The following is a 57,671-nucleotide window of genomic DNA, read 5'->3' as shown; positions in this document are numbered from 1 at the left end:
TCCGCCATCGCGACGTGCGGGTGAAGGCCAACCTCGGTCCGTTCGACCCCGCGTTCTTTGATGGCAGCAGCTCCGCGTCTCCGCGCGAAACGGCCCTCGTCGTAACGGGCTCTCTTGCGCGCGGCGTCATCGCTCCTGCCGAGGGGCTCGCGCTGGTCACGGAGGAGGAAATCTTCGGTGCCCGCGCTCACCGCCGCGCCGCACGCGCCGCTTCCTCCTCCACGAAGCCGTCGCAGGCCTTCCTCGAGGACCTCCGCAATCTGGGCGTCGGGGACTACGTCGTCCACGTAGAGCACGGCATCGGGCGGTACCTTGGCCTCGTCCACAAGCAGGTCGGCTCAACCACGGTCGATCTCATCGCCGTCGAGTACGCCGGGGGCGACAAGCTCTACCTCCCGGTCTACCGCCTGAACCAGATCCAGAAATTCAGCGGCGGCGAGGGCGCTCCCAAGCTCGACCGGCTCGGCGGGCAGACATTCGCCAAGACGAAGGCGCGGGTCGAGAAGAGCGTCCGCAAGATGGCCGACGAGCTCCTCCGCCTCTACGCCGAGCGCCGCGCCGCTACGGCGGAGCCCGTTCCGCCGCCAGACGACGATTACCGTGCCTTCGAGGCGACCTTCCCCTTCGACGAGACGCCCGACCAGGCCCGGGCGATCACCGAGGTTGCGGCCGACCTCGAGTCCGGCCGCCCGATGGACCGCCTCGTCTGCGGCGATGTCGGGTTCGGAAAGACCGAGGTTGCCATCCGCGCCGCCTTCCGCGCCGCCAACGCCGGCAGGCAGGTCGCCGTCCTCTGCCCAACCACGGTGCTCGCGCAGCAGCATTACCTCAGCTTCCGATCGCGGATGGCTTCCTACCCCATCGAGGTCCGCGCCATGTCCCGCTTCCAGACCAAGCAGGAGCAGGACGACGTCTCCCGCGGCCTCCGCGACGGCAGCGTCGACGTCGTGATCGGCACCCACCGCCTCCTCTCCAAGGACGTCCACTTCAAGCGGCTCGGCCTGCTCGTCGTCGACGAGGAGCAGCGCTTCGGCGTCACTCACAAGGAGCGCATCAAGGCCCTCAAGACCAACGTCGACGTCCTCACGCTCTCGGCCACCCCCATTCCCCGCACCCTCCAGATGGCGGTCTCCGGCCTCCGCGACATGTCGATCATCACGACCCCCCCGATCGATCGCCGCGCCATCCGCACCGTGGTGACCCGCCACGACGAGGCCGTCCTCCGCGAGGCCGTCCTCCGCGAGCTCGGCCGCGGCGGCCAGGTGTTCTACGTCTACAACCGCGTCGAGGGCCTCTACGAGCGCGCCGCCCGCCTCGCCGAGCTCGTCCCGAGCGCCCGCATCTGCGTCGCCCACGGCCAGATGAGCGAGCAGAACCTCGAGCAGTCGATGCTCGACTTCGTCGAGGGGCGCTACGACGTCCTCTGCGCCACCGCCATCATCGAGAGCGGCCTCGACATCCCCCGCGCCAACACCATCCTCATCGACCGCGCTGACATGTTCGGCCTCTCGCAGCTCTACCAGCTGCGCGGCCGCGTCGGCCGCTCCAAGGAGCGCGCCTATTGCTACCTCATCGTCCCGCCCCCGAACGCCATGACCGACGAGGCCCGCGCCCGCATCGAGGCCCTCGAGCGCCACACCGAGCTCGGCTCCGGCTTCCAGATCGCCTCGCTCGACCTGGAGCTGCGCGGCTCCGGCGACCTCCTCGGCGCCGAGCAGAGCGGCACCGTCGCCCAGGTTGGCTTCGAGCTCTTCTGCCAGATGCTCGACGAGGCCGTCCACGAGCTGCGCGGCGAGCCCGTGGTTCACGACGTCGACACCGAGCTCTCCTTCGACGCCGACGCGCTTCTGCCAGAAGAGTACATTTCCGACGTCGGCGTACGTCTTTCCCTCTACAAGCGGCTCGCCGGTGCCGCCTCGACCGACGACGTGCAGGACCTCGCGGTCGAGATGGAGGATCGCTTCGGCCCGCCTCCGCTCGAGGCGCGCCGGTTCGTGCACCTCATGCGACTCAAGACCGAGCTGCGCCGGCTGAAGGCGCTCGCATGCGAGGCGAGCGCCAAGGGGGTCACGCTGCACTTGCGCGAGGACACCCCGCTCGATCATGCGAAGGTGCTCAAGCTGGTCCAGCCGAAGAGCTCACCTTACCGACTCTCGCCCGACATGCGGCTCACCCGCCGAGCCAAGGAGGGAGAAGCCTTCACGAGCGGCCTGGAGGCGACCGACAAGCTCCTCAGCGAGCTCGCCGGCTGCCTCAAGGAGGGCGGTGATCTCGCCTAGCGTGAGTGCCCACGACGTCGTCGTGCCGCGCTGAGGCGCTCGGGCGAGGCGACGCGGCGCTCCGGCGGTGATAACCTCCCTTGAGCGGAGGGACGGATGATCGATCGCCCGGATCGCGAGCAGCTCGCGGCGCTCCAGCGGAGCCTCATGACCTGCTGGTACAGCCCCTTCCAGCTGGCCCGCTCCGCGCTCGACATGACCGTCTCCCGCCTGATGGGCGCGCGCGACGATTTCCGCCTCCTCGAGGCGATCGCGGGGCCGCAACCGCCCTTCGACTATGCCGTCCGAAACGGCGTCATGCGCGACGAGCTCTGGATCGATTACGTGGCGGACACGGGCGATGGCTTCAACCCCACCTACGCGATCGCCAGCCTCCTCGCGCGGCCGGTCCTCTCGCTCGGCGGCCGGGAGACGAGGCGCGGAGAGGTGCTCATCATGGGCGGCGACCAGGTGTACCCCTCGGCCACGCGTCAGGCGTACTGGACGCGGCTCGTCGAGCCCTACGCGGCCGCGCTCCCGAAGGCCGATGTGACGGAGGCGCCGCACCTGTTCGCCATCCCAGGCAACCACGACTGGTACGACGGGCTGATGAGCTTCATGCGCCTCTTCGGCCAGAAGCGCACGCTCGGCGCCTGGAAGACGTTCCAGTCCCGGAGCTACTTCGCGCTGAAGCTGCCCCACGGCTTCTGGCTGCTCGGCGTCGACATCCAGCTCGAGTCCGACATCGACCAGCCGCAGATCGAGTATTTCTGCAAGCTGGCGACGCACGACATGCGCGACGGCGACCGCGTGATCCTCTGCACCGCCGAGCCCGACTGGGTGAAAGGCGCCATCTACAACCCAGAGCTCCAGAGCAACCTCGCCTTCTTCGAGAAGCAGCTCGCCGACGCGCGGCCCGGGGTCGAGATCGTCGCGCGCATCGCCGGAGATCTGCACCACTACCGCCGCCACGAGTCCGCGGATGGCCGGCAGAACGTCATCGCCGGCGGCGGCGGCGCGTTCCTGCACCCGACCCACGGCGAGCCGGTCACCGTCGTCCGCTCCGGCGCGGGCACCGACCAGCGCCCCTATATGTTGCGTGCCTCGTTTCCGTCAGAGTCGGAGTCGCGCCGGCTCGCCTGGCGCAACCTCTCGTTCGCTCGGCACAACCTCGGCTTCTGGCCTGCCGCCGCCTTCGTCTACATGCTCTCCTCCCTGACGCTGCCCCGTCCCGGGCCGGGGGCCGTGGGGTGGGTCCTCGTCGTCGTGCTCGTGTTCATCGTCTTCACGGACACCTACAAGACCTGGTATCGCCGGTTCGCGGGCTCGCTCCACGCGCTCGCGCACCTCGCGGCGGCGCTGGGGCTCGCGCACCTCGGCGGCGCGCTGCTCGGTGTCGACGTCCAGGACCGCCCGTCCATGTGGAGCCTCCTCGGCGTGACGCTCTTCGTCGGCGCCACCGGCGCCGTGGTCGGGTCGACGATCATGGGCCTCTACCTCCTGATCTCGCTCAACGTCGCGCGGCGCCACGGCAACGAAGCGTTCTCGGCGCTCCGGATCCAGGACTACAAGAACTTCTTGCGGATTCACGTCCACCGCGAGGGGCTCACCCTCTACCCGGTCGGGCTGAGGAAGGTGCCACGCGCGTGGAAGGTGGCCGATGATCGCAAGCCCGGCGAGCCGCGCTTCATCCCCGCCCGCGGCGCGCTGGCGCCGGAGCTCATCGAGGAGCCCGTCACCATCCCGATCGCGCGGCAGCGCCGGACCGTCCAGCTCACGGTCGACGCAGCGGGCGCCGGGCTCCACGAGTGCCCTGCGGGCGAGCGGCGGAGTCGCCCCCCCGCAACGGGCGTCGCGGCGGGAGCTGGCGCGCCCGAGCCCTAGAGGCACATCGGAGCCTGGGCGATCGTCCCTTCTGCATGAGGCAGTTCGCCTCAGCCGGGACATTCTGCCTTTGCGCTGGCAGGCACAGCCGCATCCGGGTCGTCGATTGTAGACGCGGTCGACCGCAGAAGGACCCCCTGCGTGCGGAGCTCGCCGCGAGCTCCTGCGCGCGCGAGCGTGAGGCCAGAGGACGCAGCGAGATTTGCTCGCGCGAACCGGCTGCGCTCAGGGCAACGCAGCGGCGTTGGGCAGCCTCGGCGGAGCGACCTTGGGACAGATATCGCGCAGCTCACCGGGGGGTGAGAGCGGATCGGGGCCTTCCCTGGGGCAGGAGCGCGGGCCATTCGCGATGGCGTCCTGCCCACGGTCGTCCGGGGTCCATTCGCGGTTGATGCTGGGCGCGTTCGCGAGCCCCTCGGCGCAGGCCGCGGAGGCGACGAGAAGCAGCGCGAGCGCGGCGCGCATCGAGCAGCCAAGAGAGCATTTCATAGGCACGTCCCATCTCCCCGCGGCGCCTGCGCTGGCGGCGCCAGTCCACGAAAGCTGTAGGGTTTCCCGTCTCCCAACTCCCATCTTCCATCTTCCATCTTCCAAACGCTTTCACGGTCCGTGCCAGGTCGAGGTTGCCGGGCCGATCGGGATGCCGGGCCGCCCGACGCGGCCGCCAGCGGCCGCGCGAGCGCCGACCGAGCCGAGCGCGCCGACGGCGACCACAAGTTCCGGCGACGACGTGCGCATGGCTTGCGCCCCCACGCAAATGCCCCAGGTGGTGGGCGGGGGGGGTCCGAGCGGAGCGCGATCCCGGAAGGAGTGTCCATCATGGCGAGAGACGTCTTCGAGGTGTTCAACGACCTCATCCAGCTCGATCGCGACGCGATCGCCGCTTATGACCACGCCATCGAGGCGTGCGAGCACGCTCATACCAAGGAGAGGCTCGCGAGCTTCAGGGACGATCACGCGCGCCACGTGGTGGATCTGACCGCGCATGTGACGTCGCTCGGCGGCGTCGCGGCACAGACCCGCGACCTCAAGGGCAAGCTCATCGAAGGGTTCACGGCGATCACGAGCCAGGGAGACCAGAGCGCGCTCCTCGCCATGCGCGGCAACGAGGAGCTCACAAACCGGCAGTACCAAGCCGCGCTGGACGAGTCGCTCACGACCGAGGCGCGCGCGATCATCGAGCGCAACTACGCCGATGAGCAGCGGCACCTCGCGTGGATCAAGGACGCGCTGTCAAGGAAGGTCTGGGAACGAGCCGCCTAGTGGGCGGTCGGCCCGCGGCGGTGGTGAGTACGATCGGAAGCAGATTCTACGGTTGGGGGTAATATGAAATCGAATCGGTCCATCCAACTTGCGCTCGCCATGGGAGCGCTCGCGGTCGTGCCGGCGCTCGCAGCTGCTCAGACGGGCGGCACGAGCACGCCGCAGCAACGCGAATCGGGCACGCCGGGAGCAGCGCAGGGCGGTGCGCAGCATCAGGGCGACAAGCCCAGCCCGAGCGGCGCACAGCGCGGGCAGCAGCAGCAGGGGCAGGGTCAGAAGAAACAGGCGATAAAGCTCCAGGAGCAGATCTCGTTCCCGGTCGAGGAAGGGTGCACCTACACGGCCTCCGTGAACGGTCGGATCGATCCCGTCGCCGCAGGCAAGTCGCAGCAGCCGTCGGGCGGCCAGACCGGCGGCGGCAACCTGGGACGGGGCGGCGCGGGAGAGCAGGGCCATACCGACGGCAGCCAGGCCCAGGCTCATGCCGGCGGCGCTCAAGGCGGCAGCCAGCACAACGCAGGCGCACAGGCCGGCAGGGCTGAAGGGAGCGGCCAGGCGGGGCCAGGTGCTGACTATCGCGAGGGTCAGGAGAAGGTGAAGCCCAACCTCACCGTAGCCGCCAGCGTCAGCTGCCCGAACGCGGTCGATCTCAAGGTTTCGGACACGCTGAAGACGGACAAGGCCGTCAGCCGCTCGGAGCTCGAGGAGATGATCTCGCGTCGAACGAGCATCGCGACCGAGAAGGGCGGCCGCTTCTGCATGTACGTGCCGCAGTTCGAGCTGACGCGCGAGAAGCTGAGCGGAAAGGGCATCGCCCAGCTCTGCCGCGTGCCCGCGGCGGCCGAGAAGGGCGGAACGCCGTAAACGCCGGAGGGGGGAGAGGGCGATCCTGAGGGTGTACGCCCTCAGGATCGCCCGGCGAACTCACCGCTGCGCCCGGGGGCGCGCCGGCTCAGGGGACCGGCGTGGGCAGCGGGCAGGTGTTCAGCCTGCCGATGACGAAGGGCCGCGCCGGGACAGTCGTGCTCGTGATCGGGAAATAATTGCCGGCCGAAACCGAGGTGACGCTCCAGGTGTGGCCCACGGGGACTCCCGAGGTATTGGTATAGATGCGCAGGTAGCCCGTCCCCGGACCTGCAACGAAGTCGCTGCACGTGCTCGTCCACCGGCTGTCACGCCAGGTGGTGCTGCATCCGTGGACCGAGCTGGTGGAGTCGGCGATCGGCAGCGCCCACTGGATCGTGCCCGCGTAGATCGGGTTGAGAGCCGTCGCGAGCTGCTGCGCCGGGCCCGTGACGATCACGGTGTGCCCGCCGTATGCGGTCTGTACGCCGCCTGCCACCGTCTTGTTGATGACGAGCACGTCACCCGCAGCGACGCTGGTGATGTTCGAGATCAGCGAGACGATGGCCCCGGGCTTGGTGAACTCGGTATAGTATTTCTCCGAGCTCGGGCTCGTCGAACCCCAGTAGTAGGACATATTGGCCGCGTCGTTCACCGCGTCCACGATCGGGTCCGGGTCGGACCAGAACTCCTCTTTCTGAACGCTCGTGAGGAAGACAGCCCCGGTCGCCGATGGCGTACCGGCCGTGATAAAGTCGAGTGCTCCGCTGGACAGCAGGGAGCACGCATCGGCCGGGGCAGCGCCGAGCGCGACGAAAGAAGCAGCAGCAGATACCATCAGGAAGCGAGCCGCATTGCTGAGCATGAAGTACCTCGGTTGACGGTTACCACGTTGCAGTTCCGCAGGCCGAGCAGATTCGGTTGAGGAGGTCGATCGTGTACAGCCAGAGAATCGCACCTGGTCGCGTCGAGCCTAGCATCCAGTGTTTACTTCCAACACACGGCATTCGTCAACACACTTCGATCACATTCACCATCCATTCAATCATTTTTCTGTGCTCATGTAGGACACGAGAGGTCTTCAGACGGCACTGCCGGATACTGTCCACCGCATGATGGTGACCTGGAGTCATCGAAATCAGTCATCGCGCGCATCGCGGGCATCGCACGCATCGCGCGCATCGCGCGGCTGACGCTGCGCGCCAGCGTCCGCGGAGGGCGACGTCGTGACACATCGCCCTGGAAACTGGCCTCGGCGGAATCCAGCAACACGCCAATTACCGAGCGCTGGGGCTCGATGGGGCCGCAATGGCGACCGCAGAAGGGGAATGTCGCCGACCGGGTGAGACGACGCATGCTGTAAACGCCGCGAGGCGGCTCGATACAAGCCGCCTCGCCCTTCGCGCCCGTCCGGACGGACCGCCTCAGTACGGCATATCATCCAGCGCAGGCGCCTCCGGGGGCCGCCCTCGCGCGCCGTTCTTCCCGAGCCGCGCCGTGGTCGGCACGCCCGTCCCGGGCTGCGTCGGCTCGCCGTCGTCATCCGGACCCGGCGCGGGCTCCGCCATGAGGCCCCGCCGCCCCGCGAAGCGGAGATCCCGCGCGATCACCTCGGTGCGGTAGCGCTTGATCCCGTCCTTCTCGTAGCTCGACGTGCGCAGCCCGCCCTCGATCAGCACGCCGTCCCCCTTCGTCAGCACCTTGGCCAGCGCCTCGGCGCGCGGCCCCCAGAACACGATGCTGTGCCACTCGGTGCGTTCCTTGGGCTCCTTGTTCCTGTCCACGAACGACTCGTTTGTCGCCATGCGCATGTGGAGCACCGGGGTGCCGTTGCCCGTGTAGCGCAGCTCCGGATCCGCGCCGAGATTGCCCATGAGGATCACCTTGTTCAGTCCTTCGTTCATGACATGCTCCAGTTCGCTTCTGTGTTGTCGTCTGCCGTCGTTCTCTTGTCCGTGTCGTCTCTGTCGTCGCTCACCATCCGCCGGCGTCCACCGCCCTGCGCCGCTCGCGAGGCGCTGCGCCGCTGCGCAGCGCGTGCCGCCGCGCCGACGGCGGCGAGCCGCCGGGCGCGCCGGCCGCCCCGAGATCAGGAATCCATCGCCGCGCTGCCGTTGCTACCGTTGGCGCGCGCCGGCGCCGCCGCATCGACGGCGGCGCGGAGCGACGTGGCGAGCGTCGGCTTGCCCAGCAGCGCCTCGCGGGCGCGCTCCCTCCCCTGCCCGATGTGCTCGCCCGCGAACGACAGGTGCGCGCCGCTCTTCTCGACGACCCCGATCTGGCAGGCGAAGTCGATGAGATCCGCCGCGCCGTCGATGCCCGCTCCCCACCGGATGTCGAACTCGGCTTCTCGGAACGGAGGAGCCATCTTGTTCTTGACCACCTTGACGCGCGTCCTGCTGCCAATGGCCTCGTCGCTCACCTTCACCGGCCCCACCCGGCGCACGTCGAGCCGCACGCTCGCGTAGAACTTGAGCGCATTGCCGCCGGTCGTCACCTCGGGATTGCCGAACACGACGCCGATCTTCTGCCGGAGCTGGTTGATGAAGATGAGCGTGGTGTCGGTGCGGTGGCATATGCCCGTGAGCTTCCGCAGCGCCTGGCTCATCAGCCGCGCCTGGAGGCCCATGTGCGAATCGCCCATGTCCCCCTCGATCTCGGCCTTGGGCGTGAGCGCAGCCACCGAGTCGACGACGATCACGTCGACGGCGCTCGAGCGCGCGAGCATCTCGACGATCTCGAGCGCCTGCTCGCCGTTGTCCGGCTGCGAGACGAGCAGCCTGTCGATGTCGACGCCGACCGTGCGCGCGTACGTGACGTCGAACGCGTGCTCGGCGTCGATGAACGCGGCCACGCCGCCAGCGCGCTGAGCCTCCCGCATCGCGTGCAGCGTGAGCGTGGTCTTCCCCGACGACTCCGGGCCATAGATCTCCACGATGCGCCCGCGCGGGTACCCCCCGATCCCCAGCGCCGCATCGAGCGACAGCGATCCGGTCCGGATCAGGCCGATGTCCCGGGTCTCGTTCTCGCCGTTCAATGACATGATCGCTCCCTTCCCGAACTGCTTCTCGATGGTGCCGACGACGGTCTTCACGGTGCGGAGCTTCTCAGCGATCTCGGTCATCATCTCGGTCTCTCCTTTTCGACGTGCGTTCGTTGCTTGTTGCTTGTTGCTTGTTGCGTGTTGCTGTTGCGTGTCGAGCGTGCGCGCCCCCGAGCGCGCGGACAGACGATCCAGCGCGGCCGTCGGGGCGGCCGCGATCGCGCCGGCATCGCTGCGGGCGCGGTGGTCCTTGGCGCCGGTGCGAGCTCAGGCGCCCGCGGCGGTGGTGGCGGGCGCCGGCCCGGAGGCGGCCTCGCGGTCGAACAGCCGCGCGCCGATCGCCTCGGCCACGTGCGCTGCCCGCACCGCAGAGCTCCTGTCCATGTCGGCGAGCGTCCGGGCGACCCGCAGCACCTTGGTGTACGCCCGCGCCGAGAGGCCGAGCCGCTCCACGGCCGACGCGAGCACGCGCGCGCCGGTGGCGTCCGGCATCGCGACGCGCGCGAGATCGCGCGGGCCGAGCTCGGCGTTGTGCGTCGCCGCGACCTCCCCCGCCTCGAAGCGCGCGCGCTGCGCGGCGCGGGCCTCGACCACCCGCGCCCGCACCGCCGCGGAGCTCTCGGGCGCCTCGAGCGACGACCGGCCGTCGACGAGCGGCGCGCACAGGTGAGCGACATCGACGGGCGGCAAGGAGATGTGAAGATCGATGCGATCGAGCAGCGGCCCGCTCAGCCGCGCACGGTAGGCGCGGACGCGATCGAGGGAGCAGGCGCAGCGATTGCCGCGGTCGCCATGGAAGCCGCACGGACAGGGGTTGATGGCGGCCACCAGGATCGGGCGCGCCGGGAACACGACGCGGGCGCGGGCACGGCAGAGGGCGACCGTGCCCTCTTCGAGCGGCTCGCGGAGCGCCTCGAGGACGCCGCGGCGGAACTCGAGCAGCTCGTCGAGGAACAGGCACCCATGGTGGGCCAGGGAGACCTCGCCGGGGCGGATGGGATCCCCGCCGCCGACGAGGCCCGCGGCGCTCACGGTATGATGCGGGGCGCGGAACGGGCGAATCGCGACGAGGCCCCTGTCCGGGGAGAGCAGCCCGGCGACGGAGTGGATCGCGGTGATATCGAGCGCTTCGTCGTAGGACATCGGCGGCAGAACCGTCGGCAGGCGCCGAGCAAGCATGGTCTTTCCGCTGCCAGGCGGACCCATCATGATCAGGTTATGTCCCCCGGAAGCGGCGATCTCGAGGGCGCGGCGCGCCCCGTGCTGGCCGCGGACCTCGGCGAGATCCGCCGCTGCAGGGCCCGGCTCTGCGTCGATGGCGGCCATGGTCCCTGCGCCCGGAAGTGGCCTGTTGCCGCGGAGGTGCGCGACGACCTGGCCGAGGTGCTCCGCGATGAGGACGTCGATGCCAGCCACGCTCGCCGCCTCGCGCGCGTTGCCCTGGGGAACGATCGCGCGCGCGACCCCCTGCGCCGCCGCGCCGCGCAGCGCGGGCAGGACGCCGCGCACGGGGCGCACCGCGCCGCTCAACGAGAGCTCGCCGAGCAGGCCAATCCGGTCGAGCCCCTCGGCGGGCACCTTGCCGAGCGCCGCGAGCGCGGCGATCGCGATGGCGAGGTCGTACGCGCCGCCGCTCTTCTTGAGGTCTGCCGGGGCGAGGTTCACGGTGATCACGTATTCGTCGAGCTCGATGCCCAGTTGCTGGAGCGCGGCACGGACGCGCACGCGGCTCTCTCGGACGCTCGCCTCGGCGAGGCCCACCATCTGGAAGAACGACGGACCGCGGCCCGAGTCGACCTCCACCCGGATGGGGTGCGCGTCGAGCCCGAGCAGAGAGAACGTGAGCGCCGTGGCCTGCATGCCAGAGCCCTTTCGCGAAAGGCGTGCCAGGCGGAGAGGGCGGTGAACTCAGGGAAATTCGCCGCGGGAGGGGTGGCGGACACGGCGGAGGAGGTGGCGGCCGCCATGGTGAGTCGCCGGAATCGAGGCGCTCGCTGACGCAAGCGGAGGAGCTGGCCGCTCGCGGTCAGCGTGCTTGTCCATCAGGAGAAGGCGATGGGCGAGGTCCTCGTGATCACGGCCAGCCGCCGTGTGGCCTCCTGGGCGAAGCGGGTCGCGCACCTTCAGGGCGCGCTCGGCACGCGCTTCGAGCTGACGCCGCCGCCGGACCGCGGGCCGCGGGCACAGAAGCCGGCAAGGCCCCAGAAACCAGGGCGCTCGCCGTAGCAGCGCACGGCCTTCTCCTTCGCCCTCTCGCCAGCAGAAGCACCGGCGGTGCCCCACGCAGCGAGGAGTTTCATCGGCGCGACGGGTCCACAACGAGGAACGCGCCCGGCCAGGGCGAGCCCCGCCCCGCCGCAGCTACTCGGGCGCGCGATACCTCGCCACGACGATCGTGATGTCGTCGTCCGGGCTCGGACACCACCCCTCGACCTCCTCGAGGATCCGGTCGCGGATCACGCCGACAGGCTCGGTCTGGACAGCCTCGATGACGGCGCAGAGCCGCTCCAGCCCGAACTGCTCGTGATGGGCGTTCCGCGCCTCGGTCACGCCATCGCTGTAGAGCACGAGAACGTCCCCGTCCCCAAGGTAGAGCTCCGCATCCCGCGTCAATGCGCCGATCTCGGGCAGCGCGCCGATCCAGACGCCTGAGCTCGGAATGCACGCGCAGCGCCGCGTCCGCGCCGAGCACACGATCAGGTCGTCGTGCGCGCCCGCGAACGTCACGCGCCCGTTGCGCTCGTACCGGAGCAAGAGGAGCGTCGCGTGCTCGTCGCGCTCCAGACGATCGCGGACGTTCTTGAAAATTGCCTTGTTGAGCGCCGTGACGACCTTCGCCGGGCTCGCGGCCGGATCGTTGCACGTCAGCGCCGATACCATGCTCTGGATCATCAGCATGATGAGGCCCGCCGCGAGCCCGTGCCCCGCGACGTCGCCGATCCCCAGCCACCCGCCCCCGTTCGCCGGGATCACATCGTAGTAATCGCCGCCGACCTCGGCCGCCGGCTTCATGACCGCGCAGAGGTCGAGCCCCTCGATCGAGAGCTGCTTCGGCACCAGCGTCGTCTGGATGCGCGCCGCGACCTGGCTCTCCTGGCGGACCCGCTCCTGCTCCAGCCGCTCGCGCAGCTCCACCTCCCGGACGACCTGCCGGTGCAGCGCCGCCGCCTTGACGGCGGAGCCGAGCTGGAGGCGCAGCACCTCGTACATCATCCCGCTGGCGCGGTGGTCGAGCACCGCGACGCCGAACCGCTCCTCGTCGCCGAACGCAACCGGAAGCACGATCCTGCTGATGCGCTCGTCGGCGTCCAGGAAGCCCGGAGGCGCGAGGCGGTGCGCCGGGAAGCTCACGGCCGGCACCTCCACCTCGTGGCCGTCCTCCATCACGAACAGCGGCTTCATGGTGGCGTGCTGAGCGTCGTCGTACAGCGACACGGCGACGTCCGAGAACCGCATCCTCGGCAGCTCCGACGCCAGCAACCCCTTGAGCACGGGCAGGCTCAAGCACGCGGAGAAGCCCCGCGCGCCGTAGGTGACATCGATCGCGGCGAGCTCGACGTTCAGCCGCTGCTCCCCCTCGACGTGCACGCACTCGCTCCCGATCAGGATGCGCGCGGCGTGCCAGAGCTGCTCCAGCGCCGCGTCGCCGCCCACGGACGGCCCCTGTACCCGCGAGCGCAAGAGCGATATCACCGCCTGGAACTCCTCGAGGAGCACGCCCTCGCGCCTCGCCCCGTCGAGGAGCGCCTGGAGCGCGCGCAGGAAGCGCCCCTCGTCGCCCGCGAGCTCCGCCTCCATCGCGGCGAGCAGGTCGCCCGCCCAGCCGTCGAGGGCGCCCCTCGGGATCGCCACGCTGCTGGCGAGCGCGCGCTCCAGCGACGCCCGCTGATCCGCGATGGGGCGCGGAAAGCCGCGCGCCGAGGGGACCGGCTGAAGGAATGTGTCGCCCGCGCGGTACCCGCAGCCGCAGGACTCGCGCTGCGTGAGCTCGACCCGCGCGAGCTGCAGCGCCTCGACAGCCTCGCCGTCGATCATGCGGAGGACCGTGCTCACGGCCATCCCCCCGAGCCGCTCGATCGGCTGGCGTACCGTCGTCAACGACGGCTTCGTGAAGCGCGCGATGCCGACGTCATCGAACCCGCACACGAGGACGTCTTCCGGGATGCGGCGTCCCTCGGCCTTGAGGACCTCGATCGCCGCGAGCGCCATCCTGTCGTTGGCCGCCACCACGGCGTCGAACGCCACCCCGCGAGCCAGGAGCTCGCGCATCGCCGCGCGCCCCGTCGGGATCGTGAACCCACCGAACACGAGGAGGCGCTCGTCGCAAGGGAGCGCCCGCGCCGCGAGCGCCCTCCGGTACCCGCAGGCGCGCAGCGCGGCCTCCTCGCTGCTGCTCGGGCCGCCGATGTACGCGATGCGCCGGCACCCGTGCTCGTCCGCCATGTGCCCGACCGAGATCTCGCTCCCGAGGGCGTTGTCGACCATCAGGCTCGGCACATCGTCGATCGCGGTCCCGATGCTGCACACCGGCAGCGGCGCGAAGGACCGGCAGAACGATCGCATGACCTCCATGCCGCCGTAAGGGGAGAGCGTCGATGAGGCGACGATGACGCCGTCGGCGGTCTCAGGGCCGATGAGGTGATAGAAGGTGCCCCGGTCCGCCACCTCCGGCCGGCGAGCCATGGCCGGGTCGCTGAACGCCGTCAGCAGGTTGACGTCGTGCGCCGCGGCGCCGCGCTCGATCCCGGCGCGCAGCTCGGACTGGTAGTCGCCAACGACATTGTCGATCAGAAATGCGAGCGTCCGACGCTTCCTCGTCATGGCCTCGGGCTCTCGATCATGCGTCCGCGATCGAGACCAGCTCCGGGCACATGCGATCCAGGGGCTTCAGGCTCCGACGCTGCCATGTCCGCTTCGCGTCCGTGACGAACCGTATCCTGCATCTGAGACCATGGCTCATCAGGCCGCAGATGAAGCCGACGAACGCCTTGAGGCAGCTCGAGCTCATGAAGCACAGGCCGCGCACGTCGAACTCGACGGTGCTCACCGAGAGGCGCATCACCTCGCCCTCCAGCGCCTTGACGTACCTGCTGAGCGGCGAGGATGCCGCCATGTCGCCCGTGCCGGTGAGCTTGACGCTGAGGGTGTCGTCCCTCAAGGCCGGCTCGATCCCGAAGCTGTCGGTGACGACAGGATCCACGCTCAAGCAGCTCATCTCTTCTCCATCTCTCGACCGGCGCGCGCGATGACCGCCGGATCGTTGCTCTGGATGCTGCAGCCGACGGCCGGTGCGATGGTCGATGCGAGCTCTCCACACTACGACGTAGTCGCGCCGGATCCAATCCCTTCCCGCGAGCCGCGTGGATCGATCGCGCCACGCGCCACGCGCCACGCGCCACGCGTGCGCGCGGGGAGCAGGTGGACGGCGCACATGCGACGGCGCCGTGCGGTAAGCACCGCAACATTTCGCGAACAGGCTCTCGATGCAGAGCGCGCCAGATCGAGCCCGGTTTCCCGGCTTGGAGCGTGGGACGCCTCCGAACTTGCGTGGATGTCGTCCAGGCGCGTGGCGCCTCTCAGGGCAGGGGAAGTGGGCGCGTCAACGATCGCGCCGGCGTGGGCTCAGAGCGCGCTGACGAGCGGCCCGGCGTCGCCTTCGAGCCATTGCTCGGAGATCACGACGCTCGTCGAGAGCCCGGTCTGGAAGCGGTATCCTTCCTCGATCGAGAGGATCTCGATGACCCTCCTGTCGCCGATCCGGACGGGGAAGATCACCGAGATGCTCGACGGAAAGGCGCCGTCCTCGTCGGGCCTCTGCTCACCGACCGAGACAGACTCGCCTCCGGCCCCGGCGCCGAGCGATCTCACGGCGACCACCGACGGAACGCTGCAATCGATCCGCAGCCACTCGCGTTGCCGGCGCGCCTTGCACGCGCCGCCCCTCGCGGCGCGCGCGAGCGACACCTGCTCCGCGGCGTCCCACTCGGCCGCTGCCGGCCGCGCCGTCCGCTCGGGCGGCGGCGGCGTCGCCTCGAGCGCGCGCTTTTGCGGCGCCTCCGCGCCTCCTCCCGCGTCCGCCGGGTCTCCCGCGGCCCCCGCCTGCGGCCCGGCCGCCGCGCCTCCCGCCTGGGCAAGCACCGACTCCGCGGCCTGCGCCGGCGCGAGCGCGCCGAGCAGGACCATCCCGATCACCGCTCTCTTCTTCATAACGTCCTCAAGAAGGCGGCGAGCGCCGCCTTGTCATTCCTCGACATGTGGCTGGTGCGACCCATCCGGTCCTGGTTGGCGTCGATGAGCTCTTCGAGCGTCTTCGCGGATCCATCGTGGTAATAGGGCGCCGTCCCGCCGACGAAGCGCAGCGAGGGCGTCTTGAACACCTGGCCCGCCTTCTCCTCCGCGAACCCGGGTCGCGCCGCGAGCCCGGGCATCGGGTAGCCCATGCGGTCGGTGTGCTCCGTCGCGGGCACGTGGCAGCGAGCGCATTGCGCCGTGTCGCTCATGAAGAGGGCGCGACCGTGCTCCTCCTGCGGCGTGAACTTCCGCGCCTCCCTGGGCGGCGGCACGAGGCCCGCGCGCAGGAACGCGGCCAGGTGGCGCGCCCTCAGGGCGAGCTCGCTGTTGCCCAGACCGCCGGGCCCCCACCGGTGAAGGCCGAACCCCTCGCGGAGGCGCTCCGCCAGGTTCTCGCTCTGGGCGTTCCATCCATAGGGCCCCTCGGCCGACACGCGGCCCGCGAGCATGGGAGTCTGCCGGGGCACGCCGCCGCGCGGCTCCACATCGGCCGGCTGGTTCTCGGCGGATCCGAGGAAATTCACGCTCTCACCGCCGACGTCCATCACGCGGGCCTCGTGCCACACATGGCCGTCGTCGCGCCCGTCCGGGTGGCAGCCGGCGCACCCGAGGCCGCCGCTCGTGCCCCAGTCGACCGCGTTGTAGAAGAGCTTCCGGCCGAGGGCGGCCTGCTGCGGGACCGGCGCGTCGGCCAGCGCGATGTACGGCACGGGGCTCGGTTCGAACGGCGCGTCGTCGCGGTGCTCGTCGAGGCGGACGATCGCGAGGGCGTCCGTCGAGCGGCAAACCACCCACGCCATGGACTCGTCCGCGGACAGCGCGACGCCGCTGGGCGCGCCGCACAGGGTCGCCACGTAGACGTCGGGCCCCGCATGGCGGCCGAGATCGTAAGTGCGGAGCGGCCGGAGCGCCGGATCGACAGCGAGCGCGTCGAGCTCCACCAGGGCATCGGTGCCCTCGCTGGCGATGAGCAGGGTGCGGGTGCTCTTCCGGTACACGAGCGCGCGCGGCTGGACGAACGGGGCGAGCGAGGTGTTGGGGAGCTCCAGCTCCGCGTCGTCGAACCCCGCGTCGTCGAGCGCGCTCGCCCGCCAGAGCGGCGCGCCCTGGCGGCGCCGCGGCGCGAGGGGCGCCTCGTCGCTCGTCATCAGGACGTCGACCGTCGAGGCGCCGAACCACGCCTGCTCGCCGAGCGCGCCCAGCGCGTGGCGCGCGACGAAGAGGCGGCGGCCGTCCGGCGAGAGCGCGGCCGCGTAGCCGAGCGACGCGGAGAGCGACTTGCCATGAGGAGCCCGGAAAGGCGACGGCGGGAGGGCCAACGGCCTGGCCTCGGGAGCGCCGCGCAGCGCGATCCGGGTGAGCGCGGCGGACGTGAGGTGCGTGACGTACGCGGCCGCGCCGTCCTCGCGGATCACGACGCCGCGGGGCTCGCGCGGGACATCGATGGACCACGTCGCGGTCGCGGTCGCGAGGTCCACCGCAGAGACCTTGCCCGCCCACGCGCTCGTGACGAGCGCCGTGCGCTCGTCCGGCGTGATCGCGAGCCCCCAGGCGTCGGCCGGCAGGGGCACGCGGGCCGCTTCCACGAGCCCCGCCGCCGGATCGGGCCGCAAGATAACGAGGAGCCCGGGATCGCGGATCGTGACGAGCACCCGGTCCGCGAGCGCGAGGACCTGCGCCGGCCGCCCCGGCATGGCGATCTCGACCGGCGGCGTGCTCACGTCGACGGGAAGCGGGATGCGCCGGAGGACCGCGTGGTCCTCGTCGGCCAGGTAGAGCGCGTCGTCCTGCGGCGCGCGCACGAGCGCGCCGCCGATCCGCGTGACGGCCTGGAGCTTCTGCGGCGGCGGAGAGGCTGGCGGAGCCGGCGCGGCCGTCCCGGCGACTTCAGCGCTGCGCTCTACGGCCGGCGTCTCCCTGGAAGGGCGCGAGCAGGCCGCGGCGAAGAGCGCGGCCAGGAGGAGGGTTGATGGTCGGTGCTTCATCGGTCGCCCGTGCCAACGACGGCGCCTGGCGTCCGTATTCCTCGGCACCGTCGGTCCCGATCCTCCGCGCGCCGGCCACCGCTGCGCGGGAGGCGTCGCGGCGCCTGCGACAGCCCTCCCCCCTTTTCTTGGCGACCTTGGCGCCATGGCGGTTTCTCTGCTGATCCGGGGTAACTTCCCGCAGTAAAGCAAGAGAATCTCTCAGCCTCGCTGCGGCGGTGTGTGTGACATGCGCTGTGGTACGGTCATCGCGAGTCCCGTGCCTGGATACAGCGGCTCGCATAGAGCGTTGGGGACCGTTGGTGGGACCGAGGGTGGGGCGACTCGGCACATGGGGAGGTGCCGGCGCTGGCCGGCTTCGCGCGCGGCTACGCCCGCCTCGGCCGGCGCCCGGCGCCCCTCACCGCGCGATAATCGGTGAGCAGCGACCCCAGGATCGTAACCGCCCCCGCGGCGACGTGGATGACCGCGGCGAGCGGGTCGCGCTTCGCGTAGCCGAGCGCGAACGGCGCCGCGATCGCCGACGCGCCGAAGGCATGGTCGATGACCTCGTGCGCCTCGATCGGTATCCGTTTTGCCAGGCTCAGCCGGTAGTCGGTGAGCAGGGAGACGAAGACGACCGAGGCGCCGAGCGCGACGCCCGCGACCTTTGCGGCCTTCGTCCGCGCGGAGAGCCCGGCCAGAGCGACGATGAGTCCGTTCGAGTAGTCGAGGACGGAGTGCACGTCCTCGGGGACGATCCGCGCGAGGGGCACGGCGCCGAGGAGCGGCCTCGCGGGGATCGTCGTCGTCCGCTGCACCGCCCGCACGCTCGGGGCGAGCGAGGCGAGCTCTGCAGTCGGTACGTCGTCTGGCGGCAGGTAGGTCGTCGGCAGCTCGTATGCGCCCAGCGAAACGTTGGATCGTGCCATGAGGTCCTCCCGCTCTGCGCAGAGGCAATCCGCAGACCGGAGGACAGGCCTCCTGCCCAGCGCGGGGCCCAGCTCTCTTGAGCTCGGCCCTCCCGCGCCCGCGCCTCCGCGCGGGCCGGTCCGCGCGCGCCTCCAGCGGAGGCCTCTGTTCGTGCGATCGGCGATGCTAGGCTGTGCCCATGGGAGTCCGGATTATTCCTCTCGGCGGCCTCGGCGAGGTCGGGATGAACGCGATGCTGATCGAGGAGGAAGGCCGCCGCGTGCTCGTCGACTGCGGCGTCATGTTCCCCAACGACCAGGTGCTCGGCGTCGAGGTCGCGATCCCCGACCTCAGCTACGTTCGCGAGGCGGGCGGGGTCGACGCGGTGCTGGTCACGCACGGCCACGAGGATCACATCGGCGGGCTGCCGTCGCTGCTGCGCGAGTTCCCCGTCCCCGTGTACGGGACGCGCTTCACGCTCCGGCTGGTGCGCGAGCGGCTCGCCGAGCACGGCATCGACGTGCCGCTCCGCGAGGTCGAGCCGCAACGGCATTTCGTGGCGGGCCCGTTCCGCGCCGAGCCCCTCCGCGTGACCCACTCCATCCCCGACGCGGTCGGCTACGCCATCGAGACGGGCGAGGGGATCCTCATCCACACGGGCGATTACAAGATCGATCTCACCCCCGTGGCCGGCGAGCGGCTCGATCTCGGCCGCTTCGCCGAGTACGGCCGCGCCGGCGTGGCGGCCCTCCTCTCGGACTCCACCAACTCGGAGCGCGACGGCTGGTCGGTCAGCGAGACCGCGGTGGCCGAAGGGTTCACCCGGCGGTTTCGCGAGGCGAAGGGGCGCATCCTCGTCGCGCTGTTCGCCTCCAACGTCCACAGGGTCCAGAGCGTCCTCGACCTCGCCGCCCAGCTCGGCCGCAAGGTGGTGCTCGCCGGGCGCAGCCTCGCGACCAACACGCGGATCGCTGAGGAGATCGGCATCCTGAGCGTCCCTCCCGGCGTGCTCGTGGACGACGCCACGGCGGCCTCGCTCCCGCCCGAGCGCCTCGTCGTGCTCGCTTCGGGCGCGCAGGGCGAGCCGAACAGCGCCCTCGCGCGCATGGCCATGGGCGACCACCACCGGCTGCGGGTCGATCCGGGCGACACGGTGATCTTCTCGTCCCGCGCGATCCCCGGCAACGAGATCGCCGTCAGCCAGCTCGCCAACCGCCTGGCGAAGCGCGGCGCCGTCGTGCTCGATCGCGGCCTCGATCCCATCCATGCGAGCGGCCACGCGCAAGCCGAGGAGCAGAAGATCCTCCTCGACGCGGTCCGGCCGGAGCACTTCGTCCCCATCCACGGCGAGTACCGGATGCTGCTCGCCCACGCGCGCACGGCGCTCCGGATGGGCGTGCCGCCGTCGGGGGTCTTCGTCGTCGAGGACGGCGACTCGCTGATCATCGAGGATGGCCGGATGCGCCTCGGCGAGACGGTGAAGAGCGGCCGGGTGTGGCTCGACGCGCGCGGCGGGCTCGACGTCTCCGAGATCGTGCTCCGGGAGCGCGAGCAGATCTCGGATCAGGGGCTCGTGATGGTCCTGGTGGTGGCCGACCGCAAGACGGGCGAGATCTTGCGCGGCCCCGATCTCCTCGGGCGCGGCGTGGCCCACTTCGAGGAGGGCGGTCCGCTGTACGCCGCCGCGCTCGACAGCGCGCGCGACGCGCTCGCCGCGCTGTCGCCCGCGGCGCGCACGCTGGCGCCGGCGCTGGAGGACGCGCTCAGCCGAGGCGTGAGGCGGGTATTCCGGCGCGAGGCGTCGCGGCGCCCCGCCGTGCTCCCGCTGGCCGTCCTGCTGTAAGGTCCGACGCCTCTCGGTCAGGCGGCCCGGGCGGCTCGCGCGGGCCCGGCGCCTGACCGCGCCGACAGGCGATCTGGAGTGAGCGCGGCTGTCGCGCACTCTGGATCGCGCGGACCGCGGAGCCCCTTTGTTCTGTCGCGGCATGACCGGAGTCGCTTCATGGTCCATGCTGGGGGGTTGCCCTGAGGGTGCGTGTCCCGGCGAGCGCCCGAGCGGATCACCGCGCGACGCGGCACCATGGTGGAGCAGGCGAGATGAACGACAGTCCCACGAACTCGCGCCTCCTGGGCGAGGCGGAGACGACGATCCTGGAGGGAAGGCGCGCTGTCGCCGGCGCGAGGGCCGAGGAGCAGCGCGGCGCCGACCCCCGCCCTCCCCCGTCGTCGCGGCAGGGAGCGCCCGCCAGCCGGCGGGCTGCGCCGCCGGCGCGGCCGAGCGAGGACGTCGCCGCGGTCTATCTCCAGGAGATCTCGGGCAGCGCGCCGCTGAGCCGCGAGCTCGAGGTGGAGCTCGGCCGTCGTATCGAGTCGGCGGAGCGCGCGATGATCGAGGCCTGGGTCGCGTCGCCCGTCGCGCTGCGGGCGCTCGCGGCGCTCGCCGACGATCTGCGGGCGGGGCGGGTGGACATGAGCGATCTGCTGCTGAACGCGGACGGAGGCGACGCGCCGAGCGACGCGACGTCCGTGACGATGGCGCGGCTGCTCGGGCTCGCGCGGTCCCTGGCGGAGGCCGGGCGGACGGAGGCGAGCGGACAGCGAGCGCGCGCCGCCCTCTCGTCTGGGCTCTCCGACGTGCGCCTGGGCCCGTTGGTGGAGGAGCGGATCGAGCGCGCGCTGCGCGCGGCGATCCCCGCGGTCGATGGACGCGGGCGCGAGGCGATCGAGGGGACGCTCTCGGCGATGCGCGTCGCCGGCCGTGCGGCGGCGGAGGCGAGGGCCGAGATGGTCCGCGCGAACCTGCGGCTCGTGGCGGCGGCAGCCCGGCAGCTCCGGCACCGCGGCGTGCCGCTGCTCGACCTCATCCAGGAGGGCAATCTCGGGCTCATCCGCGCGGCGGAGAAGTTCGATTACAGGCGCGGCTATCGGTTCAGCACGTATGCGATGTGGTGGATCAAGCAGGCGCTCTCTCGCGCGCTGCTCTACCAGGGTCAGGTCATCCGGGTGCCTGTCCACATCGCCGAGACCCGGCGCCGGGCGCTGCAGGCGCGGCGGGAGCTGGAGCAGGAGCACGCGCGCGAGGCGGCGCCGGAGGAGGTCGCCGAGCGGAGCGGGCTGTCGATGGAGAAGCTCCAGACGCTGCGGGAGGTGGCACTGCCGCCCGTGTACCTCGACGCGCCGGTCGGGGACGACGACGGCGCGCGCCAGGGCGACTTCTTCGCGAGCGAGGGCGCCGCGCCGGACGAGCTCCTGGTCCACCGCCGCCTGCACGCGCAGGTCTCTGCGCTGCTCGAGGCGCTGACCCCGCGTGAGCGCGACGTGCTGCGGCTCCGGTTCGGCCTCGACGGCGGGCAGCCGCACACGCTCGCCGAGATCGGGGGCATGTTCTCGGTGAGCCGGGAGCGCGTCCGGCAGATCGAGGAGAGCGCGCTGAGCAAGCTGCGGACGCTGTCGCGGAGGCAGGCGCTGGAGACGCCGCTCGGGGGCTGACCGGCGCTGCCGTCGCGAAGGCGCGCCGGCGGCCTCAACCCCGGCTCAGCGCGGCGAGTCGCCGTGGCGGAACTCCGCGGTCGCCTCGTCGAGCCGGGCCTTGAGCTGCGGATCGAGCGAGAGCTCGGCCGCGGAGAGCGTCGCGTCCAGCTGGTCTGGCCGGCTGGCGCCGATGATGGCCGACGTGACGGCCGGGTTGGCGAGCACCCACGCGACGGCGACGGTCGTGAGCGACTGGCCTGCTTCGGCGACGATGCCCGAGAGCTTCTCGACGGTCGCGAACGCGCGCTCGTTCCAGTAGCGCTGCTGGTAGATGGACGCCGCCGCGCCGAGCGTGAAGCGGGTGCCCGCCGTCGGCTCGCCGCGGCGATGCTTGCCCGTGAGGAACCCGCCGGCGAGCGGGTTGTAGGGGATGACGCCGAGGCCCTCCTCCTGCGCGAGCGGGAGCAGCTCGCGCTCGATCTCCCGGAACAGCAGCGCATAACGCGGCTGCACGGACACGAACCGCGCGAGCCCGCGCACGTCGGCGCGGCCGAGCGCGCGCGCCAGGCGGTATGCCAGGTAGTTGGATACGCCGATGTACCGCGCCTTGCCCGAGCGAACGACGAGGTCGAGCGCCTCCAGCGTCTCGTCGATCGGGGTGTCGCGGTCGTCGGAGTGGAGCTGATAGAGATCCACGTAATCGGTGCCGAGCCGGCGCAGGGAGGCGTCGATCGCGTCCAGGATGTGCTTGCGGGAGGCGCCCTGATCCCACGGGTTCGGGCCGACGCGGCCGACGCACTTCGTGGCGAGGATGAAGCGGTCTCGCTTGCCCTTGAGCCAGCGGCCGACGATCTCCTCGGTGCGCCCGGCGGCCTCCAAACCGCCGCCCAGCGGATACACGTCGGCCGTGTCGAGGAAGTTGACGCCGGCGCCAGCGGCCTTGTCGAGGATGGCGCGGGAGGTCTCCTCGTCCGTCTGGAAACCGAACGTCATCGTGCCCAGGCACAGGCGCGAAACGGTGAGGCCGGTACGGCCGAGTCGGGTCGTCGGGATGCTCATGATCTTCCGTTGGTGCTTTGGCTAGGTTGCTCGTGGCGTCGCGCTGGCGCGGTCGCCTCCCGCTCCCGCAGGGGGCGCGGGCCCGTCGTTTCAGGGCTCAATAATAGATCGGCCCGACGCTCCCGCCGCCGGCAACGACCGCGTCGCCGTTGATCGCGACGCTCCTCGGCGAGGCGAGGAACGCGACGACCCACGCAACCTCGCGGGCGTCGACGATCCGGCCGATGCTCACCGAGGCGGCGAACTCCTTCTCCGGCTCGGGCCGGACGCGCTCGGTGCGCGTCGCGCCGGGGTGCACGACCGTGACGTTGATCCCCTTCGGGCCGAGCTCGTCCGCGAGGTTCTTGGTGATCGCCGCCACGCCGACGTTGCGCAGGGTGGCGACCGGGCGGCCGGCCTTGCGCACGGCCAGCCCGCCGATGTTGATGATGCGGCCCCAGCCGTTCGCGATGAGGTGCGGCGCGACGGCGCGCGCGGTCCGCAGGTAACCCACGACCTTGATGTTGATGTCCTCGATCACCTGCGCGTCGACGATCTGGTCGAGGCGCGTCGCGGTCGAGATCCCGCCCGGCACGGCGGCGTTGTTGACGAGGATGTCCACGCCGCCCAGCGCGGCGACGGCGCGCTCGACGAGCGCGTTGACCGAGGTCTCGTTGCCGGTGTCGACAACCAGCGGGACGACGCGGCGGCCCGTCTCCGCCGAGAGCTCGGCGGCGGTCGCCTCCAGCTTGTCCTTGCCGCGCGCGGCGATCACGACGTCTGCGCCCTCGCGCGCCAGCTCCCGCGCGATGGCCTTGCCGATACCGCGGCTGCCGCCGGTGACGATGGCCCGCTTGCCGGTGAGTTCGAGATCCACGATCAGCTCCTTCCATCGGCAGACACGAGATCATGTGTCTTCTCGCGCCGAGAGAGCCGCGCCAAAGCACGTTTCATTCCACCCTGCGCTTGCCGCTATTCGCAGAGGGGATGGCGTGCGCCGGCGTCCGCGTCGCCCTGCCCGCGCCTGCCGGGCCCTCCTGGCGGCGCCGCGCGCGCCGGCACGCCGGGCGGCAGGTCTGCTTCGCAGGCAGCAGGCTGCTGGCGCCTTGCTGCGGGCGGAGCAGCTCGCCCATCACCGACGCGCGCGGAGCCAGCGCGGCGCGCGCGAAGGCGCCCCGCGCGAGCCGGCCGAGGTGGCGCAGGCAGCCGCTCAGCGCGGCGGCGGAGCCGTCCGAGCGGGCGCAGATCGCCGCGACCGGAGCCGGTCGACGACCGCGAGCACGCCCGCCGCGATCGCGAGGATCGGCGCGAACACCACGCCGCCGAACCACGCCAGCGCGTAGGCGACGCCGAGCAACGGGTCGCCCCCACCGGCGGGCGGGGGCGTGCCGCTCAGCACGGACACCTGCTCGCGCAGGCCGAGCAGGTGGCAGACAGCGAAGGCCGCGAGGAGCATCGCGGCGCCGAGGGCCAGCTGTCGGCTCACGGGGCACCTCCCGCCCCGGCGATCCGCTCCCAGAGCGGGCCGAAGCTCAGCGCGTAGAGCATCGCCGCGTCGCCGACCTGGTTGCTCGCGGCGTACCGCAGCCGGTCGCCCTCGCGGATCGGGAACGCGGCGAGGTCGAGCGAGGTGAGCAGCCCCCCGAGGTACGGCGCGTCGCCGAAGGCCGCGGCGCCGAGCAGCGCGAATCCGCTCGACCCGGCGCTCGCCCCGACGAGCGGCACGATCGGGCCCGAGTCCACGTCCTCCGGGCCGGCCCACGAGCGGGGCCACTCGCGCGCCCAGCCGAAGCCGAGGAGCTCCGCCCCGAGCTCGCGGCGCGCCCGCGTGTACTGATCGCGCGCGAAATCAGGGTCGATCAGGAGCAGCGCGTGCGCGACCAGCCAGAGGGACGAGCCCTCCGGGCCGTCCAGGATCCTGCCGTCGTGGGTGTAGCTCGATACGAGCAGCCCCGTCTTCGGGTCCAGGAGCCGGGCGCGCGCCGCCGCGAGCCAGCGGCGGCCGAGCTCGAGGCCGCGGCGCTCCCCGTGCAGCGCGTCGGCCATGCGCATCGCGGAGAGGGCGAGCGTGTTGCAGAAGGTCCAGCACTCGTCGGGGTAGCTCTCGGCCGACAGCACGGGGCTCCGCTCCATGCGGGACCGCATCTCGGCGACGCGCGCGTCGAGCTCGGCCTCGTGATCGGCGCGGCGCGCGACCAGGGCGCGCGCGCCCAGCATGAGCGCGATCTCGCCGTCCACGAAGAGGCTGCGCGCAGGCTGCTGCACGAACGGCCGCCGCGTGGCGTACGGCATCATGAAGTGCAGCATCCCCCGCTCGCGCTCGATCGCGAGGGTCTCGTCGACGATCCGGTCGATGACGGCGAGGTGGCGCGCCTCGGCGCCCGGATCCCGCAGCGCGGCGTTGGCGAGGCCGAGGACGAGGAAGGTCCGTCCCATGAAGTCCCACTCGGCGTTCGCGGCCCGCATCCGCGCGAGCGTCGCGCCCTGCGCCGCGCCGCCCTCCTCCCAGAGCGAGAGCTGATGCGCGAGCAGCGCCTGCCCGCGCGGCGAGAGCGCGCCAGCGGCGCGGTGCTCGCCCGGTTCGCTCCGGAAGAAGAGGTGGAGGCACGGCAGCCACACGGCCGCGGCGACCAGCAGCGACAGCGCGGCGGCGCCGAGCCGGCGCAGGCGGCCAGCCGCCGCAGGGCGAACCGCGACGCCGGCGGAGGACGAGAGGTCGGTCATGAGACGGAGCGTGGCGCCGCGCCGTGGCCGGGCTGCGCGCAAGATGTGGCGGATCGGAGGAGGCTCCGGGGATCTTCTCGCTGGATAGCCGATCTCGTACATGAGCGCGACGATTGGGTCTACGAAGCGTCGGAACACTCCTACGACGACACCGACGTCGGCCTCGCCTCTTCGCGGTACGACAAGGAGGCCACGTCACCCCATCTGGCCTTACACCTACGCAAACATACCCCCGCGGTAGACGTTTGCCCTGCCGCGTGACCGGATCACGCAAACGAGGCGCCGATCCCCAAAGCGTCGCACACAGGCGCTTGAGCGTCTGATATTGCAAGCGTGAGGGAGCATACATGACGAACCACGCTGGATTCACAATCGACTTCAGGACCACGGCGGGGCCGCTGGTCCTTGGTATCGCGCTGCTCGCGGGAGGCTGCGCGGAGGAGGCCGCGATCCACGAGGCGACGAGAGCATCGAGCGACCGCCTCGCCGCGGGCACGAGCAGGGCGAACGAGGATCTGGAGAAGCACGGGTCCTGGAGCGCGCGCCGCCGGTGGCAATCACGGGGTGTGGGCGGCGGGGGCGCCCTCTATTCGCCGTCTATCAACCCGCACGACGGCCGCGAAATCTTCATGGCAAGCGACATGAAGGGGGTCTATCGCACGAGGGATTTCGGCAGGAGCTGGACGACCCTGCACTTTCACAAGCTCCAGGGCGGCGTCCTCTCACAATTCCGCTTCACCGCCGATCCCGACGTCCTCTATGGGGTGAGTTACACGCTGTCCACGAACGGCATCCAGGACGTGGCCACGCTGGCCAAGAGCACCGACGGGGGGGCGACGTGGGACGCCGAGATCACGACGCCAGGGCGGCCAGGAGACGGCCACTACCTGTTCGTTGACCGGCAGGGCACGCGGCGGCTGCTCTTCTCGGACTCCACGGAGCTCTACTTCTCGCGCGACGGCGGCCGCACCTTCCGCTCGGTCCACGCGACGACCTGGCCGGGCGGCCTCCTGGTCGGCGGCGTTTACTGGGATGGGCGCGACATCTATGTTGGTACGAGCGACGGACTGCTCGTCTCGCACGACAACGGAGGCACCTTCGCCGTCGACACGTCGATCGGCGGCATGCCGGCGGGCGAGAAGATCGTCTCGTTCGCCGGCTCCGGGCACGGCAAGAGGACGACCTTCCTCGCGGTCACGTTCTCCGCGACGGACGGCGAAGGCAACGCCCTCATCAGCGCCGACACGACCGGCGGCGAGCTGGACGCGTACGCTGGCCTCTACCGGCTGAAGCTCGGTGAGAGGCGCTGGAAAGCCGCGACGTCCGGGCTCGGACCGGCCGACAAGCTCGCCTTCGTGGCGATGCCCGACGACAACGCCCGCGTCGCGTACGTCGCCGGCGGCGATCGCGAGAAGCTCTCGCCCATCGTCCTCCGCACGGTGAACGGCGGAGAGACCTGGCAGCACGTGTTCCGCACCGACCACAACGCCAACATCGACACCGGATGGAGCGGGTTCGAAGGAGACATGGACTGGGAGTTCGGCGAGTACGCTCTCGGCCTCTCGGTGTCGCCCACGGATCCCGACCGCGTGGCCCTCACGGATCTCGGCTTCGTCCACGTCAGCGAGGATGGGGGCAGGACCTTTCAGCAGGCCTACGTGAAACCAGCGGATGAGAACCCGAGGGGAGCGGACACACCCAAGTCCGGCGTTTACCGCACGAGCGGCGTCGAGCAGACGTCGGGCTGGTGGCTGACGTTCTACGACGAGGACACGATGTTCGCGTCGCTCACGGACATCCGCAGCGCCTTGAGCGAGGATGGCGGCGAGTCCTGGTCTCGCGACGGCGCGAACGGCCTGTCCCTGAACACCACCTATCACGTGGTCAGGCACCCATACACGGGGGCGCTCTACGCCGCGACCGGGAGCGTTCATGACATCTACCAGAGCCCCTACCTGCGCGACGCGCGCCTCGACGGAACGCCGAGCCGCCCGTCCAGAGGGGGAATCATGGTGTCCGCCGACAAGGGTGCCACGTGGTCGCTCTTCGCCGATCTCGGGCGTCCCGTCGTCTGGCTGGCGCTCGATCCGAACGATCCAGATCAGCTCTACGCGAGCGCGGTCAACAGCCTGACGGGAGGGATCTATCGCCTCGATCTGAGCGCGCCGGGGGCGGCGCCAGCCGCGCTCCCGGCCCCGCCCCGCACGCAGGGTCACCCCTACAACGTCCATGTGCTGAAGGACGGAAGCATCGTGGCCACCTACTCTGGCCATCAGCCCGGCAACACCCGGACGTTCACCGACAGGTCCGGCGTGTTCCTCCTCCAGCCTGGAGCTTCGGCGTGGGAGGACCGCTCCTCGCCCGAGATGCACTACTGGACCAAGGACATCGTCATCGATCCGAACGACAGGACCGAGAGCACCTGGTACACCGCGGTCTTCAGCCACGACGAGCGCTTCTACGGGGGGCTGTACCGGACCAGGGATCGCGGCGCGACATGGCAGCGCATCAGCGATCGATATCGCGTCGAGTCGTGCGCCATCGACCCGAAAAACGCGCACCGTATGTACATGACGACGGAGCGGGACGGGCTCTGGCTGACCGAGAACCTCGACGATGAGGCGCCGACCTTCGTGCTGGACGAGGGCTATCCATTTCACCATCCGGTGCGGGTGTTCTGGAACCCGCGCCGCTCGAAGGAGGCGTGGACGGTCAGCTTCGGCGGGGGCATGCGCTCGACGTTCGACCGCTGATCGCGCTCGAGCACCGAGGACGCCGTCCGACCGACGTCATCCGGGCGCTCGATGAGGCGCCCACGAGATCGTTCGCCGTAGTCGGCATCGACCTCCCCGAGGCGAAGACCTCTCGCCCTCCAAGGCAAGGGACATCCTGAACCGCTATCCATGCGCGGGCGGTGGAGCAACGGGGGTGTCCCGCCGGAAGAGCCTCCTCGTGACGGCGCGGGTCATGGCGAGGAGGTTCTCGCTGGTGAAGCGGAACCAGAAGCCGGCGTAGCAGCCGTTCGTGCGGAAGCCGGGGTTGGCGGCGGCGTAGCGCCGCGCGGCCGGGCGCTCGAAATAGCGCGGCGAATAGCGGCTCACCGTCTCCTCGGTCATGAAGATGTTGACGCGAACGAGGCCGGTCTCGTCGTCGACGTGGTAGTTGCTCTCCCTGGCGAGCTTCAGGAACGCCTCGCGCACCGCCTCGTCCTCCGCTGTGCCCCGCCGCTTCGGATCGAAGAGCTCGTAGCGCGCGAGCGCCTCGGTGATGGAGACGAACCCGAAGAGGCTGGCGATCGAGAGCCGGTAGAGGCGGGTCCGCGGCGCGCGGCGCTTCGTCTCGAGCAAGAACAGGAGGCCGGAGACGAGGTGCAGCCCGCGGGTCCGGAAGTCCGGCGAGATCCTGAGCTTCCCGCCGACGATGGCGCGGCTGCGGGGCAAGGCGAGCGGCGCGGTCTTCCAGAACTGGAAGCCGACGATCGCCCCCGTGTCGGCGCGGCGAAAGACATGCACGACATCGTTGGTCCTCGCGTGGACGCAAAAGTGCCCGAAGTCCTCTGCCATGAGCGCGTTCGAGAGGGCGTGGAGCTCACGCAGGCGCGGCTCGGTGAAGTCGCGCCGCTCGACGGTCTCGAGGCGGACGGCGGGGCGCAGCGGGGAGAGGCGGAGAAGGAGGTTCAGCATGGAGGGATCCGAGAGCGCCAAGACGGGCCGGTGTCCGCGGCGGCTGACCACCGCTCTACGGAGCGCGCCCTTCGGCACGGTAGCCCATTTCCTCGCGGAGGCCGAGGCTGCGGACGCCAAGCCGGACGCAGCCCCTTGTGTGCAGGGCGCAAGGCGTCCATCGCCTGAAGCTCAATCCATCATCTCCCAATTTCATCGAATCCCCAGTCGGCACGAACGGGAAGCAACGCCCACAAACATGGCGAGACCTCTGCCTTCAACGCCTGTCGCTGGCTGGCGACACGCGCACGAGCGGCTCACCCGACGGAACGATCATGGACTCTCTTACTTGCCCGCGAAGGCAGACAAACCACTTTTGGATTCGCAGCAGGACACGAAGACACCGAAAGGTCTTACCATGACGACACATCTCACCCCGCTTTTCGTGCTCGTCGGAGCGACGCTTCCGCTCGGCGTGGCCGCGCTCGCGTGCAACTCGGCCGACCGGGACGAGGGCGCAGAGCACGTCGCCTCCGCCGAGGATGAACTTCCCCGCCGCGGGCGATTCAGCGACTTCGAAGCCACCACAGAACGAAACACGCGCAACTTGCTCCAGCGAGGACAGGACATCTTCCGATTCGACACCTTCGGCGACGAGCAGTTCTGGGGCGGCGAGCTCCGGTTGCACGAGAGCATCGCCAAGGTGACTCCAGCTCAAGCGCTGGAGCTCGGACTGAAGGTGGACGCGGACGCGCTCCCGTCGCGGCTCCGGGACAAGATCGCGCGTGGCCAGGTGGACCTCGACGATCCCGCCGTCACGCTGAGCCTCCTGCAGCTCGATGCGATACTCGGGGTGACGGGCTTCTTCAACGACCACGGCAAGCTGATCTCCATCGGGCTCCAGTGCGCGTTCTGTCACTCCACGGTCAACGACTCCGTGCGTCCAGGCATCGGCACGCGCCTCGACGGCTGGGCCAACCGCGACCTGGACGTCGGCGCCATCATCGCTACGGCCCCGACGCTCCAGCCGATCGTCGACCTGCTGCCGAAGGTGCCCGCGGGCATCACCGAGGCAGGCGTGAGGGAAGTTCTGCTCAGCTGGGGGCCGGGCAAGTACGACGCCGAGCTGCTGCTCGACGGGAAGGCGTTCCAGACTGACGGAGGGCTCTCCCTCGCGACCTTGCCCCCGCCTGACGAAAGGACCTCCGCCGCGACCTTGCTCCCCAACGCGTTCGATATGGGCGGCGTCAACGAGCACACATGGACGGGCAACTGGGGCTCGGTGCCCTATTGGAACGCGTTTGTCGCCGTGACCCAGCTCCATGGGAAGGGTAATTTCTTCGATCCAAGGCTCAACGATCCCGTCAAGTACCCGAACGCCGCGGCCACCGGGATCTGGAATGTGGTCGTGGATCCGAAGGACGATCTCGTCACGTCGAAGCTCCCGGCGCTGCACTTCTACCAACTCGCGCTCCCGGCGCCGAAGCCGGAGCCGGGGCGCGATTTCAACGAGGAGGCCGCCGAGCGCGGCGCGAAGCTGTTCACCGGCAAGGCGAAGTGCACCGACTGCCACAACAAGCCGCTCTGGACCGATGCTGGCTGGAACCTGCACACGCCCGAGGAGATGAAAATCGACGCCTTCCAGGCGAACCGCGCGCCCGGCAACTCGTACAAGACGATGAACCTCGCCGCCCTCTTCGTCCGAGAGCTAGGGCTGTTCATGAAGCCGAAGAACAAGGGTCGCTTCTACCACGATGGCCGCTTCGCGACGCTGCTGGACGTCGTGCGCAGCTACAATGAGCGCTTCGATCTGGGGCTCGACTCCGGCGAGAAGCGTGACCTCGTGGAGTACCTGAAGTCGCTTTAGTCGGGCGGGCCGGGTGGAATGGGCGCCCCCAGACCGGCGGAGAGCCCGGATAATGGATGATGAGGGGCGCGAGGCAGCGCTAGGCCTCGAATGGCTGCGCCTCGTCTACCCCCCGTACAGGGCGTGCAGCGCCCGCGTGGCCTCGTCCGCGGCGATGTTCACCGGGTCGATCAGCGCCGCGTCCGGACCGAACGTCGTGCGCAGCGGCCGCTGGCCGTGCGGCATCTCCAGCAGCCTCAGCAGCACGCCCGCGAGCTCTTCCGGGGATGGTCCCTCCATGGTCTTGACCATCTCGAGCACGGCACGCGCCACGCCGCCGAGCGCCCCGTACTCGGCGGCGCGCGCCGTGTCGTCGTCCAGCCACATGTTGTCGAAGATCTTCGTCCGGACCATTCCCGGCTCCAAAATCACGACGTCGATCCCGAACGATGCGAGCTCACGCTTGTAGCCCTCGGCGATCATCTCCATCGCGGCCTTGGCCGAGGAGTAGAGCGCCGTGGTCGGCAGGGCGACGCGCCCACCGACGCTGGACGTGAAGGCGAGCACCCCGGTCTTTCGCCGGCGCATGTGCGGCAGCACGGCGCGACAGACGCGCTGCGTCCCGAAGACATGCGTCTCGAAGAGCCGTCGCAGCTGATCGACGCTGCTGCACTCGGCCAGCCCCATCACGCAGCCGCCCGCGTTGTTCAGGATCACATCGATCTTCCCCGTCTTCTCCACCACGGTCGCGACCGCCGCGGCCACGGAGGCGTCGTCCGTCACGTCGAGCGCGACCGTCTCGATGGGGATCCCCGCCGTCGCCAGGCCGACCACCTCGTCGCGCGCCGCTCGGTTCCTGCCGTCGGGATCGCGCATGCCCGCGAAGGCCACATACCCGTTCCTCGCGAGCGTCTCCGCCACGCTCCGGCCGATCCCCGTGCTCGCGCCCGTCACCAGCGCCACCCGCTTCGCCGTCATCGGTCCTTCCCTCCTCGGACGCAGAGGCCTCACCCGGCGCTCGTTGCCCCGCCGACGGTAATACACGATCCGACGAAAATTGAAATTCTGGCCAGAGATGTGCGGCAACCTCCAGCCAGAATCCAACTTCAAACCGGAGCCGCCGACAAACCGGAGCCGCCCACACCCCCTACGCCACGGCGAACCCGGCGCAGAGCAGGTCGTCAGGCCGGGACGACGAGCCGATGTGGACACGGAAATCCCCCGGCTCCACCGCGCGGCGCCCCTCCGCGTCGACCAGGGACAGCTCCGAGGCGGGCACGTCGAAGCGCACCTTGCGCGCCTCCCCCGCGGCCAGGCTCACGCGGCGGAACGCCTTGAGCTCCTTCTGCGCCCATGTGGACGACGTCACCAGATCTTCGATGTACAGCTGGGCGATCTCGACGCCCTCGCGCCCGCCAGCGTTGGTGATCGTCACCTCGAACGACGCCGTGCCGCCTCGCTCCACGCTCGGCGTCAGGACGTTCAGATCGCCGTAGGTGAAGCGCGTGAAGCTCAGGCCGAAGCCGAAGGCGAACGCCGGCTCCTGCGTGAGATCCGCATAGCGATTCCCGTGCTGACCGCGGGCCTGGTTGTAGAATATCGGCTGCTGGCCCACGTGGTAGGGGAACGAGATCGTCAGCTTGCCAGAGGGGTTGATCTTCCCGAACACCGCCTCGGCCACGGCCCGCCCGCCCATCATCCCCGGATTGAAGGCCTCGAGGATCGCCGCCGCGCCGAGCGCCGACCGCGGCAGGACCAGCGGCTTGCTGTTGACGAGGACCACGACCGTCGGAACGCCGATCCTGGCGATCGCGTCCGAAAGGGCCCTCTGGCCGCCCATGAGCTCGAGGGTCGCCGTGCTCTTCGTCTCGCCGATAAACTCGATCCGATCCCCCAGGACCAGGACCACCACGTCGGCGCTCCGGGCAAGCTCCACCGCCGCAGGGATGCCGGACTCGTCCTCACTGACGACCGAGCAGCCCGCCGCATAGACCACCTCGCACCCCGAGGGCGCGAGCTCCCGTATCCCATCCACGATCGTGACGATGCTCGATCGGGGGTGCTCCGGCCCGTTGCCGCCGCTCATCTGGCCCGAGCCGAGCGACCAGTCGCCCAGCTGGGCGATCGCGTCGTCCGCGTTGGGGCCGATCACCGCGATCCGCCGCGATGGCCTCGACGCCGCGCCCTCCGCGAGCGGCAGCAGGCCGTCGTTCTTGAGCAGCACGAGAGACGCCCGCGCGACCTCCAGGTTGAGGTCCCTGTGGGCCGCACACCCGATGATCTCCTGGATGCGCTGCTCGCTGCTGTACCCGGGGTCCTCGAAGAGCCCCAGGGAGAACTTGAGCGACAGGACGCGCCGGACGACCGCGTCGATCTCGGCCTCGGCCAGGAGCCCGCGGCGCACCGCCTCCTGGGCGCCCTCGTAGAACTGCGGCGTCGCCATCATCAGGTCGTTGCCGCTCCGGACAGCCACCGTGGCCGCCTCGGCCATGTCCTTGCAGACCTTCTGATCGAGCACGAGATTGCCCACGTTGTTCCAGTCGGTCACGAGGATCCCCTCGAACCCCCACTCCTCCTTGAGGACCTCCGTCAGGAGCCAGCGGTTGGCGGTGGCCGGGATCCCGTCCATGGACTGATATCCAGTCATGAAGGCCATGCAGCCGCTCCTCGCGGCCCGCTCGAAGGGCGGCAGGAAATACGAGCGCAGGTAGCGCCGCGAGATGTTCGCCTCCGAGGCGTCACGGCCGCCCAGCGTCTCCGAGTACCCCGCATAGTGCTTGGCCGTGGCCAGCACCGCGTCCGGATCGTCCAGGCCCTTGCCCTGATAGCCCTTGATCATCGCGCAGGCGAGCTCTCCGATGAGGTGGGGATCCTCGCCGAAGGTCTCCCCCACCCTGCCCCAGCGGAGATCGCGCGTGAGGCACAGGACGGGAGAGAACGTCCACTTGAGGCCCGTGGCCCGCATCTCGGCGGCGGTCACCCGCGCGACCTGCTCCAGGAGCCCCGTATCCCAGCTGCAGGCCATGGCGAGCTGCGTGGGGAAGATCGTCGCGCCCGCCCAGAAGGAATGGCCATGGATCCCGTCGTCGGCCATCAACACCGGAATGCCAAGTCGGGTATCCAGCGCGCGCCGGATCGCCGTGTCAGCGTCCTTCCCGTTGCAGTGCAGGAGGCTGCCGACCTTCATCCGCCCGATCGCGTCCTCCAGATCTCCCTGGGCGTCGAGCTGCATGAGCTGCCCTACCTTCTCGTCCAGGGTCATCCGACGCAGGAGGTCTTCCACCCGCTTTCCCACGGGTTGCTTGGCATCTTTGTAGAGAGGAGCGTCGTTCATGGGTTCTCCTGACCACGATGGGGAGCGCACGGCAACAAGTCCACGGTGGCGCTCGTCGCCTTCGCAAGCGCCACGGAGCGTGGCGGTGGGGCACTTCGGCTGAAGGTGGGGTCTTTCAAACCGCCAAGTCGCCACAAGACGCCAAGATTTTGTGGTTTTCTTGGCGTCTTGTGGCGACTCGGCGGTTCCATCCTTCGACCAGGATGGGGGGAATCCCCCCACCGCCACCGAGCGCAGCGCGCGGGCTCCCTCGAGCGCCGTGTGCCGGCCGGACCGCGCGCCGCCAGAGACCCGGGACCCGGCCCTCGTCGACTCAGACGCGGAGCACGGCGCTGCCCCACGTGAGGCCGCCGCCGAGCGCGCACAGCAGCACGTGATTTCCGGGCAGGATCCGGCCGTCGCGGAGCGCCTCGTCGAGCGCCATGGCGACCGAGCCCGCGCAGGCCCCGGCCGCGCTGGCGCCGTCGACCCCGCCGAGGACGCGCTCAGGCGGGCACCCGAGGCGCTCGGCGAGGAGGGCGACGAGGTGCGGGTCGGCGTGGTGCGGGATCACCCAGTCGACGTCCGCGGGCGCAAGCCCGGCGGCGGCGACCGCCGAGAGGGCGTGGGCCCCGAGGTGCTCCTCCGCGGCCTGCCGCAGCTCGGGCTGCTTCACGCGCAGGTATTGCCGCCGGTCGGCGAGCCGCTCCACGGTGAGCGGCTCCGCGGATCCCCCGCCGGGCACCTGGAGCACATCGGCCTTCTTCCCGTCGGCGCGCAAGCCGACGCTGAGGATCCCGCGCCCGTCGCCGCTCGCCGGCCCGATCACCACCGCGCCGGCGCCGTCGCCGAACAGCTGGGCAGCGGCCCTGTCCCGCGGATCCAGGCGGCGGGAGAGCAGGTCCGCGCCGATGACGAGCACGTGCTTCATGGTCCCGGCCGTCACGAACTGGTTCGCCACCGACAGCCCGTAGAGGAAGCCCGTCAGCGACGCGGAGAGGTCGAACGACGGGATGTGCTCGGCGCCGAGCTTCTGCTGCACGTACACCGCGGTCGCCGGCATCGGCGCGTCGCCGCTCGAGGTGGCGAGGATGATCATCTCGAGGTCGCGCGGCCCGATGCCGGCCGCTTCGAGCGCCGCCTTCGCCGCCCGCGCCGCCAGGTCGCTCGTCCTCTCGCCGGGCGCGACGCGGCGCCGCTCGTCGCTCGCGCCAGGGTCGCCCGCCGCGCCGTCCGCCGGCGCGCCCGCCTGCGCCTCGCTCGTCGGAGCGGCGAGCGGCAGGGAGCGGCCTGTGCCGAGGATGCGCGCGCGTGGATTTCTGGCATCGGACGTCATCGGGAGCGCAGCCTACATCAAGGGCTGCTCGTTGGAACGGGCGATCGTGCCCTGCCGCTCGGTCCACGGAATGCTTGAGTCGCGGACGCGCTCCGGTACATAAAGCGCCTCGATGGCTACGAGCTCCGAAGACAGAGACCGCCCCGACACGGACGAAGCGCCTCCCGGCGAGGCCGACGCGCAGGACACCCGCAACGAGGACGACGGCGAGGGCCGCGCCGCTGCCGGCGCCGACGCAGCGTCGCCGGCCAGAGCCTCGCGTCCTGCAAAGCAGGCTGGCGCAGCGCGGCGCCCGGCCGGCAAGAAGCCCGGCGCGCGGCCTCGCGCCGCCGCCCAACCGCAGGGCGGCTCGCTCGGCAAGAGCATGATCCTGTTCCTCATCATCATCGGCGGCCTCGCCGCGGCCTTCGCCTATTTCGGGCGTGAGCCCGCGGCCGGCACGGCCGGCCCCAAGTGGAAGACCGGGGACAAATCCCAGGTCGAGGTCACCCTCGTGTCCACCGACATCAAGGATCTCGCCTGCTGGTCGGCCGAGGAAATCAACGGCCGGCACTGCGCGTTCGAGTCGCCCACCAAGGGTTGGTCCAAGGGCGATGCGGACGACAAGAAGCTGCTCCGTCCTTACACGACCACGGACCGCGTCCAGTTCCTCGCCTCCGGCCTGTGGAGCGAGCCCGCGCTCACCGACGGCAAGCTGCCGTCCGCACGGTTCGCGGTGAAATGCACCTACACCGTCGAAGGCAGGATGAAGCGGCCCGGCATCCGTTGGTCCAGCGAGGGCGCATGGCTCGACAGGACCGATGACTGGTACACGGGGCTCCTGTCGGACTGCAAGCTCATCACCCCCTGATGTCGCAGGCGCCGTTGCGTTCCTGGTCGTGACGCGCCGACCGCGGCGTACGACGCAGCGCATGCAGCCGGCGCTGCGCCGTGTGCCATACCCCCCTCGTGTGGCCACGACCCTCCGTGGTAGTGTGATTTTCGGCTTGGAGGTGCTCATGCCCTGTCATCGGGTGATCGCATTGCTGTTGTGGTCCGCATTGTTCGCCGTCGCTGGATGTGAAGCTGACCCGGGCACCGTGAACAATCTGCCGACCTATGTCGTCACCGCGTCGAGCTCCTCCAGCGGGGGCGCGGGCGGGGAAGGCGGAGCGACCACCACCGTCGCGACGACGAGCACAGGGGGCGAGGGCGGCATGGGCGGCGAGGGCGGCACGGTGTGCACGTGCGAGCCCGGGCTCTCGTGCTGTGGATCGGAGTGCGTCAACCTGGCCGGTGATCCGCGCAATTGCGGGTCGTGCGGCACGACCTGCACCGAGACTCAGGTCTGCATCCAGGGCCAGTGCGCGAATGCGTGCGCCCCCGGCTTCGGGTGCGAAGAAGGCCTCTGCTGCGGCGTGAGATGCTGCCGCGCCGGCGAGATCTGCTGCGACTACGGCGACAGCGCCGACGCGCCCGACCTTCACTGTCAGGCGACCGCGAACGGCACCTGCCCCCTCGCCTGCAGCGGCTGCGAGAACTGACGTACCTCGATAGCGGCGCGCGGCGCATCAAGCAGCGCCGCGCGCCGGCGCATCGCGCGCGCCGCGCCTCGTGTGCGGGATGCGACTCGCGCGCGTCCGGCGGCGCCGCGCGTCGGCGCATTGCGCGCGCCGCGCCTCATGTGCACGGAAGGCGGCGCATCGCGCGCGGCGCGCCTCGTCTGCGCGCCGCGCACGCCACGTCGGCTCACGGCTTCTCGAAGATCTTGCCCGGGTACTTCCGCTCGAAGTGCCCCACCACGCCCCGGCCGATCGCCACGATGGTGAGCCCTGCGATGCCCATCTTGATGGCCGGCCCGATCACGGGGACGAAGCCGACCGCCCGGGTGGCGAGGAATTTCAAGCCCTGCCCGAGGATCGCGAAGCTCCCGCCGGCCGCGGTCGTCACCACGGATCCCACGTTCTCGCCGTAGATCTCGCCGACCATCGCCATCATGTGCGTCTCGATCGCGACGAGCCCGGCGGAGGTCGAGATCGGGAGCGGAAGCGCGGCGAACGCCGCCCCGCCGATCGCGTAGCGGTGAACCCATCGGAGAGCTTCATCCCTGCACGTCGTCATGTCCCGAGGTTGCCGCAAGTCTCGCCATCCGTCCATCGAGCTCCGCACTGACGGAGCGAGCGCGTCGATGGCCCGGAACCCCCGCTCTTCTGTGCGCTGCCTTCCCGTGCCGCGGGAACCGCGCGTGCATGGCCGTCGCTCGGCTCGACCTCCGCGCTCGCGCCGGAGGGCGGTGCCCGAGGCAAAGCGACCCCGCGAGGGGATGTTGGACCATCGGAGCCCGTGGCGATCCGGGCTCCAGGAGGTGCCCATGACAGCTCGACGCGCGCTCTTCAGCCTGCCCCTCCTCTGCGCCTGCGCCGCCTTCGCGGCGCACGGCGCGGAGCCACGCCCCTCCTCGCCTGGAGCGGGGCCGCCGACCGGCCCTGCGCCCGCAGAGACGCCCGACGCCGAGCGCGTCCCTCTGTTCGAGGGCATCGGCGCTCTCCATCACCCCGTGACGACGTCATCGCCGCTCGCGCAACGCTATTTCGATCAGGGGTTGCGGCTCGTCTACGCGTTCAACCACGACGAGGCGAGGCGCGCATTTCAGGAGGCCGCCCGGATCGATCCCGGCCTCGCCATGGCCCGCTGGGGCATCGCGCTCACGCTCGGCCCGAACATCAACCAGCCGGCCGACGCGGCGCGGGAGCGGGCCGCCCTCGATGCCATCGCGGAGGCGCGCGCGCTCGCCGCGTCCGCGAGCGAGCGCGAGCGCGCGTACATCGACGCGCCGGCGGAGCGCCACGCTTCAGCGCCGGGCCGCGACCGGGCGGCCCTCGACCGCGCCTACGCGAGCGCGATGCGCGAGCTCGCGCGCCGCTTCCCCGACGACCTCGACGCGGGTGTCCTCTTCGCCGAGGCGCTCATGGATCTGCGCCCGTGGGATCTCTGGACGCCGGACGGCCGGCCGCAGCCGGAGACCGACGAGATCGTCTCCACGCTGGAGGGCATCCTCCGGCGCGATCCCGAGCACGTCGGCGCGAATCACTATTACATCCACGCGGTCGAGGCGTCGCGCGCGCCGGAGCGGGCGTTGCCGAGCGCCGAGCGCCTCGGCGGTCTGGCCCCTGGCGCTGGGCACCTCGTGCACATGCCGTCGCACATCTTCATGCGCGTCGGTCGCTACGCCGACGCCTCCGACGCGAACGAGCAGGCCGTGCTGGCCGATCGCCGGTACCTCCGCGAGCGGCGGCCGGAGGGCATCTATCCGATGATGTACTTCCCTCACAACCTCTATTTCCTCTCGGTCTCGGCGAGCATGGAGGGGCGCAGCGCCGTCGCCGTGCGCGCCGCGCGAGAGCTGGCCGACGCGGTCCCCGACCACAACGTCCGGCACATGCCGATGCTCGAGATGTTCCGCCCTGCGCTGCTGTTCGCGCTCGTCCGGTTCGGACGGTGGGACGACGTGCTCGCGGAGCCGGCGCCGCCGCCCGAGCTGCGGTACACGACGGGGATATGGCGCTATGCACGCGGCCGCGCGCTGGCCGCGACCGGGCGCCATGACGATGCCGCGCGCGAGGCGGCGGCGCTCCGGGCGATAGCGTCCGAGAGCTCGGACGACGCGACGATCGGCAAGAACCGCGCGAAGGACGTGCTCGAGATCGCCTCGCTCGTGGTCGAGGGCCAGATCGCGTCGGAGCGCGGCGACACCGGCGCCGCTGCCCGCCTGCTCGAGGACGCCGCGCGCATCGAGGACGAGCTGCGCTATTTCGAGCCGCCGGACTGGCCCGAGCCGGTCCGCCACACGCTCGGGGAGGTGCTCCTCAAGGCGGATCGCACGCGCGACGCGGAGGCGACTTACCGGGAGGACCTGCGCCAGAACCCGCAGAATGGCTGGTCGCTGTGCGGGCTCGAGCGCAGCCTGCGCGCACAGGGCAAGGAAGAGGACGCAAACGCCGCACACGCGCGCTTCAAGCTCGCCTGGGCGCGAGCCGACCTGCGGCTGTCCGGGTCATGCCCGTGAATGTCCGGTCTCGAGCGGCTGAAGACGGCGAGAGAGGCGCGCATTGCCGGCGCGCACATCGGAGCATCTGCTAGGTTGGTGGGGTGTTGCGCGCGAAGCTTGGACACTCGGCGCTCTGGTGTCTTTTCTCTCTCGCCTCCAGCCTGTGCGCCGTCTCGCTCTTCGGCTGCGAGAGCACCAACCTGCCGCCGTATACCAGCCTCCCGGGGGAAGGCGCCGGCGGCTCGGGGTGTGCGCCGGGGCAGATCAGCGGCGCCAGCGGATGTGCGCAGGTGGGCATTCCGGGCTGCGTCGACGCGTTCGTCGACGAGGACGGCTTCTGTCGTCCCACGCTCGCGAAGTGCTCGCCCGGGACGATCCCGAAGCACGACGAGGGCTGCATTGAAGTCGGGATCCCCGGCTGTGCGGCGGAGTTCGTGGAGGGCGGCGCCTGTCATCCCACCATGGCCAAATGCCCGGAGGGAACATTCGCGGTCCCGCAGAAGGGCTGTGTTTCCATCGACGGCCCGGACGGCTGCGGCTCGATGCCGTGGGGCGAGATCGTCGAGGCCCCCGGCGATCTCCATGTCGATCCTGCCTACGAGGGAGGAGACGGCGACGGGTCGCGGGAGAGGCCGTTCACGACGCTGGCGGAGGCGCTGGCGAGCGTTCGGGCGGACGGGCGCGTCGTCCTGGCCGAGGGCGAGTACGACGAGCCGATCGAGATCACGAAGCCCATCGAGATCGTCGGGCGGTGCGCCTCGCGGGTGGTGCTCCGGGGCGAGCAGAGCGATCCCAGCGGCAACGTCAGCGCGGTCTGGATCCACGACGTCGAGCGGGCCGGCGTGAGCGGCGTGAGCGTGCTCAGCGCCTCGATCGGGATGCTGATCCAGGCAGCGGCGGTCTCGGTGCGCGACATCCGGGTGACGGGCGAGAGCGGCAATGGACTCGTGGTCGCGCTCCCTGGCGCGCGCCTCGACCTGTCGCGCAGCCTCATCCAGTCGTCGTGGGCGGACGATGGAGCGGGCGAGGTCTGGACGAGCGTGCTCGTCGTCTCCGGGGCCGAGGCGCGGCTCACCGAGAACGCGCTGGTCGGGGGCACGGTCAACCTGCGGATCAGCTCGGAGGCAGCGGAGGTGGTCGCGGAGGGCAACCTGCTGGAGGCAGCTGCGCTGCGGTCGGTAACGAGCGACGGCGTCGGTGTGCACCTCGAGGAAGGCACGCTCCGGCTCGACGCGAACGCGCTCGTCGACCATCGCCTGGGCGCGCTGGTGACGGGCGCCGGCGCGGAGCTCGTGGCGGCGCGCAACCTCATCGCCGCCCCGGCAGACGCGGCGCCCGAAGCCGGCGGCCTGGCCGTGGAGCATGGCGCGCGCGCCTCGCTCGCCTCCAGCGTACTGTCAGGGGCGTGCGATGCGCTGCTCGTCGTCGCGGACGCCGATACGGCGGTCGAGGCATCGGGCAATCTCTTCGACGGCGCGGCCGCCTCGGAGAGCGATCGCCTCGGAGTCGCCGTCGAGCAGCGCGGCGGAGCGCTCTCGCTGTCGTCGAGCCTCGTGCGCCAGGCCGGCGACGCTGGGCTGTTCGTCTCGGGCGGGACGCTCTCGGCGAGCGGCGTCGTCATCGAGGGCACGCGCGCGAGCCCGCTGCACCGGGATCGCGCCGCCGGCGTGCTCGTGCAGGGTGGCCGCGCCGCGCTTGCGTCCGCGTATGTCCTGGAGCCCCACGTCGCGGGCGTGTCCGCGTCCCAGGGCGCGACCCTCGAGATCGCGGACAGCCTCATCGAGCGCTCGCTGCCGGAGGAGCGCGACGGCACGGGCGGCGTCGGCCTGCTGAGCGCCGGGGCGGCGCAGGTCCTCGTCCAGAGGTCGGCCGTGCTGGAGAGCCGCGTGGCGGGCCTGCTGCTGGCCTCGCCGAGCACGGTGGAGGACACGGCCATCCTCGGGGTCGAGGGCGGAACGTTCTCGGCCCTGAGCGCCGGTGGGCAGACGGAATCGGTGCCGGACCTGGGCGATGGACTCGTGGTCCTCGGCTCGACGGCGCAGGTGAGCTACGTGCAGGTGCATCGCTGCGCGCGCGCCGGTTTGCTCTTCAGCGACAGCCGCGGCGCGCTCGTGAGCTCGGAGTCGACCGGCAACCGGTTTGGCCTCGTCGTGCAGGGCGCGCAGGCGCCGTCGGTGTCGGAGGACAACAGCTTCGAGGGCAACCAGGAGAGCGATCAGCTCACCGGAGGCACGCTCCCCGTCCCGAGCAGCGCCACGCCCGCCCCGTGAATGACGATCGCTCGTCGAGCGGCGCGGGAGCGGCGCCGCCCGGCCCGGACAGACGTCGGGCCCGTCGCGGCGACACGCGCGCGACGCGCTCGCGGATGTCGTGTTGAGATCGCGAGGCGCGCGTCGAGGCGCCTCGCGCAGCGACGGTTTGCGTCGCCGAGAGCTTGCGTCGATGTCGCGAGAACGACGTCGGTCAGGGCTCACGATCGCGTCAATGACGACGATCGCGCACCTCACGGACTTCCATCTCCTCGAGGCGGATCACGACCGGCGCCGCGGCGCCGAGCGGTGGCGGCTTCGTTACCTGAGCTTCGGCCGCCCGATCGACGCAGCGCAACGCCGGCGCCGCACGCTGGCCGCGCTCGTCGAGGCGTGGCGGACCGGGGCGGACCACCTGGTGCTCACCGGCGACCTGACGGAAGACGGGACTCCTGCCCAGTTCGAGGTGCTCGCGGCCGTGCTGGCCGAGAGCGGTTGGGACCCGGCCCGCGTCACGTTGGTGCCTGGCAACCACGACGCGTATACCGAAGGCGCGTGGGAGCGCGCGCTGGAGGGCTGCCTCCGCCCCTTCGCGGCGACGAGCGGGCAAGGGAAGGCCGTCGCGCTGCCCGGGGCTGTCGTGGCCGCCGTCTCGACCGCCATGATGCAACCGGTGACGCGCTCGGCGGGCGCGATCGCGGCCCGCGAGCTCTCGTGGATCGCCTCGCTCGCCGCCGAGACGCGCCGCTCGGGCGACGCGCTCGTGCTCGCCCAGCACCACCCGCCGCTCCGCCATCCGATCGGAGCGATGCAGTGGCTGGACGGCCTCATCAACAGCGCTGAGCTCATGGCATTGCTCCACGAGCACGATCACCTTCACGTGATCCACGGCCATACGCACCGAGACCACGACGCGCCGGTGCGCTCAGGCGCGCCGCCTCGCATCTTCTGCGCTCAGGCGCTCGTGGACGGACCTTCACCGCTACGCCTCTACCGTGTGCGTTGCGGGCGCCTCCTGTCCGAGCGGGCGCGCGTTCGGAGCGGCGCGTCGGCGTTCGCGCAGGCGTAGAATCTCTCACACGCACTGCAGCGCGCGTTCCCCTCATCGCGCTCTTTTCGCCCAAGACGCGGCTCGTATAGAGTCCTCGTCCGATCATGAAATTCACGCGCTTGCTCAGGTGTACGATCACCGTCGTTGCTCTCTCGACGTTCGCGGCCCAGCTGGGCTGCGGCGGCGCCGCGCCCACGTCCGTGGCGCCCGTGATGGTCGACGCCGAACCTGTCGAGACGTCGAGCCCGAAGATGAGCTCTCGTTCCGAGATCGGCGGCATGAACGAGGAGAAGGTGCAAGCGGCGTTCGAGCGCGTGTCGCCTCGGCTCTCGCGCTGCTATCAGAAGGGCGTCCAGCGGATCCCCTATCTCGGGGGCGAGATCCGCTTCAAGGTCCGGGTGACCGAGGAGGGCACGGCGCGCTGGGCGTTCGTGAAGGACTCGAACCTGGGCGATCGCGAGACCGAGGCGTGCATGCTGAGCGTCCTGAAGGCGACGAGGTGGCCGAAGCCGGTCGGCGGAGAGGGTCTGGCGGAGAACAGCTTCACCTTCGAGCCGAGCAGCGACGAGCGCCTGCCGGTGCCCTGGACGCCCGACCAGCTCGGGACGCCGTACAAGAAGGCGAAGCCGACGCTCGCGACGTGCCGGAGCCAGGCGGGCGCCAGCCAGCTCAAGGCCACGCTCTACATCGACACCGACGGCAAGCCGCTCAGCGTGGGCGTGTCCAGCAACGACGAACGGGGCGAGGAGGCGGCCGAGTGTGTCGCCGGCGCGCTGCGCGAGATCACCTTCCCCTCCCCTGGCAGCTATGCATCGAAGGTGAGCGTCGACATCAATTGACGTGACTGACGTGACGCCGCGGACCGAACGCAGCGACCGCCCGCACGCCGGGCTGGCCGCTGGCGGAGGTATCCGGTGGCGGCCCGCTTCGCGCTGCGACCGGCCCTGTCCGACGCGGAGGCGGTCGCAGGGTTCGTTCATTGGGCGCGAAATCTACCGCCCTTGCTGGCAGCGCGCGCCGCGGGACTGCGCTACGCTCTCGTCGTGGGCAAGGTCCTCCGGCAGATCCTGGTGCTCTTGTGGAAGGTGGCTCGCCTCGTCCTGTGGAAGTGGCTGAAGCCGCGCCTCATGAAGTTCGCGATGATCACGGCGGCGCTCGTCGGGGTCATCCTGCTCGTGGTGGCCGTGCTCGGCAGGCTTTAGCGGCGAGCGCGGCTCGCCTGCGCTGGCGGCCGCGGGCGGCGCAGGTGTCGTTCGCTTGTCCGCAGCCGCTTCCGGCAACTAGTCTCTCCCGCTTGCATGGCTAGCTCACCGCCTTCCTTGCTCCTCGCGGCCCTGACGTGCGCGATCGCGTCGGGCGGCGCCGCGGCTTGCTCCGAAGAGAGCCCCGCCGAGGCGGCGCCGGCCTCGCTCGAGGCGGACGCCCTGCGGACGCCCCCCGAGGCGGACGCGCCGCGCGTGTCCGCGGGAGCGGACGCGCCGCGCGCCGCGGTCGTCGAGGCGGCGCACGTCACGAAGGCGCCGGCCCCGGTCCAGGCGGAGGCCGAAGCGCCGCCCTCGTCGAGCGCAGCGGGAACGACGCCGCCAGCCAGCGCGGCGGGAACGACACCGCCGGCCAGCGCAGCGGCGGAGGGCGCGCGCATCTACTCCAAGGGGCGGTTTGCGTGGATCAGCCCTGGCCCTTACCCGACGCGGGGCTGGAGCGGCTACCTGGGGCTTGGCGGCTCCGTCGCGCTGCGCGGCGGCAGCGCCGAGGCCGCGCGGACGCCGGGCGAGGGGTGCGACGCGTGGTACGCCATCGAGCCGCGGGGTTACGTCTGCGCTGGCGCCAGCGCCGCGGTCGACCCGAACGACCCGGTCGTGGTCGCGCTGCGGCCGCACGCGCCCAGGGTCGACTCCCCGTGGCCCTATGACTACGCGGAGTCGACCGGCGCGCCGCGCTACCCGCAGCTCCCGAGCGCGAAGGAGCAGCGGCGCGCCGAGTGGGACCTCGAGGAGCACCTCGCGAACATCGCGAAGGTGCGCGCCGCCGAGGGCGCTGGCGAGGAAGCCGTTCGAGAGATCGACGAGGCCCTCGTGGGGGTCGACCTGAAGCCCGCGGGGGTCGCCGCCCCGGCGCTGTTTCCTTTCGGCGGCCTCGTGCGCGAGGGGCGCGACCGGATCGTGAACGGCTCGACGGTGGCGTTCACCCGCGCGTTCGACGCGCAGGACCGGACCTGGGTGGTGACCTCGGACCAGGCGTACATGCCGAAGGATCGCCTGAAGCCCTACCCGCGCTCGAGCTTCCAGGGCGTCTGGCTGAAGGACGGGCGTTCGCTCCCGCTCGCGTTCTTCCGCAAGACCGATCGACCGAAGTACCAGCGGGGCGCCGGCGGCCGCTTCGAGCCGACCGGCGCGTCGTTCGCGCGGCTCGCCTCGGTCGGGCTCACCGGTCGCGCCGAGTCCGAGGACGGCGAGCGGTTCCTCGAGACGCGAGAGCCAGGGGTCTACGTGCGCGCGGACGACACCGTCGTGATCGAGGCGGCGAAGAGCTCGCCGCTCGAGGGCGAGGCCGATCCGTCGTCGCCGCCGCGCAAGTGGATCGAGGTGAGCGTGCTCGGCGGCTGGTTCGTCGCCTACGAAGAGCTCACCCCGGTCTTCGCGACGCTCATTTCACCGGGGCGCGGCGGCGTCCCGAGGCAGGGTATCCCCGCCATCGAGACCGCGGCGACGCCGACCGGGCGCTTCCGCATCGACGGGAAGTTCGTGACGGCGACGATGGTGTCGAGCACGAACGACAAGATCGTCCACTCCGAGGTGCAGTTCGTGCAGAACTTCAGCGGACCGCACGCGCTGCACGGCGCGTACTGGCACGACGCCTGGGGCGAGCCGAAGAGCGGCGGCTGCGTCAACCTCTCCCCCATCGACGCGAAGCAGATGTTCGCCTGGACCGACCCGCCGGTGCCGGAGGGGTGGCACGGCCTGCGGGCCTCCCGCGACGCCGGCCGCTCCACGGTGGTCCTCATTCACCGCTGATCGCGCGCGCGATCCGGCCCGCGAGCCGCAGCGCGGCTTCCGCGAACACGTCCGGATCGAGCAGCAGGCCGACCACGAGGAAGCCGTCGCGCGGCATGTCGAAGAAGTAGCCGGGGTGGACGATGATCCCCTCGTCGCGCACGAGGAGCTCGACCCAGCCGTCCTCGTCGTGCACGCGCGGGACCTCCAGCGTCGCGTACCAGCCGCCGTCGATCGGGAGCCGCCGGACCGCGCCCCCGGCGTGCGCTTCGATCGCCGCGTCGAGCGCGGCCAGGTTGGCCTGCACGCGCGACAGGATCGCGCGCTGGACGGGCGCCCGCGAGGCGAGGATCTCCGGCAGCGCGAGCTGCACCGGGGTGCCGACCGAGAGGTAGGTGTCAGCGATGACCTCCAGCCGCTCCAGAGCCGCGGCGGCGAGCTCCGGCGGCCCCGAGACCGCGATCCAGCCGAGCTTGAGCTGCGGCAGCGCCATCACCTTGGAGAGCCCGCTCAGCACGAAGGTCAGCGCCTGCCGCGAGCCGGCGAAGCTCGGCAGGCGGTCCGGGGCGAGGTCTCGGTGGGCGTAGTCCCCGAAGACCTCGTCGACGATCAGCGCGAGCCCGTGCTCCCCGGCCCACGCCTCGAGCGCGGCAGCGTCGTCGCGGCGCACGAAGGAGCCGGTCGGGTTGTTCGGATGGACGAGCACCACCGCCCGCGTCCGCTCGCCGGCCGCGCGCTCGAGCGCGCCGAGGTCGATTCGCCATCCTTCCTCCCTGAGGAGCGGGTAGGGCGTGAGCGAGACGTCCTCGAGGCAGGCCAGGTACTCGAGCAGCGGGTAGGACGGCACGGGGACGAGCACGTCGTCGCCGCGCTCGGCGAGCAGCTTGAGCAGCCAGCCGTACGCTTCGCTGGTGCTGGCCGTCAGCACGACGCTCGACGGATTCACGTCGAGCCCGCGCTCCCGGTAGTAGCGCGACACCGCGGCGCGCGCCGCCGGATCGCCGAGCGGCAGCGGCGAATACCGCGCGCCGCGCGGCTCGCCGAGCGGCGCGATGAGGTGAGCCGTCTCGACGATCCCGCAGCGCGTCGGGTTCGACTCGGTGAAATCGACGAGCGCGCGCCCCGCCCCGCGCGCCTCGGCGAGCACGGACGCGAGGCTGTTGCCCGAGAGATCCCAGCCGGTGCGCGCCGCGAACCGCAGCGGCCGGGGCGCGCGCGCGTGTCCCGCGTCCGCCTCTACCGCGGGAGGTCGATCCAGGCTCACCCGTTTCTCCATGCGTCCATGCTCCATCGCCGTCGTGCTCTACCCCGCGCCGCCGCTCGGCCACGGTGACACGGACGGCGCCGGACGGCAGCCGTGCGCGCACCCGGGCGATGCGAGGTCGCGCGGGCCGCGGGGGTGCTCAGCCGCGGCGCCGCCGGCGCGCCGCCGACGCCGCCACGAGGGCGCTCGCGAGGCCCCAGGCGGCGCGGCTCGACGGCGGCGTGCGGTCCGGGCCAGCCGCGGCCCAGGTGCACGCGCCGCTGGTCGCCTCGAGCTCTCCGTTCGCCATCCAGACGTCGCTCCCTACCGGGAGCTCGCGCGCGCCGAGCGAGGCACCGCCGTAAAGGACGTCGATGGCCAGCGTCGTCCCGCCGGAGCCGCGCGGCGCGGCGACCGCGAACTGCCACAGCCCGCGGCGCACCTCCCGGAGCGGCGTGTGCATCACCCCGCCGCGGACGGCGACCGTGAGCTTCCCATCGACGCCCCTCACCGGGGCTCCGTCAGGGCGTCGCAGCTCTATCGTCCCCCAGACCGGCCACGACGGGTCGGGCCTCGCGTAGGTGCTCGACAGGACGTACCAGCTCTTGTCGAGCGCCGGCTCGTTGCCGCCCGTCTCGGCGGCCTCGAGCGCGAGCCGCGCGCCTTCGAGATCGAGCACGCCGGGGCCGAGCTGCGCGTCGAGCGGCAGGGCGCCCCTCGGGTACCGCGCGCCTGCCTGGAGCGCCTCCGTGACCTCCGCCTGGGTCAGGTTCGGGTTGACCTGGAAGAGGAGCGCGATCGCCCCTGCGACCTGCGGCGCCGCCATGGACGACCCTGACGCGATCGCGTGGTAATCGTCGACGACGAAGCAAGGCTCGTCGCCGGGGCACCCGGGCGTATCGAACAGCCCTCCGGGATGGGTGCGCGGGTCGACGCCGCTGGCCATGGCGGCCGCGACCAGGCCGCCGGGCGCGCTGATCTCCGGCTTGGCCACGCCGAACGGCGTGGGACCAGCCGCGCTGAAGTAGCAGGCGCTGTCCTCTTCGATGTCCACGCCGTCGAGGCTCGTGAGGCGCACGCTCGTGGAGCTCCCCAGTGGCTGCCAGCGGACGCGGTTGATGGTGCATCCCACGGCGAGCAGCCCAGGGTCGCTCGCGGGCACGTTGATCGTCCCTTGCTTGATGGCGCGCAGGAACAGGAGCCCGAGATCGTGCGACGGCGAGACGTCGCCGAGCCCCGTCACCCAGAGCTGCGCGTCCCCTTGGCCTCGCAGGCGGATCGCGAACTCGCCCGCCTTCCACGCCCCGCTGAAGGCCACGACGGCGCTGTTCGTCGCTGAGGTGATGGGCGACTTCCCGTTCGCGACCCGGTTGATGACGGCGCCGGTCGTCTCGCCGTCGTCGCCGGTGTAACCGGCGTCGTCTCCGGGCTCGACCAGGCCGATCCACGCCTCGCCGCCTGGCCCCTCGAGGCCGACCGACACCTCGTCCCCGGGCCGGAAGGTGATCCAGACGTATCCTTCGCCGCGCTCCGCGCTCGGCGTGCGGATAGGCACGCGCGTCTCGGCGTGCGCCGACACGTGGGCCTCGGTGTGGATCCCGAGCGATCCTTCGCCGTCGATCTCGTACAGCGCGCCGCTGTTGCCGGCGGCGACGACGATCGCCCGCCCCGGATGAGCGCTGCCGACCATCGCTGCGAGCCCCGCCTCGAGCGGGCTCGTCCCGTCGTGGGGCCCGAAATCGCTCCCGACGCTCAGGTTCACGACCGCCGGCATGTTCAGCTCCTCGGCGCGGTCGAAGATGAACTGCACCGCCTTGAGGATGTCCGGATCGTCGAAGCCCTCGCCCGGCCGCGCAGGCGCGGCGATGATCAGCGTCGCGGCGGGCGCCACGCCGACATACCGCGGCCGCTCCGAGACCATTGGCCCGCCGTTGCCTGCAGCGATGGAGGCCACGTGCGTGCCGTGCCCCGCGATATCGCGGAGGATGCCGGGCATGCTCTTCGCGAGCATCGCGTCGATGTCGGCGTCGGAGAAGATCGCGCACGCCGACTGGTCCGGATCATCGCACCCGTACGTGTGCTCGAGCGCCGCGTGCAGCCCCTTCGGGCTTCCGGCCTGCAGCATCCATCGGATCCGTGTCTTGCCGTCCTTGTCTCGAAAATCCGGGTGGGTCACGTCGAGGCCGGTGTCGACGACGCCGACGACCACCCCCTTGCCGTCCGCGCCGGTGACCTTCCTGTACGGCTCGACGCGGATCCACCCCTTGGACCGATCCAGCAGGGGCTGCCGCGGCGGTCCTGTGAGCAGCCTGAGCTCCGGGTGCGCGGCGGAGAAGGCGCCGACGTCGCCGGGCGCGAGCCGGATGGTCCCGAGGCCCGGCGCGACCGGGAGCAGCCCGAGCGCTCGTGCGTCGGCGCCGGCGGGCAGCGGCACCATCACCGGGATGCGCCCGCGCGGATCGGCGAACGGGTGCCGACCCAGGCGCGAGCTGAGCAGGCGCGCCACCGCCGGGGCCGGGACGTCGGCGCGCGCTTCACCGGCCGCGAGGGCGAGGCCGAGCAGCGCGATGGAGAGCGGAGACCTGCGGGCGAGCACGCCGCGAGTCTACACCACGTCCGCGCGCGGCCGAGGACTCGAAGGGCGCCGCCCTCGCCGCGCGTTCTCCGGAGCGCGCCGCGGCCCGCTCACACCGGCGGCACGAGGTGCTTCTTGCGCGGCCTCTCCTCGACCTTGCCGGCGTACCGCTCGAAGCGGCGCGCCACCTCGCGGCGGAGGTTCGCCGTCGGGATGATCGCGTCGATCACGAGCTCGCTCGCGAGCTTCTCCAGGTCGACGTCGGCCCGGTACTCGTCGCGCAGCTTCTGGACGAGCGCCTCGCGCTCGGGCCCCGCCGGGATCGCCTGGATCTTGTTGAAGTAGACGGCGTTCACCGCGGCGCTCGGCCCCATCACCGCGATCGAGGCCGAGGGGAGGGCGACGCACTCGTCGGGCGCGAACGCCGGCCCGCACATCGCGTAGAGCCCGGCGCCGTACGCCTTGCGCACGACGACGGACAGCTTCGGCACGCTCGCCTCGCTCACGGCGGCGATCATCTTCGCCCCGGCCCGGATGATCCCCTGCCTCTCGACGACGGTCCCGATCATGAAGCCGGGCACGTCGGCGAGGTACAGGAGCGGGATGTTGAACGCGTCGCACAGCCAGATGAACCGCGCCGCCTTGTCGGCCGAGTCCACGAACAGCACGCCGCCCTTGTATTTCGGCTGGTTCGCGACGATGCCGACCGCTCGTCCCTCGACGCGCGCGAGCCCCGTGACGATCTCTCGCGCGTAGAGCTTCTTGATCTCGACGAAGCTGCCCTCGTCGATGATCGCGTCGATCACGGCCATGATGTCGAACGGCTTGTTCTCGTCGGCGGGGATCACGTCCTCGAGCGGCCGCTGCCCTGGCTTCTCCGGCCTCGGCTCGACGCGGGGCGCGGCCTCGGCGGAGCTCTGCGGCATCAGCGCGAGGTAGCGCTTCGCGAAGGCGATCGCCTCCTCCTCGGTCTTCACGAGGACGTCGCCGCACCCCGAGACCGAGCAGTGCATGCGCGCCCCGCCGAGCTCTTCGAGCGTGACCTTCTCGCCGATCACCATCTCCGCCATCCGCGGAGAGCCCAGGTACATGCTCGCGTTGCTCTCGACCATGCACACGACGTCGCAGAACGCCGGGATATAGGCGCCCCCCGCCGCCGACGGGCCGAACAGCAGGCAGATCTGCGGGACGAGGCCGCTCAGCTCGACCTGGTTGTAGAAGATCCGCCCCGCGCCGCGCCGCCCGGGGAACATCTCGATCTGGTCGGTGATGCGCGCCCCCGCGGAGTCGACGAGGTAGAGCAGCGGGCACCGGAGGCGCCGCGCTGTCTCCTGCACGCGCAGGATCTTCTCGACGGTGCGGCGCCCCCACGAGCCGGCCTTCACCGTCGAGTCGTTCGCCATCACGCACACGGGGCGCCCGCCCACCGTCCCGGTGCCCGTGATGACGCCGTCGGCCGGCAGCTCGGGATCCAGCGCGTTGGCGAGCGCCGCGTCCTCGATGAAGCTTCCTTCATCGACGAGCAGCGCGACGCGTTGCCGCGCGAACAGCTTGCCCTGTTCCGCGTTCTTGTCGTGGTACTTCTGCGCGCCTCCCTTCTCGATGCGCGCCGTGAGATCCCGCAGCTTCTGATCGAGCGACATGGCGCGACCCATAGCCCTAAGCGCGCCGGGCGACCACCTCCCGCGCCGCCGATTCGAGCTCCCGCGCGGTCCGGGCGACCAGCACCTTCGTCGACGCGGCGGCGTAGCGCGGCATCGCGCTGTCTCCCGTCCCCCAGGCGCCCGGCCCCTCCGGGCAGAGCCACAGGAGCGCCCGCGCCCTGTCGCGCAGCCTCCTCACGACCTCCGCCTCGTCCGCGAAGTAGTTCGTGCGCCCGTCGCCCAGGATCACGAGGGTCACCCGCCGGTCCACGTCACGCCCGTGTCGCTCCTCGAAGGCCAGCAGGGCGCGCCCGTAATTCGAGTTGTGCGCCCGGCTCACCACCTCGCCGCGCTGGATCCGATCGAGCGCCGAGCCCGCCGGCAATGCCTCGAAGAGCTCGGTCGTCTCGGCGAGCTCGCTCACGAAGACGAACGATCGCGTCCGGTCGAAGAGCTCCTGCGCCGCGCAGACGAACTCGAGCATGAACCGCGCGGCGACGCGGACCGAGTCCGACACGTCGCACAGGATCATCAGGCGCGGCTTGTCGCGCCGCCGCGCCCGCCGCGCCGGCTGGAACGGCACACCGCCGGTCTGGAGGCTGCGCCGCAGCGTCCGGTGGGGATCGATCCTCCCGCGCCGCGCGCGGCGCCTGCGGAGCCGCTCCGCGCCGCGCAGTCGCTGGGACAGCTCTTTCACGGCGCGACGCACCTCCTCCATCTCGCCCTCGCCGAGCGAGGCGAACGGCACATCCATGCGGCCCTCGGCAGCTGGCTCTTCGCCCTCGAAGCGCCGGAGCGACAGCGTCACGTGCTCGCGCACGCGGTGCCGCATCCGCTCCAGCTCCGCGGCGAGCGCCTCCGCGAGGGCCCTCCCCCGCTCCTCGCCGAGCGCCTCCTCGAGCGCGCTCCGGATCCGCCGCAGCGCGCTGGCGACGGCCGGCACCCCGAGCTGATCCATCACCCGCTGCGCGAAGAACCCGACCTGGAGCGAGCTCGTCATCGGCGCGAGAACGCGCGCGATCCCGGCTGCCTGGAGCGCTCTGTCGAGCTCCCCTGCGGTCCCTGCGAGCGCCTGGAACGCGATCGCGTCGCCCGAGGCGCCGCTCCGCTCCGCCGCCGCGCTGAGCAGATCGCGCAGGGCGGAGAGCTCCCCATCCGAGAACCCTCGCTCCCGCAGGCGCCCCCACAGATCGCCGACGTGCGCGCCCTCGGGGGAGAAGAAGCGGTCGAAGCAGGCGCGGTACCGGCGGAGATCGGCGGCGCGCTCGACGACCACCGCGCCGATGGCGTCGCGCAGCGCCCCACGGTCGCCGAACCCGACGAGGGCGCACGCGCGCGTGACATCGATGGCCTGCGCCGTCGAGACGGCGAAGCCGTCGCGGCGCAGCGCCCAGAGGAACTCGTCGATGGCGAGGAGCATGGAGAGCGTACCGGTCCAGCCCGCGCGGCCCCGCGGCGGCTACGGCGCCGGCGCGGGCTCCGCGAGCAGCGCCTTGAGGAGCTTCTCGACCTCGGCGTGCCGGGTCGGGTCGTATCCGACCACCACGTCCCGGATGACGCCCTTCTTGTCGATCACGAACATGGTGGGGAGCGCCTTGACGCCGTAGGCCGCGGAGGTCGACTCCGACGCGTCTGCCGCGACCGCGTAGCGCATCGAGAGGGCCTGCGCTGTCTTCGTCGCGACGCCGACCTCGTCGGTCGTCACGCCCAGGACCCGCAGCCCCTGCGCGGCGTACGCCGCGTGCCACGCCGAGAGCTGCGGGGCCATCAAGCGGCACGGCGCGCACCAGGTCGCCCAGAAATCGAGCAGCACCACGTTTCCGCGCAGGGCCCCGATGTTCGCCGGGACGGCCCCTCCGACGGTGGTGAGCGGCTTCCAGGCTGGCGCGAACGTGCCGATCTTGTCGAGGCGGAGGATCTGATCGTGCCCCGGGAACGGCACCAGCGTCGGCGCGACGTCTCGCTCTCGACCGCCGCGCCGGATCCGGAGGTTCACCACGTTTCCAGGCCCCGCGAGCGCGACACGCGCGACGAGCTGCTTTGGCTCGTCGATCTGCACGCCGTCCGCCGCGAGGACCTGATCCCCGTCCACGATGCCCGCCTTGGCCGCCGGCGAGCTGTTGATGACGTGCTTCGCGACCACCCCCCCGGCCGGCCCTGGCTCCAGCTCCACGCCCAGCCAGGCGCGGCGGGACGCCTCCTCGGCGGCTGCGCGTGGGGCGCCTCCCAGCAGCGCAGCGCCCGACAGCGACACCAGCGTGGCGGCCAGGAGGGCGCGCCATGCGCGGCCTCGCCTGGAAGAGGCCAGGTACATCCGGGCAGTGTAGCATCTCGACCGGTGCGGTCCCGAACCCGCCTCTCTGCGTGGTGCGCGCTCGCTGCGGCGTCGCTCGCCTCGATGACGCTCTCGACGGAGGCGCGGTTCTGCGCCGGGTGGGCCCCCCTGCCGGTCGGCTGTGCGCCGCCCCCGTCGTCCCTGTCCCGCGCGGACGTCGCGGGGACCACGGAGTGGATCGGACCCGGCTCCAGCTCCACCCCCGAGGCGCGCGCGCCGGCCGAGGCGCCCGCTGCACCTCCGGCGGCGGCGCCCTCGGCCTGGGAGCTCGCCGGCCAGCTCGCGAGCTTCCAGCCCGTCACGGATCGAGCTCGGTCCCAGCACTTCACCGGCGAGCTGGAGGCGGAGGTGAGGATCAACGCGGCGGCTGCGCCCTACCCGCAGCTGGGTCCGGATCGCGTCCTCCCCTCTGGCGCGGCCGTTGTCGAGTTCCACTACCGGGCGGGCTCGCCGGAGCCGGCCACGCTCCTGGCCATGGTGAAGCGACCGGCTGGTTACGACCCCGACGGCGGCAACTGGGAGTACCTGGTCCTCACGCCCCAGGGCACCTCCACCCACCGTGGCGCTCTGCCGCTCTGCAAGCGCTGCCATGCCGACGCTCCGCACGACCACCTCTTCGGCGGCCCCCGGTAGGCGCTCGCGGGGCCCTCGACAGCGCGGCGCGTCACAGCGCGCGTTGGCCAGCGATCTCGGTCCGCAAAGATTGCGAAGCACGGCATGGCACGCGACAGCGGTGCCCGAGCACCTCGTCGGACACCGATCCGCGACTACCGAAGAAACCGCGACGAAACGTGAGTATTCCGTTGGACGTGTGCACGCGCGAGGGCGCGCCGAGGAGGAGGCCGCGAGATGGCACAGAGGCTGCTCCAGGCGGAATTGACCGTGTTCTGCGCTGTGGGCTGCAGCGTGTCTCGGTCCTCCTCACCTAGTAACGGGCCTCACTAGCTTGTGCTTGGTCGTTCAGCTGGCGCCATCCGCCTCGTCCATGGCGTCGCTGCTGCTTGGCTTACGGCTTCTTCCCGTTTCGTCAGCTTGGCCTGCTCGCCTCGTTGTGAATTTCTGAGCTTCGCTTGCCCTTCGAGAGCGTGTGAAAGCGCGCGGCCATTCCGTGACGGAGTCGCCGCGCGCCCTGTTTTTGTCCTGCGTTCGTTGCCCGCCGCCGGCGTGGTGCGCGTCGAAGGCATGGCCTGCTCCGTTCGCCCGCTTCGCTCTGCGGCAGCTCAACCTTGCGGATGGGATCAGCCTTGGCGGGCAAGCAGGCTCGGCCATTCGGAGGGAGTCGCGGGAGGGCGAGGCGCGAGGGCACAGGAAGCAGCGATGTTTGCAGCGACCTCGGCCGCCAACGCCGCGCATCCGAGCAGACGCCCTCAGGCCTCGATCACTTTTCCTTTGACAGCTCGCTCAGGGGCGTATAAACGCCGGCACTCACTTCGCGCAACCGAGCGCGACGCGGGAGTGCGGTGGCGTAGCCACGTCTTGCACTTGTCTTCACCAGAGCGCCCATAGCTCAGCTGGATAGAGCATCGGCCTACGAAGCCGGGGGTCGGAAGTTCGAATCTTCCTGGGCGCGCCTGATTGGTCGTGTAAAAGGTCCTGAGCCCCTCATGGACGTCATGGATGACGGAGCGGAATTGCTCCTCTCCCCTGTGGCACAGCCGGAGGAACCAGCGAGCGTCGACGCGCTGTGGATGCGCGAGGCGCTCGCTGAGGCCGAGGCTGCGGCAGGTGCCGGTGACGTCCCCGTGGGGGCGCTCATCGTCGATGCGACGGGGACGGTGCTGGCGCGCGGTCGAAACCGTCGCGAGGTCGATCAGGATCCGACCGGCCACGCCGAGGTGGACGCGCTGCGGGCGGCGGCCAGGCGGCTTGGTCATTGGCGGCTCGAAGGGGCGACGGTCTACGCGACGCTGGAGCCGTGTCCCATGTGCGCGGGCGCGCTCGTCAATGCCAGGATTGCGCGGCTCGTCTACGGCTGCCCGGACCCGAAGGCGGGAGCTGTCGACACGCTGTTCGCGATCGGGCGCGACAACCGGCTCAACCATCGCTTCGCGGTCACCTCGGGCGTGCTCGCGGACGAGTGCGCCGGCGTGCTCCGCGCGTTCTTCGCGAAGCTCCGGACCGCCGCGTCGAAGCGCTGACAGCCCGGCCCGCGCGTGCGGGCGTCAAGGCGCCGCCCAGGCGCCGCCCTCGTCCTCTCCCGATCTCTCCTCGCCGGCTTCACCGCCGTCCTCACCGATCTGACGGGGCGCCAGATGCGGCGCAGGGGAGCCTCGCACCACGACCTCCTGGAGCCCCTTCTCCAGCTCCTCGTCGGAGATCCGCTGGCGCCTGTGCGCGATCTGCATGAGCTTGCGCAGGTACCCGCTCCAGGCAGGCGTCACCTCGCCGTTCGCGTCGAAGTGCTGCACGCTCGGGTTTGGCAGGATCGACGCGATGTACAGCGCCTGTCCGAGCGAGAGCTGCGCCGCCGACGCATTGAAGTAGTGCCGCGCGGCAGCGCCGATGCCGTAGACCAGCGGCCCGAACTCCACCGCGTTCAGGTAGAGCTCCATGATCTGCTCCTTGGTGAGCTCCTGCTCGAGGTACATGGTGAGCAAGGTTTCCTGGAGCTTGCGCGCCACGCTCTTGGTCCGCTCGAGGTAGAGGTTCTTGGCGAGCTGCATGCTGACGGTGCTCGCCCCTCGCACGAACCGCCTCTTCCGGAGGTTCTCGCGGATCGAGTTCTTGATGGCTTCCTCGTCGAACCCGTGGTGCCGGTGGAAGCCGCCGTCCTCCGTGGTCAGCACGGCGACCTCCATGAAGCGGGAGATGTCTTCGTAGGAGACCCACTCGGGGGTCCCTGGCCCGGACTCGATTTCGACGCGCTTGCCGCCGGGCCCGTAGACCAGGCGCCGGAACGCACGCTTGAAGCGATCGACGCTGAGCTCCGGCGGCATCTCGGTCACGCGGCAGGTGTTGGAGATACCCCAGTCAAGCAAAAAATTCCGATCGAGGTTCGCTGTATCGAACCGGAGCTTCCCTTCGATCCCGAACGAGCCGGCGAGCCTCATGCCGTGGAGCTTCGCCACGATGCCTTTGGGCACCGAATCCAACATCGACTGGCAAGCCGTGAGAGGCACCTCGAAGTTGCCGCGGACCCGATGTGAGCTTCCTGCGTGCTCGTATTCGCCGCGCGCGATCAGCCTCAGTGCACCGAGGTCGACCTCGGCGTCCTCGGCGACGAGCTTGGATCCGTCGAGCTTTGCGTTCGCCTTCGCTCGCCATGCCAGGTCGAGACCAGCGATGGGCTCGTCTGCGAGGGCCGCGCTCCGCAGGGAGAGGTTTTTCAGCCTTCCTTCGCCGTCGATGCCGAGCGTCTGGCCGTCGGCAGAGAGGACGACCCGCGCTCGGCTGACGATCGACGTCCGCGCCACATCGAACAGGCCCATGTCCCCTTCATGGACGCCGAGGGTGGAGAGCCAAATGGGTCCGCCCTGCACATCGGCGACGATCTCCTGCGGGGTCTCCTTCGCTTCGTTGATCGGCACGCGAAGGCGAAAGGTGAGCGCCTGCTGGGCGTCGGCGCCGGCGGTCGCGATCGCGGCCTCTCCAGGCGAGAGCTCCACCACCAGCGAGCCTGCCTCGCGCCGCACGGCGAGGTGGCCCGGTCCCAGGTTGAGATGATCAGCGTCGCGCTGGAGGCGGGCGGTGACGCCCGCGACGTCGAC

At 71.0% G+C, this 57,671-nt stretch carries 43 protein-coding genes and 1 tRNA gene (2 of these 44 running past the window's edge); 19 read left to right on the top strand and 25 right to left on the bottom strand.

Going from position 1 to position 57,671, the window contains the following annotated elements; all coding sequences use genetic code 11:
- Nucleotides 1–2,279, top strand: partial view of a transcription-repair coupling factor gene (gene mfd, locus WMF14_RS15005; RefSeq protein ID WP_437801621.1) — the 3' portion only. Its footprint begins 1,537 nt before the window's first position; 2,279 of the gene's 3,816 nt are visible here — the last part of the coding sequence; its start codon lies off the left edge, out of view; it ends in the stop codon at nt 2,277–2,279.
- A 96-nt stretch (nt 2,280–2,375) separates the two neighbouring features.
- Nucleotides 2,376–4,142 carry a metallophosphoesterase gene (locus tag WMF14_RS15000; protein WP_437801619.1) on the top strand — a complete coding sequence of 589 codons (1,767 nt, stop codon included), beginning with the start codon at nt 2,376–2,378 and terminating at the stop codon, nt 4,140–4,142.
- Between the two features lie 225 nt (nt 4,143–4,367).
- On the opposite strand, the gene WMF14_RS14995 is transcribed toward WMF14_RS15000, so the two are convergent.
- A complete protein-coding gene (locus tag WMF14_RS14995; RefSeq protein ID WP_437801617.1) occupies nt 4,368–4,607 on the bottom strand; it encodes a hypothetical protein in 240 nt (79 codons plus the stop codon).
- A gap of 354 nt (nt 4,608–4,961) precedes the next feature.
- On the opposite strand from WMF14_RS14995, the gene WMF14_RS14990 reads away from it, so the two are divergent.
- Together WMF14_RS14990 and WMF14_RS14985 are read left to right on the top strand one after the other, a co-directional pair.
- The gene (locus WMF14_RS14990) at nt 4,962–5,405 is read left to right on the top strand and encodes a ferritin-like domain-containing protein (RefSeq protein WP_437801615.1); all 444 of its coding nucleotides are present in this window, start codon (nt 4,962–4,964) and stop codon (nt 5,403–5,405) included.
- A gap of 63 nt (nt 5,406–5,468) precedes the next feature.
- Nucleotides 5,469–6,269, top strand: coding sequence for a hypothetical protein (locus WMF14_RS14985; protein WP_437801613.1), 801 nt, complete (start codon nt 5,469–5,471; stop codon nt 6,267–6,269).
- Between the two features lie 88 nt (nt 6,270–6,357).
- Here WMF14_RS14985 and WMF14_RS14980 read toward each other — a convergent pair whose 3' ends face one another.
- The 9 genes from WMF14_RS14980 to WMF14_RS14940 all read right to left on the bottom strand — a co-directional run bounded on the left by WMF14_RS14980 (nt 6,358) and on the right by WMF14_RS14940 (nt 18,478).
- Nucleotides 6,358–7,113: a hypothetical protein gene (locus WMF14_RS14980; RefSeq protein ID WP_437801611.1), complete on the bottom strand. Its 756-nt coding sequence runs from the start codon at nt 7,111–7,113 to the stop codon at nt 6,358–6,360.
- Between the two features lie 559 nt (nt 7,114–7,672).
- Nucleotides 7,673–8,152 (bottom strand): single-stranded DNA-binding protein, encoded by a 480-nt coding sequence (locus tag WMF14_RS14975; RefSeq protein WP_437801609.1) that lies wholly within the window; start codon nt 8,150–8,152, stop codon nt 7,673–7,675.
- 185 nt (nt 8,153–8,337) lie between these two features.
- A complete protein-coding gene (recA, locus tag WMF14_RS14970; RefSeq protein ID WP_437804213.1) occupies nt 8,338–9,372 on the bottom strand; it encodes a recombinase RecA in 1,035 nt (344 codons plus the stop codon).
- 186 nt (nt 9,373–9,558) lie between these two features.
- Nucleotides 9,559–11,151: a YifB family Mg chelatase-like AAA ATPase gene (locus WMF14_RS14965; RefSeq protein WP_437801607.1), complete on the bottom strand. Its 1,593-nt coding sequence runs from the start codon at nt 11,149–11,151 to the stop codon at nt 9,559–9,561.
- Nucleotides 11,152–11,652: 501 nt separating this feature from the next.
- Nucleotides 11,653–14,112: a SpoIIE family protein phosphatase gene (locus tag WMF14_RS14960; protein WP_437801605.1), complete on the bottom strand. Its 2,460-nt coding sequence runs from the start codon at nt 14,110–14,112 to the stop codon at nt 11,653–11,655.
- A gap of 16 nt (nt 14,113–14,128) precedes the next feature.
- Nucleotides 14,129–14,506, bottom strand: a complete 378-nt coding sequence (locus tag WMF14_RS14955) for a hypothetical protein (protein ID WP_437801603.1) — start codon at nt 14,504–14,506, stop codon at nt 14,129–14,131.
- A gap of 407 nt (nt 14,507–14,913) precedes the next feature.
- A complete protein-coding gene (locus tag WMF14_RS14950; RefSeq protein ID WP_437801602.1) occupies nt 14,914–15,498 on the bottom strand; it encodes a hypothetical protein in 585 nt (194 codons plus the stop codon).
- Nucleotides 15,495–17,567, bottom strand: a complete 2,073-nt coding sequence (locus tag WMF14_RS14945; RefSeq protein ID WP_437801600.1) for a hypothetical protein — start codon at nt 17,565–17,567, stop codon at nt 15,495–15,497. The genes WMF14_RS14950 and WMF14_RS14945 overlap by 4 nt, the downstream gene beginning before the upstream one ends.
- 368 nt (nt 17,568–17,935) lie before the next feature.
- Entirely contained in the window at nt 17,936–18,478 is a 543-nt protein-coding gene (locus WMF14_RS14940; RefSeq protein ID WP_437801598.1) for an SPW repeat domain-containing protein, read from the bottom strand.
- A gap of 179 nt (nt 18,479–18,657) precedes the next feature.
- On the opposite strand from WMF14_RS14940, the gene WMF14_RS14935 reads away from it, so the two are divergent.
- On the top strand, nt 18,658–20,301 hold the full coding sequence (locus tag WMF14_RS14935) for a ribonuclease J (RefSeq protein ID WP_437801596.1): 1,644 nt from the start codon (nt 18,658–18,660) through the stop codon (nt 20,299–20,301).
- Nucleotides 20,302–20,555: 254 nt separating this feature from the next.
- Complete coding sequence (locus WMF14_RS14930) at nt 20,556–21,947, top strand: sigma-70 family RNA polymerase sigma factor (RefSeq protein ID WP_437801594.1); 1,392 nt, start codon at nt 20,556–20,558, stop codon at nt 21,945–21,947.
- 45 nt (nt 21,948–21,992) lie between these two features.
- Here the strand turns inward: WMF14_RS14930 and WMF14_RS14925 are convergent, their stop codons facing one another.
- The 4 genes from WMF14_RS14925 to WMF14_RS14910 all read right to left on the bottom strand — a co-directional run bounded on the left by WMF14_RS14925 (nt 21,993) and on the right by WMF14_RS14910 (nt 25,691).
- Nucleotides 21,993–22,988 carry an aldo/keto reductase gene (locus WMF14_RS14925; protein ID WP_437801592.1) on the bottom strand — a complete coding sequence of 332 codons (996 nt, stop codon included), beginning with the start codon at nt 22,986–22,988 and terminating at the stop codon, nt 21,993–21,995.
- Between the two features lie 97 nt (nt 22,989–23,085).
- The gene (locus tag WMF14_RS14920) at nt 23,086–23,844 is read right to left on the bottom strand and encodes an SDR family NAD(P)-dependent oxidoreductase (RefSeq protein WP_272103551.1); all 759 of its coding nucleotides are present in this window, start codon (nt 23,842–23,844) and stop codon (nt 23,086–23,088) included.
- Between the two features lie 333 nt (nt 23,845–24,177).
- Nucleotides 24,178–24,453, bottom strand: a complete 276-nt coding sequence (locus WMF14_RS14915) for a hypothetical protein (protein WP_437801590.1) — start codon at nt 24,451–24,453, stop codon at nt 24,178–24,180.
- A complete protein-coding gene (locus WMF14_RS14910; RefSeq protein ID WP_437801588.1) occupies nt 24,450–25,691 on the bottom strand; it encodes a hypothetical protein in 1,242 nt (413 codons plus the stop codon). Before WMF14_RS14910 ends, WMF14_RS14915 begins: the two co-directional genes overlap by 4 nt.
- Before the next feature lie 347 nt (nt 25,692–26,038).
- On the opposite strand from WMF14_RS14910, the gene WMF14_RS14905 reads away from it, so the two are divergent.
- Nucleotides 26,039–28,444, top strand: a complete 2,406-nt coding sequence (locus WMF14_RS14905; RefSeq protein ID WP_437801586.1) for a hypothetical protein — start codon at nt 26,039–26,041, stop codon at nt 28,442–28,444.
- 144 nt (nt 28,445–28,588) lie between these two features.
- Here the strand turns inward: WMF14_RS14905 and WMF14_RS14900 are convergent, their stop codons facing one another.
- Nucleotides 28,589–29,374: a hypothetical protein gene (locus WMF14_RS14900; protein ID WP_437801584.1), complete on the bottom strand. Its 786-nt coding sequence runs from the start codon at nt 29,372–29,374 to the stop codon at nt 28,589–28,591.
- Nucleotides 29,375–29,771: 397 nt separating this feature from the next.
- Here WMF14_RS14900 and WMF14_RS14895 point away from each other — a divergent pair, with 397 nt between their 5' ends.
- Nucleotides 29,772–31,220 carry a hypothetical protein gene (locus WMF14_RS14895; protein ID WP_437801582.1) on the top strand — a complete coding sequence of 483 codons (1,449 nt, stop codon included), beginning with the start codon at nt 29,772–29,774 and terminating at the stop codon, nt 31,218–31,220.
- A gap of 105 nt (nt 31,221–31,325) precedes the next feature.
- Here the strand turns inward: WMF14_RS14895 and WMF14_RS14890 are convergent, their stop codons facing one another.
- From WMF14_RS14890 to WMF14_RS14880, 3 genes are all read right to left on the bottom strand, one after another.
- Nucleotides 31,326–32,177 (bottom strand): SDR family NAD(P)-dependent oxidoreductase, encoded by an 852-nt coding sequence (locus WMF14_RS14890; protein WP_437801580.1) that lies wholly within the window; start codon nt 32,175–32,177, stop codon nt 31,326–31,328.
- Nucleotides 32,178–32,346: 169 nt separating this feature from the next.
- On the bottom strand, nt 32,347–34,533 hold the full coding sequence (locus tag WMF14_RS14885) for a glycoside hydrolase family 3 N-terminal domain-containing protein (protein ID WP_437801578.1): 2,187 nt from the start codon (nt 34,531–34,533) through the stop codon (nt 32,347–32,349).
- A 313-nt stretch (nt 34,534–34,846) separates the two neighbouring features.
- Nucleotides 34,847–35,848, bottom strand: coding sequence for a 3-oxoacyl-ACP synthase III family protein (locus WMF14_RS14880; RefSeq protein ID WP_437801576.1), 1,002 nt, complete (start codon nt 35,846–35,848; stop codon nt 34,847–34,849).
- Between the two features lie 112 nt (nt 35,849–35,960).
- Here WMF14_RS14880 and WMF14_RS14875 point away from each other — a divergent pair, with 112 nt between their 5' ends.
- Both WMF14_RS14875 and WMF14_RS14870 read left to right on the top strand, forming a co-directional pair.
- Complete coding sequence (locus WMF14_RS14875) at nt 35,961–36,698, top strand: hypothetical protein (protein WP_437329296.1); 738 nt, start codon at nt 35,961–35,963, stop codon at nt 36,696–36,698.
- 229 nt (nt 36,699–36,927) lie between these two features.
- A complete protein-coding gene (locus tag WMF14_RS14870) occupies nt 36,928–37,371 on the top strand; it encodes a hypothetical protein (RefSeq protein WP_272103534.1) in 444 nt (147 codons plus the stop codon).
- A gap of 205 nt (nt 37,372–37,576) precedes the next feature.
- On the opposite strand, the gene WMF14_RS14865 is transcribed toward WMF14_RS14870, so the two are convergent.
- Nucleotides 37,577–37,948: a hypothetical protein gene (locus tag WMF14_RS14865; RefSeq protein ID WP_272103532.1), complete on the bottom strand. Its 372-nt coding sequence runs from the start codon at nt 37,946–37,948 to the stop codon at nt 37,577–37,579.
- A gap of 250 nt (nt 37,949–38,198) precedes the next feature.
- Between WMF14_RS14865 and WMF14_RS14860 the strand changes: the two genes are divergently transcribed.
- The 6 genes from WMF14_RS14860 (at nt 38,199) to WMF14_RS14835 (ending at nt 46,189) form a co-directional block, all read left to right on the top strand.
- Nucleotides 38,199–39,893 (top strand): hypothetical protein, encoded by a 1,695-nt coding sequence (locus WMF14_RS14860; protein ID WP_437801573.1) that lies wholly within the window; start codon nt 38,199–38,201, stop codon nt 39,891–39,893.
- Between the two features lie 83 nt (nt 39,894–39,976).
- Nucleotides 39,977–42,145 carry a DUF1565 domain-containing protein gene (locus tag WMF14_RS14855; RefSeq protein ID WP_437801571.1) on the top strand — a complete coding sequence of 723 codons (2,169 nt, stop codon included), beginning with the start codon at nt 39,977–39,979 and terminating at the stop codon, nt 42,143–42,145.
- Nucleotides 42,146–42,359: 214 nt separating this feature from the next.
- Nucleotides 42,360–43,193 carry a metallophosphoesterase family protein gene (locus WMF14_RS14850; protein WP_437801569.1) on the top strand — a complete coding sequence of 278 codons (834 nt, stop codon included), beginning with the start codon at nt 42,360–42,362 and terminating at the stop codon, nt 43,191–43,193.
- Nucleotides 43,194–43,279: 86 nt separating this feature from the next.
- On the top strand, nt 43,280–44,014 hold the full coding sequence (locus WMF14_RS14845; RefSeq protein ID WP_437801567.1) for an AgmX/PglI C-terminal domain-containing protein: 735 nt from the start codon (nt 43,280–43,282) through the stop codon (nt 44,012–44,014).
- Between the two features lie 204 nt (nt 44,015–44,218).
- Nucleotides 44,219–44,377: a hypothetical protein gene (locus WMF14_RS14840; RefSeq protein ID WP_272103522.1), complete on the top strand. Its 159-nt coding sequence runs from the start codon at nt 44,219–44,221 to the stop codon at nt 44,375–44,377.
- Between the two features lie 96 nt (nt 44,378–44,473).
- On the top strand, nt 44,474–46,189 hold the full coding sequence (locus tag WMF14_RS14835; RefSeq protein ID WP_437801565.1) for a L,D-transpeptidase family protein: 1,716 nt from the start codon (nt 44,474–44,476) through the stop codon (nt 46,187–46,189).
- On the opposite strand, the gene WMF14_RS14830 is transcribed toward WMF14_RS14835, so the two are convergent.
- The 5 genes from WMF14_RS14830 to WMF14_RS14810 all read right to left on the bottom strand — a co-directional run bounded on the left by WMF14_RS14830 (nt 46,176) and on the right by WMF14_RS14810 (nt 53,943).
- On the bottom strand, nt 46,176–47,444 hold the full coding sequence (locus WMF14_RS14830; RefSeq protein WP_437801563.1) for a pyridoxal phosphate-dependent aminotransferase: 1,269 nt from the start codon (nt 47,442–47,444) through the stop codon (nt 46,176–46,178). The genes WMF14_RS14835 and WMF14_RS14830 overlap by 14 nt on opposite strands.
- 127 nt (nt 47,445–47,571) lie before the next feature.
- The gene (locus tag WMF14_RS14825) at nt 47,572–50,007 is read right to left on the bottom strand and encodes a S8 family serine peptidase (protein WP_437801561.1); all 2,436 of its coding nucleotides are present in this window, start codon (nt 50,005–50,007) and stop codon (nt 47,572–47,574) included.
- 89 nt (nt 50,008–50,096) lie between these two features.
- Nucleotides 50,097–51,629 (bottom strand): acyl-CoA carboxylase subunit beta, encoded by a 1,533-nt coding sequence (locus WMF14_RS14820; protein ID WP_272103516.1) that lies wholly within the window; start codon nt 51,627–51,629, stop codon nt 50,097–50,099.
- Nucleotides 51,630–51,645: 16 nt separating this feature from the next.
- A complete protein-coding gene (locus tag WMF14_RS14815) occupies nt 51,646–53,049 on the bottom strand; it encodes a VWA domain-containing protein (protein WP_272103514.1) in 1,404 nt (467 codons plus the stop codon).
- A gap of 39 nt (nt 53,050–53,088) precedes the next feature.
- Nucleotides 53,089–53,943 carry a redoxin domain-containing protein gene (locus WMF14_RS14810; RefSeq protein ID WP_437801558.1) on the bottom strand — a complete coding sequence of 285 codons (855 nt, stop codon included), beginning with the start codon at nt 53,941–53,943 and terminating at the stop codon, nt 53,089–53,091.
- 24 nt (nt 53,944–53,967) lie between these two features.
- Between WMF14_RS14810 and WMF14_RS14805 the strand changes: the two genes are divergently transcribed.
- From WMF14_RS14805 to tadA, 3 genes are all read left to right on the top strand, one after another.
- A complete protein-coding gene (locus WMF14_RS14805; protein WP_437801556.1) occupies nt 53,968–54,597 on the top strand; it encodes a hypothetical protein in 630 nt (209 codons plus the stop codon).
- Between the two features lie 863 nt (nt 54,598–55,460).
- Nucleotides 55,461–55,534: transfer RNA gene (locus WMF14_RS14800), tRNA-Arg, on the top strand.
- A gap of 34 nt (nt 55,535–55,568) precedes the next feature.
- Nucleotides 55,569–56,102 (top strand): tRNA adenosine(34) deaminase TadA, encoded by a 534-nt coding sequence (gene tadA, locus WMF14_RS14795; protein WP_437801554.1) that lies wholly within the window; start codon nt 55,569–55,571, stop codon nt 56,100–56,102.
- Between the two features lie 24 nt (nt 56,103–56,126).
- On the opposite strand, the gene WMF14_RS14790 is transcribed toward tadA, so the two are convergent.
- Nucleotides 56,127–57,671, bottom strand: partial view of a transglycosylase domain-containing protein gene (locus tag WMF14_RS14790; protein ID WP_437801552.1) — the 3' portion only. It continues 744 nt past the right edge of the window; only the last 1,545 of its 2,289 coding nucleotides appear in the window; the start codon falls outside the window, past its right edge; its stop codon occupies nt 56,127–56,129.

Origin of the sequence: Sorangium sp. So ce693 (genome assembly GCF_051521375.1) — a bacterium.
GTDB lineage: Bacteria > Myxococcota_A > Polyangia > Polyangiales > Polyangiaceae > Sorangium > Sorangium atrum.
The sequence above is the reverse complement of the archived record's forward strand: the minus strand, read 5'-3'. Positions and strand labels throughout refer to the sequence as shown.

What these genes read in the sequence shown, in the direction of transcription:
- WMF14_RS14820 (WP_272103516.1), bottom strand. Translation starts at nt 51,629, where the DNA reads ATGTCGCTCGATCAGAAGCTGCGGGATCTCACGGCGCGCATCGAGAAG.
- WMF14_RS14875 (WP_437329296.1), top strand. Translation starts at nt 35,961, where the DNA reads ATGGCTACGAGCTCCGAAGACAGAGACCGCCCCGACACGGACGAAGCG.
- WMF14_RS14980 (WP_437801611.1), bottom strand. Translation starts at nt 7,113, where the DNA reads ATGCTCAGCAATGCGGCTCGCTTCCTGATGGTATCTGCTGCTGCTTCT.
- tadA (WP_437801554.1), top strand. Translation starts at nt 55,569, where the DNA reads ATGGACGTCATGGATGACGGAGCGGAATTGCTCCTCTCCCCTGTGGCA.
- WMF14_RS14965 (WP_437801607.1), bottom strand. Translation starts at nt 11,151, where the DNA reads ATGCAGGCCACGGCGCTCACGTTCTCTCTGCTCGGGCTCGACGCGCAC.
- WMF14_RS14830 (WP_437801563.1), bottom strand. Translation starts at nt 47,444, where the DNA reads ATGGAGAAACGGGTGAGCCTGGATCGACCTCCCGCGGTAGAGGCGGAC.
- WMF14_RS14810 (WP_437801558.1), bottom strand. Translation starts at nt 53,943, where the DNA reads ATGTACCTGGCCTCTTCCAGGCGAGGCCGCGCATGGCGCGCCCTCCTG.
- WMF14_RS14845 (WP_437801567.1), top strand. Translation starts at nt 43,280, where the DNA reads ATGAAATTCACGCGCTTGCTCAGGTGTACGATCACCGTCGTTGCTCTC.
- WMF14_RS14990 (WP_437801615.1), top strand. Translation starts at nt 4,962, where the DNA reads ATGGCGAGAGACGTCTTCGAGGTGTTCAACGACCTCATCCAGCTCGAT.
- WMF14_RS14850 (WP_437801569.1), top strand. Translation starts at nt 42,360, where the DNA reads ATGACGACGATCGCGCACCTCACGGACTTCCATCTCCTCGAGGCGGAT.
- WMF14_RS14815 (WP_272103514.1), bottom strand. Translation starts at nt 53,049, where the DNA reads ATGCTCCTCGCCATCGACGAGTTCCTCTGGGCGCTGCGCCGCGACGGC.
- WMF14_RS14895 (WP_437801582.1), top strand. Translation starts at nt 29,772, where the DNA reads ATGACGACACATCTCACCCCGCTTTTCGTGCTCGTCGGAGCGACGCTT.
- WMF14_RS14975 (WP_437801609.1), bottom strand. Translation starts at nt 8,152, where the DNA reads ATGAACGAAGGACTGAACAAGGTGATCCTCATGGGCAATCTCGGCGCG.
- WMF14_RS14900 (WP_437801584.1), bottom strand. Translation starts at nt 29,374, where the DNA reads ATGCTGAACCTCCTTCTCCGCCTCTCCCCGCTGCGCCCCGCCGTCCGC.
- WMF14_RS14940 (WP_437801598.1), bottom strand. Translation starts at nt 18,478, where the DNA reads ATGGCACGATCCAACGTTTCGCTGGGCGCATACGAGCTGCCGACGACC.
- WMF14_RS14860 (WP_437801573.1), top strand. Translation starts at nt 38,199, where the DNA reads ATGACAGCTCGACGCGCGCTCTTCAGCCTGCCCCTCCTCTGCGCCTGC.
- WMF14_RS14950 (WP_437801602.1), bottom strand. Translation starts at nt 15,498, where the DNA reads ATGAAGAAGAGAGCGGTGATCGGGATGGTCCTGCTCGGCGCGCTCGCG.
- WMF14_RS14945 (WP_437801600.1), bottom strand. Translation starts at nt 17,567, where the DNA reads ATGAAGCACCGACCATCAACCCTCCTCCTGGCCGCGCTCTTCGCCGCG.
- WMF14_RS14865 (WP_272103532.1), bottom strand. Translation starts at nt 37,948, where the DNA reads ATGACGACGTGCAGGGATGAAGCTCTCCGATGGGTTCACCGCTACGCG.
- WMF14_RS15000 (WP_437801619.1), top strand. Translation starts at nt 2,376, where the DNA reads ATGATCGATCGCCCGGATCGCGAGCAGCTCGCGGCGCTCCAGCGGAGC.
- WMF14_RS14935 (WP_437801596.1), top strand. Translation starts at nt 18,658, where the DNA reads ATGGGAGTCCGGATTATTCCTCTCGGCGGCCTCGGCGAGGTCGGGATG.
- WMF14_RS14960 (WP_437801605.1), bottom strand. Translation starts at nt 14,112, where the DNA reads ATGACGAGGAAGCGTCGGACGCTCGCATTTCTGATCGACAATGTCGTT.
- WMF14_RS14995 (WP_437801617.1), bottom strand. Translation starts at nt 4,607, where the DNA reads ATGCGCGCCGCGCTCGCGCTGCTTCTCGTCGCCTCCGCGGCCTGCGCC.
- WMF14_RS14930 (WP_437801594.1), top strand. Translation starts at nt 20,556, where the DNA reads ATGAACGACAGTCCCACGAACTCGCGCCTCCTGGGCGAGGCGGAGACG.
- WMF14_RS14880 (WP_437801576.1), bottom strand. Translation starts at nt 35,848, where the DNA reads ATGACGTCCGATGCCAGAAATCCACGCGCGCGCATCCTCGGCACAGGC.
- WMF14_RS14910 (WP_437801588.1), bottom strand. Translation starts at nt 25,691, where the DNA reads ATGACCGACCTCTCGTCCTCCGCCGGCGTCGCGGTTCGCCCTGCGGCG.
- WMF14_RS14835 (WP_437801565.1), top strand. Translation starts at nt 44,474, where the DNA reads ATGGCTAGCTCACCGCCTTCCTTGCTCCTCGCGGCCCTGACGTGCGCG.
- recA (WP_437804213.1), bottom strand. Translation starts at nt 9,372, where the DNA reads ATGACCGAGATCGCTGAGAAGCTCCGCACCGTGAAGACCGTCGTCGGC.
- WMF14_RS14885 (WP_437801578.1), bottom strand. Translation starts at nt 34,533, where the DNA reads ATGAACGACGCTCCTCTCTACAAAGATGCCAAGCAACCCGTGGGAAAG.
- WMF14_RS14985 (WP_437801613.1), top strand. Translation starts at nt 5,469, where the DNA reads ATGAAATCGAATCGGTCCATCCAACTTGCGCTCGCCATGGGAGCGCTC.
- WMF14_RS14890 (WP_437801580.1), bottom strand. Translation starts at nt 32,177, where the DNA reads ATGACGGCGAAGCGGGTGGCGCTGGTGACGGGCGCGAGCACGGGGATC.
- WMF14_RS14905 (WP_437801586.1), top strand. Translation starts at nt 26,039, where the DNA reads ATGACGAACCACGCTGGATTCACAATCGACTTCAGGACCACGGCGGGG.
- WMF14_RS14955 (WP_437801603.1), bottom strand. Translation starts at nt 14,506, where the DNA reads ATGAGCTGCTTGAGCGTGGATCCTGTCGTCACCGACAGCTTCGGGATC.
- WMF14_RS14925 (WP_437801592.1), bottom strand. Translation starts at nt 22,988, where the DNA reads ATGAGCATCCCGACGACCCGACTCGGCCGTACCGGCCTCACCGTTTCG.